The sequence below is a fragment of the Saezia sanguinis genome (genome assembly GCF_963921665.1).
GTDB classification, from domain to species: domain Bacteria; phylum Pseudomonadota; class Gammaproteobacteria; order Burkholderiales; family Burkholderiaceae_C; genus Saezia; species Saezia sanguinis.
Genome location: NZ_CAWUGC010000005.1, coordinates 1 through 57,671, shown reverse-complemented (window position 1 = coordinate 57,671; position 57,671 = coordinate 1). Strand labels below are relative to the sequence as shown.

The following is a 57,671-nucleotide window of genomic DNA, read 5'->3' as shown; positions in this document are numbered from 1 at the left end:
GTTTAACAGTGCGGAAACCGCTTGTAAAGCATGCAATTGCAGGTACTCATCCACAATCGGTCAGCGTCATCCTGGCATGCTTAAACAAAGAGTTACTCTTTCTTCACGACAGATGCATAAAGCGACAGCGGATCGTGCATCTGCCATCCGCACCGATACAGCTCAAAACTGATGCCTTGCATGTCGAGAGCATAGGTATTTTGAGACTGGGGCCATTGCATAAACAGTGCGGTATAAGCATCGGAAAGTTTATCCAGGCCAGGAATCTGGCCCCCGACATATAACCCGGCAGGAATACGCATGGTTTGCATGCCTGCAGGCAGATTATCTGCGGATTGGACTTCAATAGCGGCCCAGTAAATAAAACGTTGTTCGTCTAGCATGCGTGAGACACCGAACGCATCCGGATTTTGCGGCATGGCCGCAGCGGGAATCTTATTGATGACTTGTGCTTCAAATGACTCCCACAATGCCGAACAGGTCTGCGACGCGTTTTGCATATCTGTTTGTACAGTGATGCCTGCAATGAGTGTTTCAGGCAATTCGACAACTGAAAATTTGTAATCCATGGTTTCTCCCGAAATGATCAAGTGCATGCATCATAGCTGTATAAACATACAGTAGTCAAAAATAGAGCAAATGTTGACCAACGATGACAAGTTTTGGGCTTGATGCCGTTTTTATAAACGTTTTGCCGGCACAAAGAAAAAGCCATTCTGTTTCAAACAGAATGGCTTTATGTGTTGTTCCTGAAGAAATGTATCTGTATCAGGCCGCAGCAGCAACGGAACGGGGCTGCTTACCATGCGCAGCACGGCGGGCACGTACGGCTTCTGCCAGCGTTTCTAGTGCCTTGACGGAGTCTTCCCAGCCCAGGCAGGCATCGGTAATGCTTTGTCCATAGACCAGTTGTTTGGGATCATCTTTGCCTGGCGTGAATTTTTGAGCGCCTTCTTTCAGGTGCCCTTCAATCATCACGCCGAAAATATTGTTGGAGCCATTGGTGATTTGCTGCGCAATGTCTTGCGCAACGGTAACCTGTTCAGCGTGCTTCTTGTGGCTGTTGGCATGAGAGCAGTCCACCATGACAGAGGGGAACAGGCTTTCGGCAGCCAGGCTCTCGCAGGCCTGGGCCACGCTGGCCGCATCATAGTTGGTGGCACCGCTGCCGCCGCGCAGGATCAGATGGCAGTCGGGGTTTCCGTCGGTATCAACGATGGCAACCTGCCCGCTTTTGTGTACCGAAAGGAAGTGGTGCGGGTGGTTGGCGGCCTGAATGGCATCTGTTGCAATGCGCACATTGCCGTCGGTGCCGTTTTTGAAGCCCACCGGGGCCGAAAGGCCGGAGGCCAGCTCGCGGTGAATCTGGCTTTCTGTGGTACGGGCGCCAATGGCACCCCAGGAAATCAGGTCGCCAATGTATTGCGGGGAAATCACATCCAGCATTTCGCTGCCAGCCGGAATATTCATGCGATTGATGTCAATAAGGAGCTGGCGTGCAATACGCAGGCCCTCGTCAATGCGGTAGCTGCGATCCAGGTAGGGGTCGTTGATCAGCCCTTTCCAGCCGACCGTTGTACGCGGTTTTTCAAAGTAAACACGCATCACAATTTCCAGATCTTCGGAAAGATGGCGGCGCTGCTGTGCCAGCCGTTCTGCGTATTCCAGAGCTGCTTCGGGGTCGTGGATTGAGCAGGGGCCAATGATCACCAGCAGGCGATCATCCTGGCCGCGCATGACCTGGCGGATGCGCTCACGCGAAGTGGCTACGAGTTGTTCAACAGGGGTGTTGCGGATAGGAAAGAAACGAATCAGATGTTCTGGTGGCGGTAACACGGTAATCTCCCGAATGCGAGCATTGTCAGTCTGGCTGGTACGGTCTGTCGGTGCTCGCCAATAACTTTCTGCAAATTGTTGTTCGTTCTGACTCATTTTTTCCATTCCTCGTAGTAGGGTTTCGCTCAAAATATTTCAGGCCATAAAAAAACCGCCGGGCTTACAGTCCACCGGCGGTTTTGGGAGAGCTTTCTTGCGACTACACGCTTGCCTCTCGTCCACCGGGGACTGAGAACCAAAAGTAACCGTAAAAGAAAACTGCTGAATTCTTGTGCATAGGTTGCAAATATATCATAACTTTTGGAAGTATGCGGCCCTGATTGCAAAAGTGTCGCATAAATGTATAAGGTTAAGGGAATGCGATTCATTTCAGACACCTCTGAGAGTGGGCTGTCGCAGCGTTGGATCCGTGACGTATTTCATACCGCGAAGGATAAAAATCAGGCGCTGCGGCTGCCCAGTTCTTCCCAGCGGTTCAGGGCGGCCTCCAGCTCGGTTTCTATTTCGCTGTAGCGGGCCTGCAGCACAGCAACGCGCTGAGGCTCTTTCTGGTAGATGTCTGTGCCGGCCAATACCGAGCCAATTTCTGTCTGTTCTTTTTCCAGCGTGTCAATAAGGTCTGGCAGTGCATCAAGCTCCCGTTGCTCTTTGTTGCTGAGTTTGCGGCGTGCTGCGGTACTGCTGGCTGGCGTCGTGGCCGGTATCCCGGCAGCAGGCAGTTGAGATTGAGGCTTTTGCGGCGACATTTTTGCCTCGTTGGCGACGGCAATGGCGGCAGCACGTTCAGACTGGGTTTTCCAGTCTTCATAACCGCCCTCATATTCACGCCACCTGGCGTTGCCTTCGTAGGCAATGGTGCTGGTCACCACATTGTCCAGGAACTGGCGGTCGTGGCTGACCAGAAAGACGGTGCCCGGATAGTTTTGCAGCAACTCTTCCAGCAGTTCAATGGTGTCGATATCCAGATCATTGGTCGGTTCGTCCAGCACCAGCACATTGGCAGGACGCGCCAACAGGCGTGCCAGCAGCAAGCGGTTGCGTTCACCGCCAGAAAGAGAGCTGACTGGCGAGTTGGCGCGTTGCGGTGAAAACAGGAAGTCCGACAGATAACTCATCACGTGTTTACGCTCGGTGCCGATTTCCACCCACTCGCTGCCCGGGCTGATAAAGTCTGCCAGCGTCGCGTTCAGGTCAAGTTGTTCGCGCAACTGGTCAAAATAGGCGACCGCTATCTGCGTGCCCTGGCGAACCTGGCCGCTATCCGGCGGCAATTCGCCCAGAATGATTTTCAGCAGCGTGGTCTTTCCGGCGCCATTCGGGCCGATCAGTCCGACTTTATCGCCCCGCAGGATGGTGATGCTGAAGTCATCAATGATCTGGCGGCTGCCGAATGCTTTGCTGACGTTTTGCAACTCGGCAACGATTTTGCCGCTGGTGGCCCCTGTGTCCACGCCCAGCCGGACCTGCCCGAGCATTTCACGGCGCTGCTGGCGTTTTTCGCGTAGTTGCTCCAGCCGTGTAATGCGGCTGACGCTGCGGGTACGGCGGGCTTCCACACCCTTGCGTACCCAGACCTCTTCCTGCGCCAGCAGCTTATCCGCTTTGGCATTGATCACGGCTTCATAAGCCAGTTGTTCGGCTTTGGTGCGCTGGTAAGCGGCAAAGTTGCCCGGGTAGCTGGTGAGTTTGCCTCGATCCAGCTCAATGATCCGCGTTGCCACATTGTCCAGAAACACGCGGTCATGGGTAATGAGCACAATGGCCCCGGCAAATGTTTTCAGCAGTTCTTCCAGCCAGGTGATCGAGTCCATATCCAGATGGTTGGTCGGCTCGTCCAGCAACAGGACTTCTGGCCTGGAAACCAGCGCACGAGCCAGTGCCACGCGTTTTTTCATGCCGCCCGATAGGCTGTCGACCATGGTTTGTGCAGGCAAGTGCAGGCGCTGCAGTGTTTCATCCACACGTTGTTCCCAGGTCCAGCCGTCAAGCGCTTCAATCTGTGTTTGCAGCACATCAAGCCGGTGCGGGTCTGTTTGCGAATTGGTGGCAAGGGTTTCGTAATCTGCGCGCAGTTGCTTGGCTTCGGCAACTCCTTCGCTGACGGCGTCGAAAACACAGATGCCTGACGCAAATACCGGCTCCTGGGGCACATAAATCATCCTGAGCGTGCGTTCATTGCCACTGCCGCCCAGCCACTGGATGGTGCCGTCATCTGGTTTTTCCAGCCCGGCCAGGATTTTCAGCAAAGACGACTTCCCTGCCCCGTTGCGCCCGATCAACCCGACGCGCTCACCTGTTTCCAGTGAAAAGTCAGCATGGTCCAATAAAGCGACATGACCGTAAGCCAGTTGCGCATTTTGCAGTGTGATGAGTGCCATAGGATGTGGTTAATGTGAAAGCTAAAAATAGGAATGGGGCATGGCAGACCACTTTCATTGCGATGATGGCCATTGAAAATTTTTCTGCCGTAGCATACAACAGCCATACGGTACTGTCATGTATGGCGGGAAAACGGTATGGATAAACTTATCCCAGCTTCTGTTTCAGCAACGCATTGACCTGTGCAGGGTTGGCCCGGCCTTTAGAGGCTTTCATGATCTGCCCCACAAGGGCATTAAACGCTTTGTCCTTACCGGCGCGGTATTCCTCAACCGATTTGGTATTGTTGGCAAGCACTTCATCAATCATCTGTTCCAGTGCGCCGCTGTCGTTCATTTGTTTCAGGCCTTTGGCTTCAATGATCTGATCAACATTGTCGCCCTCATTCGTCCACAATGCTTCAAATACCTGTTTGGCGGCATTGTTAGAGATGGTGCCATCAGCAATGCGGGCAATCAGCGCGGCCAGAGTTGCCGCGTTGACGGGTGCTTCATCGATGGTTTTTTCTTCCGAGTTCAGCCGGCGCGAAACCTCGCCCATCAGCCAGTTGGCGACGAGTTTTGGCTGTTTGCAGGCGTTGGCGGCGCTTTCAAAGTAATCGGCAAACGCCTTGCTTTGGGTGATGATGGCGGCATCGTATTTGGGCAGGCTATAGTCTGCGATGAAGCGCTCCGCCATGGCGCCGGGAAGCTCTGGCATGCTCTGGCGCACCCGTTCAACCCATTCCGGCGCAATGACCAGCGGAGGCAGGTCGGGGTCCGGAAAATAGCGGTAGTCCGCAGAGTCTTCCTTGGAGCGCATGGCACGCGTTTCACCTGTGCCCGGATCAAACAACACGGTGCTTTGTTTGATTGCGCCGCCCTCTTCTAAAATATCAATTTGCGCATGGATTTCGTATTCGATGGCCTGTTGCAGGTAGCGAAAGCTGTTGAGATTTTTGATCTCGCGCCGGGTTCCCAGCGGCTCACCTGGACGGCGCACTGAGACATTGGCATCACAGCGGAATGAGCCTTCCTGCATATTGCCATCGCATACACCCAGCCAGGTGACCAGGCCATGAAGTGTGCGGGCATACTCGACGGCTTCAACCACACAGCGCATGTCAGGCTCGGTCACGATTTCCAGCAAAGGTGTTCCGGCCCGGTTCAGGTCGATGGCGGTCATGCCGGGAATGGCATCGTGAACGGATTTGCCTGCATCTTCTTCCAGATGGGCGCGTACCAGGCGTACGGTTTTTTCCTGTCCATCCACCATGAAATGGACTTCTCCGCCCTGCACGACCGGGATTTCAAACTGGCTGATCTGATAGCCTTTGGGCAGATCGGGGTAAAAATAGTTTTTGCGCGCAAAAATGGATAATGGCGCAACCGTGGCATTGACCGCCAAGCCGAAAATGATGGCATATTCAACAGCCTGCCGGTTGGCAACCGGCAGTACGCCGGGCAGTGCCATATCGACCACACAGGCATGGGTGTTCGGTTCTGCGCCGAAAGCAGTGGAGGCGCCGGAAAACATTTTGGAGTTTGTCGCCAGTTGTGCATGGGTTTCCAGGCCGATGACGACTTCCCAACCGCGGACCAGTAAATTCTGCTGTGTCATGGATCACATATCCTTATTCGTATCGTTCGGTTTTCTTTGTGTCGGATGGATTAAAAACCTTCCGGGTGGCGGGAGTGCCAGTCGGTTGTCTGTTGAAATGCATGTGCGGCATGCAGCAACTGCCCTTCCTGCCAGTAGTTTCCGATCAGTTGCAGGCCCACCGGCATGTTGTTTTCGCCAAAGCCGGCAGGCACGCTCATGCCCGGTAACCCGGCCAGGCTGGCAGGCAGTGTGAAAATATCGGTCAGGTAATTGGCGACCGGATCGTCGATGATTTCCCCGCGTTTCCAGGCAATGGTTGGGGCGATGGGGCCGGCGATGATGTCGCACTGAGTAAATGCATTCTGAAAATCCTGCGCAATCAGGCGACGCAGTTTCTGTGCCTTCAGATAGTAAGCATCATAGTAGCCGTGGGAAAGCACATACGTGCCGATCATGATGCGGCGTTTGACTTCCGGGCCGAAACCTTCGCTGCGGCTGCGCTCATACATTTGTTCCAGATTCAAGTTACCCGGTGCCCGGTGCCCATAACGCACACCGTCAAAGCGGCTCAGGTTTGAGCTGGCTTCTGCCGGGGCAATGATGTAATACACAGGGATGGTCAGCTTGGTCAGTGGTAGCGAAATGTCAACGAGCTGGGCCCCCAGCTTTTCATATTCGGCCAAGGCAGCGCGAATGGTTTGTACAACACCCGGAGCAACCCCTTCGCCAAAAAACTCTTTGGGCAGACCGATGCGCAAGCCTTTGAGTGGTTGTGCTGCCGTGGCGCCTTCGCGTTGCGAATGGATGGCTTTGCTGTAGTCGTCCACAGGGCGGTTGATCGAGGTGGCGTCGTGTTCGTCAAATCCGGCCATGGCCTGCAGCAGCATGGCACAGTCTTCGGCGGAATGTGCCATGGGGCCTGCCTGGTCCAAACTGGAGGCAAATGCGATCATGCCATAACGTGAACAGCGGCCATAAGTGGGTTTGATACCGGTAATGCCGGTGAATGCAGAGGGCTGGCGGATAGAGCCGCCGGTATCGGTGCCTGTGGCTACCGGGGTAAGCCCGGCGGCAACGGCTGCCGCAGAACCGCCGGAAGAGCCTCCGGGGATACGGGCGGTATCCCATGGGTTGGCCACGGGCATATAGGCCGAGTTTTCATTGCTGCCGCCCATGGCAAACTCGTCACAGTTGACTTTGCCTAAGGTGACCATACCGGCCTGGGCGATTTTGGCAACCACGGTGGAATCAAAAGGACTCATATAGCCTTGCAGCATTTTGGAGCCGGCCGTGCTGGGAAAGTCGCGTGTGACAAAAATATCCTTATGCGCAATCGGGATGCCGGTCAGCGGCGTGAAATGCCCCTGGGCACGTTGCGCGTCAGCGTGCTTGGCCTGCTGCATGGAAACCTCTTCATTAACGCAGAGAAATGCACCCAGACTCTCATACGCCTTGATACGCCCAAGCAGTGTTTGAACCAGTTCAACGCTGGAAATCTCGTTTTGGGCCAGCATCTGGCTTAAACGGGATACGCTTTGAAAATGCAATGGAGCAGATGAGCTCATGCGGTCTTCCTTCAATCGGTCTGTATATTCTTTAAAAAGGGAAAAGTCTGGCAGGCGGCCTATTCGATGACTTTGGGCACCAGAAAGAAGCCGTTTTCAGCCGCCGGGGCGTTGCGTTGGGCCAGGTCACGTGTGGCCTCATTGGTGGTTTCGGTGACTTTATCTTCCCGCAGGCGCAGATGGACATCTTGAGCAATGGACAAGGGCGTGTACAATGGCTCAATATCGTTGGTATGCACGGTCTGCATTTGTTCTACCAACTCAAAAAAACCGTTGAGCTGGGCTAAAAGTTGTTCCTGATTTGCCTGGTCCGGTTCGAGCCGAGCCAGGTGGGCGATCCGCTGGAGATCTTCAATAGTTAAAGCAGCCATGGTTATCAGTAGATTTTTTCTCTAAATAAGACACAATCTATGCAGATTGTGGAAAAATCGGGGAACTTGCCTTAAAAAGCAAGATCACGAATTTGCTACAGCCGTATTATCCCGTTTTTATGGTAAATGAGGCGTTTTGCAGGCCTTTTCAGTATAGGGCAGTGTAAGTTTTTATTGATTGGGGCCGTTGAGTAGGTCAACAGTCCACTAAAGGAATAAACATGTTCGGGTTTCTTCGCAAGTATTTTTCAACCGATATCGCCATCGATTTGGGCACCGCCAATACGCTGATTTATGTGCGTAATAAGGGCATTGTGCTCAATGAGCCGTCTGTTGTGGCGATTCGCCATGATGGCGCTAATGGCAAAAAAACGATCCAGGCAGTAGGGACACAGGCCAAAGCCATGCTTGGGAAGGTACCCGGAAATATTGAAGCCATCCGTCCGATGAAGGATGGCGTGATTGCCGATTTTTACGTGACCAAGGAAATGATCAACCGGTTTATCCGGATGGTGCACTCCAGCTCTTTGTTCAAACCCAGCCCGCGCATTGTGGTGTGTGTGCCCTGTGGTGCGACCGAAGTGGAGCGCCGCGCGATTGAAGATGCTGCCGAAGCTGCCGGTGCCGGGGAGGTGCGGGTGTTGCCCGAACCGATGGCCGCTGCCGTGGGCGCAGGCTTGCCGGTGTCTGAAGCATCAGGCTCCATGGTGGTTGATATTGGTGGTGGCACGACCGAAGTCGGCGTGATCAGTCTGGGTGGCATGGTTTACAGCGGCAGCGTGCGTGTCGGTGGAGACAAGTTTGACGAATCCATTATCAATTACATCCGCCGTAATTACGGTATGCTGATTGGTGAGCAGACCGCGGAAGCCATTAAAAAGGAAATCGGCTCGGCGTTTCCGGGCGCAGAGGTGCGGGAAATGGAAGTGAAAGGGCGTAACCTGTCAGAAGGTGTTCCGCGTAGCTTTACCATTTCCAGCAATGAGGTGCTGGAAGCACTCACGGATCCGATCAACCAGATTGTCAGTGCCGTGAAAACAGCTCTGGAGCAAACCCCGCCTGAAATTGGTGCTGATATTGCCGAGCGCGGCATGATGCTGACTGGCGGTGGCGCTTTGTTGCGGGATCTGGATCGCCTGCTTTCAGAAGAAACAGGGTTGCCGGTGCTGGTGGCAGAGGATCCGCTGACATGTGTTGTTCGTGGCTGTGGCATTGCGCTTGAACAGCAGATGGATTCAATTTTTTCGAATCAGTAACCTGGAGGCGCTGGCATGCTGTAACAGGCATCAGCGCACAACAGGATGAGAAGCCTGTCAGAGATAAGCGCCGTTGATATGATGTATTGTTTTTAACGGATACATAAGGCGCTTAATCAGCAGCATATAGACCCCCCGTTATTGCGGACCGACCGGATTTGACATGCCGCCACGAAGTTCACTGGATCGCACAACAGCGTTATCGTTGTTTAAAGAGGAGCCATCCATTCTCTTGCGTACGGTGGTTTTTTGCCTTTTGGCCGTATGCCTGATGGTGGCGGATACGCGGTTCCAGTTGATGCCGGTGATTCGGCAAGGGGTTTCGGTTGTAATCGGCCCACTGGAGTGGGCGGCTAGGCAGCCTGTGAACTGGTGGTCTGCCGCACACGGTTATTTCAGCGGGCTGGAGCAGGCCCGTACAGAGGAAGAGGCGGCGCGCGTTAGACTGCAACTGCAATCGTTGCGTGCGGCCCAAGTGGAGAATCTGACGTTGGAAAACGAACGTTTGCGTGCTTTGCTCGAGCTGCGTGAACAAGCGGAGATTACGGGCCGTGCCGCAGAAGTGCTGTATGAAGCACCGGATCCATATGCACAGAAACTGATTGTAGACCGCGGACTGGTGCAGGGAATCAAAGTGGGCTCTCCGGTACTGGATGATCAGGGAGTGATTGGTCAGGTAACACGGGTGTTGCCGCTGACGTCAGAAGTTACACTGCTGACAAACGAAGGCTTTACCATTGCGGTGACCAATGCGCGTACCGGGGTTTTTGGACTGGCCTACGGTGATCCGTCGATGATCACCAATGCGGGAACCGGCTCATTGGAGTTGCGGTTTATGCCGCTGAATGCCGATGTCCAGCCCGGCGATCTGCTGATCACCAGCGGGATTGATGGTATTTATCCTGTCGGTTTACCGGTAGCGCGGGTAACGCAAGTGGAGCACAATCCAGGGAATTCATTTGCACAGGTCTGGTGCGAACCACAGGCGCGCATTCACAACACGCGGTATGTCATGATTGTTCTGCCTGCAAGCCAGTTGATTGAAGAGTCAGAGCAGTTAGGCAGTACAGAGTCGGCTGCGCAAAATACAGCGGTGCAAGGCCGTACGACAGTAGGAGAAAACCATGACCGATAATCCTACACGTCAACAGCTTTTGCTGCCGGTAAAGCCCTGGTTCATTATTTTCAGCATTGTGGTTGCATTGGCCATCAATTTTATACCGCTTGGGCGATTGGCCTGGCGTCCGGATATTTTGGCCGTTGTGCTGGTATTCTGGTGTGTACACCAGCCCAGAAAACTGCGCTTCAGTATTGCGTTCATGCTGGGGCTTTGCATGGACGTGCATCAGGGTGTATTGCTGGGCCAGCATGCCATGGCGTATGTGCTGATCTGTCTGCTTGCGGCAGCTGGCGCGCGCCGGGTATTGTGGTTTGATCTGAAAGGACAAATGCTGCATATGATGCCGTTGTTCTTTTTATTGCACGCCATCGAAATCATGCTGCACTGGATCAAGGGAGACCCTCTCATCGGCTGGACTGTGATCGGCGCACCTTTGATTGAAACGCTGCTGTGGCCGCTTGCCGACTGGATATTGCTTGCGCCGCAACGCCGTGTTCCAAGCAAGGATAGTTTGTAAATGAAGAACAGCAGCAGTCAATATAGCTGTATGGCAATACTGAGAACATCGCCATGATCGAGAGTGTACGCAACAAATACCAGGAGGAGCGCCATTTCCAGCAGCGTTTGGTGTTTGCTGCGCTGTTCGTGTTTGTGTGCTTTGGCCTGTTGTTTGCGCGTTTTATCTGGTTGCAGGTTGTTCATTATGACCAGTTTTCTGCGCGGGCCGATACCAACCGCATCAAGGTGGTGCCGCTGGTGCCTTCGCGCGGTGCCATCATTGATCGCAATGGTGTGGTGCTGGCGTATAACGCGCCTGTTTACACGGTTGAAATTACGCCATCGAAGGTGTCTGATCTATCGGCAACGATTGAGGAGATCCGCACCATCGTGCCGGTTTCTGCACGGGATATCCGGCGTTTCCGGCAAATGCTGGATAACAATAAACGGTTGCGATTTGTCAGCGTGCCGCTGACGTCACATCTGACGCAAGAACAAGTGGCCAATCTGAGTGCGCAGCTTTACCGCCTGCCAGGTGTGGAGGTCAATGCCCGCTTTATCCGAGAATACCCTCTCAAGGAAACAGCCAGTCATGTACTGGGGTATATCCACAGTATCAATCAAAGAGATATTGACCTGCTTACAGAGCGCGATGAATTTGAAAACTACCGTGGAACCCAGGATATCGGGCGGGAAGGCATCGAAGCGCGTTATGAGTCTATCTTGCATGGGACCACCGGGGTGGAAGAGGTTGAAACGACAGCACGTGGGCGACCAGTCAGAAGGTTGCGTGAGGTTTCTGCGCAGCCTGGCCAGACACTCCGGTTATCGCTGGATATCCGCCTGCAGCGTTTGGTGGAGGAGTTATATGGTGAACGCCGCGGTGCATTTGTTGCCATTGACCCGCGCAATGGAGAGGTACTGGCACTGGTCAGCAAACCGACTTACGATCCCAATCAGTTTATTGAAGGGTTTGATCAGCAGGGCTGGGATGCTTTGCAAAATGCACTCAGCCGGCCGTTGGTGAATCGGGCCATTGGAGAGATTTATCCGATTGGTTCCACCTATAAACCGTTTATGGCGCTTGCCGGTTTGCAGACAGGGGCACGCAAACCAGACGACATCACCATGGACCGTGGTATTTTTGAATTGGGTGGTCGGGTCTGGCGCAGCCCGGCAGGAGAAATCGGCGGGCCGACCAATGTGACACGAGCCATTATCACATCCAGTAATGTGTATTTTTATACGCTGGCCTATGACATGGGGGTGAATACCATTCACAACTTCATGAAACCATGGGGGTTTGGGCAACTGACAGATATTGATCTTAGAGGAGAGGCTCGCGGGATTCTGCCTTCCACAGAGTGGAAGCAGCAGGCGTTTCGAACAGCAGAAGACCGCCGTTGGTACGATGGGGAAACGGTTAATCTGGGCATCGGTCAGGGGCATAACCGGTTTACCATGATTCAGTTGGCGACAGCAGTGGCTGCGCTGGCGAATAATGGCGCAAAACATCGCCCGCATTTATTCCTTGATGCCAAAGATGTGGCAACCGGCAGAGTCTATGCTTACGCCGATGATCAAGTGGTCCAGATGGACGTCCAACCGGAATATCTGGATATTGTGCAAAACGCCATGATCGAAGTGCCTCGCAGAGGAACAGCGCGTACGGCATTTACCGGCGCTGCATATGATTCGGGAGGGAAAACCGGGACGGCACAGGCATCTTCTGTGGCGCAGGGCGCCCGGTACAATGCCAGCGAGCTGGCTGAATATAAACGTGACCATGCCCTTTACATTGCATTTGCACCTGCAGAAAACCCAACCATTGCCGTGGCAATTATCGTTGAGAATGCAGGTTTTGGTGCCCGCTCTGCCGTGCCGATTGTCAGACGCGCATTAGATTACTATTTGCTGGGCATTTATCCCAGTGCTGAGGATATCAAGGCTGTGCAGCAAGGCTATGCCGGCCCTCCCAGAGGGCAAGGCAGAGCCAGAGCCGATTATGATATTATCCCTGCCGAGCAGCTGATACCGTTGAGCGCCGTTGAAGTCAGTGTTCCAGAGGTGAATAACTGGGCCCGACCATACAAATTTAGCGATGATGTGTCACGAAAGGCCATGCCAGCGGATGCTCCTGTGTCGGAAGAAAGGCCACAGCCATGAAAAGTCATCGCCTGGCACCGATACCGTTATGGCATTATTTGCGTGGTTGTTTATTAAACATCGACATTCCCCTGTTGCTGGTTATTTTGTTGTTGGGTTTTGCCGGGATGGTGACGTTGTATTCCGCCTCGGAGGCTTTTCCCGGGCGGTTTGATTCACAGGTGCGTAACTGGGCGCTGGCGCTGGCGCTGGCTTTTATTGCGGCACAGATAAAGCCGCAGTATTTACAGCATCTGGCTTTGCCGCTGTATGTCTTAGGGGTTATCTTATTGCTGGCCGTGGATTTGTTTGGCGAAACGCGCAAAGGCGCAACGCGCTGGTTGAATCTGGGCGTGACCACAATTCAGCCCAGTGAGTTGATGAAAATTGCCATGCCGATGATGCTGGCCTGGTGGTTTCATCAGCGCCAAAGTATTCCCCACTTCATGAATTTTATCGTGGCGTTGTGTTTTCTGGCTCTTCCGGTCGGCCTGATCATGCTGGAGCCGGACCTGGGAACCGCATTACTTGTGGTTGCCGCAGGTGTGGCGGTGATCTTTTTTGCCGGACTCAGTTGGCGGCTGATCATTCCGTGTATTTTGCTGGTGATTGCCGGGGTTGTTTTTCTTGCATTGTATGAAGAGCAAATCTGCCAGCCGGGCGTGGACTGGTTTGTTTTGCACGACTACCAGGTCAGGCGGGTTTGTACACTGCTTAACCCTTATGAAGACCCTCAGGGCGGCGGGTTTCACATTATCCAATCAACCATTGCCATTGGCTCGGGGGGCGTGATGGGAAAAGGCTTTTTGCAGGGGACCCAGACACACCTGTACTTTCTCCCTGAGGGAACGACCGATTTTATTTTTGCCGTGTATGCAGAAGAGTTCGGATTACTGGGCAATGGATTGCTGCTGTTGGGGTATTTGCTGCTGATCTGGCGCGGACTGGCAATTGCCGCGCAGGCGCCCACACATTTTTCCCGCCTGCTTGCCGGTGGCGTGACGCTGATTTTCTTTGCCTGCACATTTGTCAATGTCGGCATGGTCAGCGGCGTGTTACCTGTTGTGGGAGTGCCTTTGCCTTTTATGAGTTACGGTGGTACCGCACTGGTGACATTTGGTTTGGGAATCGGGGTTCTGATGTCAATTTCTGGCAGTACCAAACGTAAAAAAAGGCAATCGGCCTGAATCGCACAGGCATTACTGTATCAGGTTGATAAAACGATCCGTGGCTTCGACCAGTTCATGCGTGATGCCTGGTTCAAACGAGGCATGGCCAGCCATCTGTACAATCCGCAAGTCAGCCTGCGGCCAAGCGCGGTGCAGATCCCAGGCGCTGCGGATGGGGCAGACGATATCGTAGCGTCCCTGAACGATGGTGGCAGGAATATGCCGGATTCGATCCACACCGCGTAACAGTTGATCATCCTGTTCAAAGAAGCCACCGTGCGAAAAATAATGGCATTCGATACGGGCAAAAGCTTCTGCAAACGCATCTTCTGCGTGTGAGCTGATGCTGGACGGGTCTTGAAACAGGTAACTGGTCGATCCTTCCCATACCGACCAGGCACGGGCCGCTTGCAGCCGCACCTCTGCGTCCGTGCTGGTGAGCCGGCGGTAGTAGGCGGCAATCATGTCATGACGTTCCTCTGGTGGAATGGCGGCTTCATAAGCCTCCCATGCGTCGGGATAAATCATGTCGGCGCCGCTCTGATAAAACCACTGCAACTCTTTTTCCCTCAACATAAAGATGCCGCGCAAAATCAAACCTGCGACATGTGCCGGATGCGTTTGCGCATAAGCCAGTGACAGGGTAGAGCCCCAGGAGCCGCCAAAAACCAGCCAGGTATCCAATGCAAGGTGGGTGCGCAGTTTCTCAATGTCTGCCACCAGGTCCCAGGTGGTGTTTTCGCGTAATTCAGCAAATGGTGTCGAGCGCCCACAGCCGCGTTGATCAAACAGCACAATGCGGTAATGCTCCGGATTAAAAAAGCGCCGGCAATTCGGATTGATGCCACCACCAGGGCCGCCATGCACAAACAGGACGGGGTAGCCACGGGGGTTGCCGCATTGTTCGTAATACAAGGTGTGCAGCGGGCTGACTTTCAGCATGCCGCAGTCGTAAGGATCAATGGCAGGGTAAAGCGGACGTAAAGACATGTACAACTCTAAAATAAAAATCAGCAAGAAAATAAAGGGTAAGAGATAACTTTACCGTAAAATCAATGCATACACACGGTGTTTATATACCGCAACGTGTGTTGTCATGAAAACATACGGATATCGACATGAAATGAAAAGCACAGCATCTGTCGATGGAGAACCGCTTGAGAGGGCAATGAAACAGGCTTTATACATTCAATTGAAACGGTGGCTGCAAAAAAGCATTGTGCTTGCGTTGATGATTGCCTGTGTATGGCCTTTGGGAAAATCAGAAAACGCACAGGCCCAAAATGCATCCGGGTTGCGCATCAGTGCGGCTGATGAACAGGCGATATTGCGCGATGCCAGACTCCGGCGGGTTGGTAACCACTATCTGGCACCAGAATGCGATGACCCGCTCCAGGTCCGGCTGGATGCCGTGGACCTGAATCAGGATGGCAAACCTGAGGTGATTTTGACGGTCAGCGGATCGCCCTGTTTTTCCGGGCTAATGCAGTCGAATGTATCCGTGTATGTGCGCTCTGCTCAAGGACGGTGGCGTGAAGTACTGGGTTTTGTCCCTGCATTCGGTGTGCGGGTACAGCCAACGCGTACAAAAGGCTATGCGGACCTGGCGCTGACGGTGCTGGGAGGTTGTGATCCGGTGTATCGCTGGGCTGGCGCCAGTTATCTGTATGCTACCCAGACGCCTGGTTATGGACAAAATTGCACGCATGCACATTAAGCAAAGAAACATCTCATTACTGATGAATGGGCTGTATTTTTATTCAGCATAGAAAAGCCTTTGAAACCCAAGTCCCATCTTGGGGGAGGATAGCAGTCAAGCGAATATGCTGCTAAAGTGAGAAAAATTACCGTTTTTTGCAAATTTCATTAGCCATGTGGCGTTTGCGTATCCGCAGGAAAAGATATTAATGCAGAAATTTCGCATTGCACCCAGTCTGCTGTCGGCAGACTTTGCTATTCTGGGGCAGGAGGTCACCGACGTCATTCAGGCCGGAGCGGACTGGATTCATTTTGATGTCATGGACAACCACTATGTCCCCAATCTGACATTTGGCCCGATGGTCTGTGAGGCGTTGCGGCCTTATGCACAGACATCGCAAGGCGACCCCGTGCCCATCGATGTGCATTTAATGGTTTCACCCGTAGACAGTCTGATACAGGCTTTTGCGCGGGCTCAGGCCGACATCATCAGTTTTCACCCGGAAGCCAGTCTGCATGTGGACCGGTCATTGCAACTGATCCGGGAAAGCGGGTGCAAGGCCGGGCTAGTTTTTAACCCGGCGGTGCCTTTGGATGTACTGCAATGGGTCATGGATAAAGTGGATCTGGTGCTGATCATGAGCGTGAATCCCGGCTTTGGCGGGCAGGCTTTCATTGATGCCATGTTACGGAAAATCGAACAGGCCAGAAAGCTGATTGATCAATATGCACAAGCCAGTGGCCGCCATATTGACCTGGAGGTGGACGGCGGCATCAAAGTGGAGAATATTCGCCAGGTGGCAGATGCCGGGGCTGATGCGTTTGTGGCCGGAAGCGCAATTTTCGGCCAGCCTGATTATGCGCAGGTGATTGCAGCCATGCGTGCACAATTGATGATCTGAGTCATGGTTACTGCAAAATGGCGGACACAGCCGAACCTGTCTCCATTAAAATGGTTGGATAGGTCACAGAAAGCTTTTTGTCCTTTTGACCAGGCACAGCAAGTATAGAATTACAGAGTTATGACCCAAAATCAGACCTTATTGTTGTCTCGACCGCTGAAAATCCAGGCGATTGTCATTGATCTGGATGGCACCATGGTGGATACGCAGGGTGATTTTGTGGTGGCATTGAATGCGATGTTGGATGATTTGCAACTGCCGCATGTGGATGAAGGTTTTGTGTCTGTCACGGTCGGCAAAGGGACCACGAATCTGATTCGTAAAACACTGGAACAGGTCATTCGTGCGCCTGTCGATGATGAGTTACTCAGCCGGGCGACGCTGCGTTATGTGCAGCATTACCGCCATATCAGCGGACGGTTTTCAACGCTTTATCCAGGGGTGATCGAAGGGTTGAAAATACTGCATGAACAAGGATACGCTCTGGCCTGCCTGACCAATAAGCCCTCTGCGCTGGCAGGACCGCTGATGGTGGAAAAGGGGCTGGCAGATTTTTTTAACTGCGTATTCGGCGGAGATGCATTTATCCGCCAGAAACCGGATCCTTTGCCGCTACAGAGAACCTGTGAGGCATTGGGCAGCCTGCCTGCCCAGACCCTGATGGTTGGAGATTCCATCAATGATGCCAGTGCGGCACGCAGTGCAAAATGCCCTATTGCGCTGGTCCGTTATGGCTATAACCACGGGCACCCGGTTGAAGAAGTTGGTGCCGATCTCTACATTGACCGTCTTACTGATCTGCCAGAGCTGATTACCAAAGTATGAACCATGTTCTTTGCTAGGCAAGGAACACAGCACAATGGCAATATCCGATTTTGATATGTCAGATTGACAACTGATGGTCTTACCATTCCTTCAATGCCAGGCCGAAACCAATAGCGGTGCGGCGGAAGTTGTAGTCTGTGATGGTTTCACCATAGCCGTGGAAAACCTGAATGTATCCACGCAGGTTATCTCCCAACCCCCATAGGCTGGACAACGGGAAAAAGTAATCCAGTTGGATAGAGCCTTTGTTGTCATGGCGCAGGTTGCTCACCAAGGTGAAGCCTAACGTATGGTCATGAACCGGGCTCCACTCAAAACGGACATCTGCGCGCCCCATATAGTGGGTGATATCGGGGTTGTCGTCTTTGCTGCTGCTTTCTGGAACACGGGCCCAGAAGCGACTATAAACAGACATGGTTTCACTGTCGAGCCCGACTCCCAGATAAACGCGGTTCCAACTGCGTGAAAGCGGGTCACTCTGGCCATTGGATTCATGAATAAGGCCTAAGCCGGCCATGCGCAAGGACCAGGTTCCTGGCAGCTTGTACTGAATGGGAATGACGTACAAAACCTCCGGTTTGTAGCTGGTGGCCCGAAACGGGCGCGATATGCCCGGACTCCATATCTGCCATTGTGAAACCTGGGTGTAGCCAAACCACAAAGAATCATTTGCAGTAATCAGGTTGCGCCCGATTTTGCTGCGTACAGAGAGCTGGAATTTGGCTTCCAGGTGGCGGTAGTCCGTTGCTGTTGTGGACTGGTGCCCGGGTGACGGGCTGCTGGGCTGCCGGTTAACGCGGTCCCCATACTGCCCCAGCAGCATATAAGATGTGCCGTAGGGCTGTAGCGAAAACAGTGAGCGTTGCGTATCTTCACGCAGTTCCCATTTACGCTCCATTAAGGAGGGTTTGATCAAGGTCTCTTCTTCTGCACTTTTCTCTGGCGTATTTATCGCGACGGTTGTTTCAGCGGCAGGCTGTGCGGGTGCCGGAAGCGCAAGATCCCATTGATTGGTGCTTGGGTTCACAATCGCATCAGGTGCCGATGGTGCTTCTGTGGTGTCTGTGCCTGAAGATGTTGCCAGGTGATCATAGCAGGCCAGACGCTCATGATCGGGCAAGCTCGCACATTGCTGCAATTGCGAGCGAATATAGGTATCTGCTGTGGCGTTGTCGTTTGCTGTTGCAGCCCATGCCTGAACTGAAAAGAAAAATGTCGCTAAAAGTAAAAAAAAGCGTGTATTTTTATTGAAAGCCCATTGAAGTATAAAGTGGCGCGTTACCATGACACGTGACGGGTGAGTGTAAGAGTTTTTTGATTGCTGAATTGAGCATCTTGCCACATGCCCTGAAGTTGGGTGAAGCAGTGGTTCAAATCAGTTGCACGTGTAGGGAATTTCAGATCCCACAGGCCTGAAATATCGGTGCCGTTTGCTGACTCCTCTATTTCCAGTACCCCGCTGAAAGGTTCTCCAGCAATGCGTATAAGGTGTTCAGGCTGATCCAAATAGATGTAATGACCCTGGACGCGTTGCGCATCTTCTGCATGCTGTTCGATCTGCACCTGGATAAAAGCCTCCCCGATCCTGCCCTGCCAGGTGCCGATATAGGGGATGATGTTGTGCTCATCGAGCGCCGGACATGTGTCCTCTGCCTTTGCTGTTTGCACGACAATTTGTACGGCAATTCCTGTACACAGAGCCACCAGCAGGCTGCAAACCCGTCTGGACCAACCGGGTTGGGAGAAAAGGGGAGCAATGGAATACGGTTTCATGGCGCGGGATCAGTGTTGTTGGCCGCACGCGCAGCAAACTCTGCGCGCAAAGCACGGATTTTAGCAAGCGGATCTTCAAGCTCGGCATTGTCTTTCAATTGCATTTCTGCAATAAAGCGGCTGGGTTTGGTTGCCACCAGGCGTGAGGCTGAACCATGTCCTTGCCGTTTGCGGCGCACATGGCTGACGGTCAGCGTCTGCCGGGCGCGTGTAATGCCTACATACATCAGGCGGCGTTCTTCCTGCAGGCGGTCAGGCGTCATGGTATCCCCATCATCCGGGTTCAGCATGGGTAATGTACCTTCGTTGACACCGACTAAAAGCACATGCGGCCATTCCAGCCCTTTGGATGCGTGCAGCGTCGAAAGCGTGATCAGGTTTTCATCCCCCTGCCCTTCTTTCAGACTGATGATCAGTGAAATGGTTTGGGCAATTTCCATCAGTGACTGTGGTTCATGAGACGTATCATTTTCCGATGCTCCGCTGGAACGGGAGGCAAGCCAGTCGCAAAAATCCAGTACATTCTGCCAGCGGGCCTGCGCAACTTTTTCCTGCTCCTGCCCATGATAAAGATGCTGTTCATAATGGATATCCTGGAGCCACTCCTGCAAAAAAGTGCGGCAGTTGGCATACCCTGCAGTATGGCGTGCGCGGTACTCCAGTTGATTGATATAGCGGCCAAACTCATGCAAACCGGCAATGGCTTTTGCACTGAGCACCGATGGCAGCGACGGGGAAAACAACGCTTCAAACAAACTGATTTTATGTTTGCCGGCAAATGCACCCAGCGCACTCAGGGTCTGGTGGCCGATTCCCCGCTTGGGTGTTGTGACCGCTCGCAGAAATGCCGGGTCATCATGGTTGTTGACAATCAAACGCAACCAGGCACACAGATCGCGAATTTCAGCCCGGTCAAAAAAACTTTGACCCCCTGAAACCTTATACGGCATTTGGTGCCGGCGCAGTACCTGTTCAAATACGCGTGCCTGGTGGTTGGCGCGGTACAGAATGGCAAAGTCTTTCCATTGGCAGCCATACTGTGCCTGCAGGGCCTTGATGCGTGAGATAGTACGTTCGGCCTCATGCTCGTCATGATCGCACTCAACAACGCGGATGGCCTCGCCCTCCCCCAGTTCGCTCCAGAGCTGTTTTTCAAACAGCTTCGGGTTGGTTTGAATCACAGCATTGGCTGCGCGTAAAATGGCCGACGTCGAGCGGTAATTCTGCTCCAGCTTGATCACTTTCAAGCCTTCAAAATCCTGTGGCAGCTGTTTCAGGTTATCCAGGGTTGCGCCCCGCCAGCCATAAATGGACTGGTCATCATCGCCAACAGCTGTAAAGCGTGCACGTGTGCCCACCAGCAGTTTCAGCAGTGCATATTGTGTTGCATTGGTGTCCTGGTATTCGTCAACCAGAATGTGGCGTAAACGGCTTTGCCATTCTTCCCGGGCACTGGCATGCTCTTGCAGTAAACGCAGTGGCAGGCCTATCAGGTCATCAAAATCGACCGCCTGATAGGCTGAAAGGCGCTCCTGGTAACGCAGCATGATCAGTGCGGTATTGCGTTCATACTTACTTTCCGCCTGGGCTGCCGCATCTGCCGCGTTCAGGCCATTATTCTTCCACAGGCTGATCTGCCATTGCCAACTGCGGGCCTGTTTCACATCGGTTGTGCTGCCTACATCCCGCAGAATGCTTAAGACATCATCGGCATCCATGATGGAAAACTGCGGCTTCAGACCCAATAACGCACCGTCTTTGCGCAGCATGCGCACACCCAGGGCGTGAAAGGTGCAGATAACCAGCTCCCTGGCGGCAGATCCGACCAGTTGGCGTGCACGCTCCCGCATTTCGGCTGCGGCTTTATTGGTGAATGTGATTGCGGCAATCTGGGCCGGCTCCAGACCGGCACGGATCAGGCGGGCAATTTTGTAAGTGATGACTCGTGTTTTGCCGGAGCCTGCTCCTGCCAGAACCAGGCAGGGGCCACTCAGGTATTCAACAGCTTCAGACTGGGCCAGATTAAGCGTATTCGACATTTAAACTCAAAGGTATCGGCATGCACATGCAAAAAAACGCACTATCTTATCGAAGCTGGCATAAAAAGGCACGTACTCAATAAAAGGCATCATGCTTTGAGCACCATCTTATCCATGATCTGAGTAAATAAGGGGCTACGGTGCATGATGGCTTATATTATGCGGCAGAAACAAGGACGCAGACATGATCGATGGAATGATTCAGTTCATCCTATTAGAATGATGGCTGATCAAATCAAACGGATGCCGCACGAACATGACCGAGTTGGAATTCAAGAGTCTGGTTGCCCAGGGATATAACCGCATTGCCTTAGTTGAAGAGGCTTTTGCAGATCTGGATACCCCGCTATCTTTGTACCTGAAGCTTGCCGCTGTGGAAAATGGGGGCAAAAATTCATTTTTGCTGGAGTCGGTTGTTGGCGGCGAGCGTTTTGGCCGCTATTCATTCATTGGTTTGCCTGCGCATACGATGATCAAAGCCAGTGGGTTTGGCGACAAGGCGCAGGTAGAAGTCCTGGTGGATGGGAAGGTGAAGGAAACGCACCAGGGCAACCCGCTAGAGTTCATTGCTGCATATCAGCAGCGGTTTAAGGTGGCCATGGTTGCCGGCATGCCACGGTTTTGCGGAGGTTTGGCAGGCTATTTTGGCTACGATACGGTGCGCTATATCGAACCTAAGCTTGCAGATACCTGCCCGCCTGATACATTGGGCTGTCCGGATATCCTCCTTTTGCAATGTGAAGAACTGGCGGTTATTGATAACCTTTCCGGGAAGCTTTATTTCATCATTTTTGCCAATCCTGAACATCCGGATGCTTTGTCGCGCGCAAAAGACCGCATGAAAGAATTGCGCGAACGGTTGCGCCAGCCGGTACATATTCCCCAAACACCGGTCATTGCGTCAGCACCTGTTCAGCGGGAGTTTGCTAAAGCTGACTATCTTAGTGCCGTATTACAGGCCAAGGAGTTGATTGCCCAGGGCGATATGATGCAGGTTCAGATCGGTCAACGTTTGGCTAAACCGTATGACGCGTCTCCCTTGTCTTTATACCGTGCCTTAAGGTCGCTGAATCCGTCCCCTTATCTTTATTATTACCACTTTGACGACCATCATGTTGTCGGTTCCTCGCCTGAAATTCTGGTCAGACAGGAATGGACGCCTGACCACCATGAGCGCAAAGTCACCATTCGCCCATTGGCTGGGACCCGTCCCCGCGGGGCAACGCCGCAGCAGGATTTTCAGCTCGAGCAGGAACTGCTTGCAGACCCCAAAGAGCGGGCAGAGCATGTGATGCTGATTGATCTGGCCCGAAATGACATTGGCCGCATTGCAAAAACCGGATCTGTCAAAGTCACAGAGTCTTTCGTGGTGGAACGCTATTCCCATGTAATGCACCTGGTTAGTAATGTAGAGGGCATTTTGCTGGATGGCATGGACAATCTGGATGTGCTGAAAGCGACTTTCCCGGCTGGAACGCTCAGCGGTGCCCCGAAAGTTCATGCCATGGAACTGATTGACCGTTTTGAACCGACAAAACGGGGGCTGTATGGTGGTGCCTGCGGCTACCTGAGTTACACAGGAGATATGGATTTAGCGATTGCTATTCGTACAGGTATTATTAAAAATAATACCTTGTATGTGCAAGCCGCTGCGGGAATTGTTGCTGACTCGGTGCCGGAATCAGAGTGGCTGGAAACAGAAAATAAAGCAAAAGCTTTATTAAGAGCGGCTGAATTGGTTGAAAAAGGGTTGCAGTGAAATAGCAAGGATATCTTCGACGGGTTAAAATAGCAGAAATGTTTATAAAAAACTAAATTTCTGTTATACATATTGATAATTGTGCAGCCGTTGATGTTGCGAAGTTGCTTTTTCTGTGCGTAGAGATTTTTTGCACAAATTCCTTTTTACCGTGCGATATCATACGGCGTTATAATGAAAGTGGATTTTGTTTACTATTTTGCATTAATAAATCAAATAAGACCAATTAATAACATTAAGTTACTGTGAAGTAAAATTCATTTTGTGGGTAGTTGGTAGTGAAAGGCAAAGCGCCAACTGATAAAATAGAGAACACGAATAACATAAAGGTATTCAAGCTTTGCCGGATATCTAGACAAGGCTGTTCATTTTGAAATATCGGCTAACAATGTAAGAGTTGTAAATGTGTAAGATATGAGCAAAATGCATGTTTAAGATAAAGGGTGATGATGGTAAATAGCAGAAAAGATGTCATGAGCGGTTTTTTGCCAAAGACTCTTTTGCAGCGCATGATTGTTGCTGCTGTTTGTGTTTCCTGCATGGGCGTCGCCTGGGCGCAAACGGCAGAAGATGAGGTATGGACATATGTGGTTAAGCCTGGCGATACCCTGTACGATATCTCATTGCAATATATGGAAGATACAGCGGGCTGGATAGATCTGGCACGTGATGCGCAGATTACAGAGCCGCGGCATCTGCAGCCGGGCCAGGTTATTCGGGTGCCGATAGACCGACTGCGTCATGAAGGAAAAGAAATTCAGGTGGCGTACCACAGGGGGCAGGCTACTGTTTCACAAGGGAAGCTCGCCGCGCAGCCGCTGGTGCGCAACATGATGCTGTCAGAGGGACAGATCATTGAAACCGGGGCGGATGGCTTTGTCAGTATGGTATTGCCGGATGGCTCCCGCCTATTGCTGTCGGCAAACTCTCGCTTAAAAATCGGGCAGTTCCGGTATGTTCCGGATGTGGACAAGGTGCTGGTTGATTTTGTTTTGGAAAAGGGTTATGTCGAGTCTTCTGTCACGCCGCAGCCGGAAAATACACGTTTTCGCGTCAGCACGCCAGTTGCGGTAACAGGTGTGCGCGGTACCCGTTTCGGGGTTGCTGTGTCATCTGATGGAAAACATCAGGTGAACGATGTGATTGAAGGGAAAGTTGCTGTTTCTGCCTCAGATGGCAATGCTGGCAGCCGTACACCGTCATATGAAATCATGATTCAGGCCGGAGAAGGTGCCGTCGTCCGCTCTGGTGTTACGGCACCGGATGTCCGTGCGTTGATGCCTGCACCGGATTTAAGCACATGGCCCCGTTATGTGCATGAGGAATCCTGGCAACCGCCGGTGCTGGTCGCCAGTGCCGCTGATGCGGGCTACATTGTGCAGGTAACGCCTGAAAATGAACCAAACCATGTGGTATTTGAATCACGTGGCGAGCTTGTACCCATCGGACCGTTGACCGATGCACGTTATCGCGTCTATGTGCGCTCGCTGGACGCTGATGCTATTCCCGGTGCGGTTGCGCAGCATGATATCGAAATCAAACTGCATCCGGTTCCGCCGCTGGTGCAGTCGCCGGGTAACGATCAGGTTATCCGTTTATCCACTCAGGAACTGGTGTGTACCAATGTGCCGCAGGTGCATGGGTACTTTTTGCAGGTTGCGCGCGACAGGCAATTCACTCAGATTGTCGATGAGCAGATCAGCAGAGGAAATTGCCGGTTCAGCTTTACCCCGTCTGAAACAGGTGTTTACTATTGGCGTACCGCATCGCTTGACAATTCGTCCTCTGATGTAGAAGAGGCCCGTGGGCGTTTCAGCCTGGTCAGTATGTTTGAGGTATCCAAGGCGCTGGATGTGCCCCTGTCTGGAGAAGCGCGATCTGGTGATGGCAAGGGTATTGTGCTGTACTGGGACAATGTCGCACCAGACGCAACATATCGGGTACAGGTCTCGGACCAGATAGATTTTTCCAATCTGATTTTCTCTGAAGAAACGCAGGCTACGCAAATACCTTTGGGCATTACTTACAGTTGTAAGGCTTTGTATGTGCGTTTGCAAAGTATTGCGCCTAACGGTGTCGAGTCCGACTTTTCTCAACCCCGGGTTTTGCAGGCCGCACAGACCTGGTGTACCGGGGATGGTGTCATGATTGTTGACGGACAGGGTGAACCCATCGGAATCGGTGCAAATTAACGGCCTGGCAAACAAATCTTTTGAGTTGGCTAACGTGATGATACGGCAGTTTACTGCCGTATCGTTATTGGTAAAAGCGGCACTTCATTTTTCATGAATGCCATTGGCGATAGCGCCCTGCTTGTTCGGTGCAGGCGGGCTTGTCCAGGCTGAATCACATGCGTGTGAGTGGCGAGTGAGGCAGATTGCCGGCTACGCGCTGTGCTGAGCATTGTTGCCAGTGTGTTTGGCTTAGCATATACGCAGCGGTTACACATATTTAAAATCATTTACGGCGCTGTCTATTTGGCAAGGTGCACAGATGCCCTCAAATAACCAGGGGCTTTACATTGCATGCCAATTATGTGCATAATTGTGCCCATGCTACGTGTAAAACACTTGCCTTCTTTTGACCTTTTCTCTTCTTGGCGTTGGCGTTAAGCCTGCGTCATGTCTTCCTGTTGCCGTTTCCGGCACATCTTTTATCTTTCCGTTGTTTGAATTTGGGCTAAGCCTGTAATCTGCGTTTATGGCAGATATTGATCAGGTCCGTTGCGGTTAATCCGCTATGTGCCCCATACAAAAGAGGCATTCTATGTTGTTGATGATCGATAACTATGATTCGTTTACCTATAACCTGGTGCAGTATTTTGGCGAGCTGGGCCAGAATGTGGAAGTGTATCGTAACGATGAGGTGACACTGCAGGAGATTGCAGCCAGAAAGCCGGATTATCTGGTGGTGTCTCCAGGGCCCTGCTCCCCGGCAGAGGCGGGAATTTCTGTCGCTGCCATCCGGCATTTCATGGGGCAACTGCCTATTTTGGGTGTGTGCCTAGGGCATCAGAGCATTGGTGCTGCGTTGGGCGGCAATATCATCCAGGCCCAAAAGCAGATGCATGGCAAGACAGACGTGATTACAACGGATGAGCAAGGTGTGTTTGCCCGACTGCCCAAACAGTTCACTGTGACACGTTATCACTCGTTAGTGATTGAGCGTGCCACGCTGCCTGAAGAACTGGCGGTAACAGCTACATCAGAGGATGGTGAAATCATGGGCGTGCGACACCGGTCATTGCCGGCAGACGCGCCGCTGGAAGGGGTGCAATTTCATCCCGAATCTGTTTTGACAGAACATGGTCACGCCATGCTGAAAAATTTTCTGCAAATTCGCAATACATATTCAATTCAAGGAGCTTAAAAATGACGATTACAGCACAGGAAGCGCTGCAGCGAACCATTGAACATCGGGAAATATTTCATGATGAAATGCTGATACTGATGCGCCAGATCATGCAAGGAGAAATGTCTCCGGTCATGATGGCCGCGCTGATTACCGGGCTGCGGGTCAAAAAAGAATCTGTTGGCGAAATCACCGCAGCGGCCGAGGTCATGCGTGAATTTGCTTTGAAGGTTAAAGTCGAAAACCGTCAGCATCTGGTCGATATCGTGGGTACGGGCGGAGACGGTGCCCAGACTTTCAATATATCCACCTGCTCCATGTTCATTGCGGCGGCGGCAGGCGCCAGAATATGCAAACATGGCGGGCGTGGTGTTTCCAGCAAATCCGGCAGCGCGGATGTCATCGAAACACTGGGCGCGCGGCTCGACCTGAAGCCACAGGCCATTGCGCAGTGCATTGAGCAGGTGGGTATCGGCTTCATGTATGCCCCCAATCATCATCCGGCTATGAAAAATGTGGCGGCAGTGCGCAAGGAAATGGGCGTGCGTACCATGTTCAATATTTTGGGGCCACTGACCAATCCGGCCGATGCGCCCAATATTGTGCTGGGTGTGTTTCACCCGGATTTGGTGGGGATTCTGTCGCGGGTATTGCAGCGCCTGGGCTCTGAGCATGCCATGGTGGTGTACGGCATGGATGGCATGGATGAGGTCTCTTTGGGCGCTTCAACGATGGTGGGTGAGCTGAAAGATGGTGTGGTACGTGAGTACAACATTCACCCGGAGGATTTTGGTTTGCCGATGGCAAGCAACCGCTCATTGAAAGTGGCCACAGCACAGGAGTCACGCGAAATGCTCACGGCCATTTTGGCCAACGAGCGTGTGGAAGAACTGACGGTATCTCGCAATATCGTGATTTTTAATGCCGGTGTTGCTTTGTACACCGCCAATGTGGTCAGTGATATTGCACAGGGAATTGTGCTGGCGCGCCAGACGCTGGAGAGCGGTAAAGCGTATGAGCAAATGCAGCGGTTTGTTAAAACAACACAGGCTTTAGCGGCATAATGGTGTTTTCACAGGAGTGGTTGCATGGATGATATTTTGCGCAAAATCATGGCACACAAGCACGAAGAAGTTGCTTTGGCCAAAGCGGCTTGCTCATTGCAGCAGATGCGTGATACCGCGCAACAGGCCGGGAAACCGAGAGACTTTGTTGCCGCATTGCGTCAGCGCATTGAAAACAAACAACCGGCAGTGATTGCCGAAGTAAAAAAGGCAAGCCCCAGCAAAGGCGTGATCCGCCCTGATTTTGATCCGGCGGCCATTGCAGCCAGCTATGCACAACATGGCGCGGCGTGTCTGAGTGTGCTGACCGATCAGGAGTTTTTTCAGGGTTCACCGGAGTATTTGAAACAGGCCCGTGCAGCATGCGACTTGCCTGTGCTGCGCAAAGACTTTCTTTTTGATGTGTATCAGGTGTATCAGGCGCGCGCGATGCAAGCCGATGCGATTTTGCTGATTGTTGCCAGTTTGGATGATGAACAGCTCCAGGTTTTGGAGAACTGTGCCATGGAGCTGGGAATGGCTGTTTTGGTGGAGGTGCATGATGCACAGGAATTGCAGCGTGCATTGAAGCTTAAAACGCCGCTCATTGGCATCAATAACCGCGACTTGCGCAGCTTCAACGTTTCTCTTGAAACCACATTGAACCTGTTGCCTCAGGTTCCGGATAACCGCCTGGTGATTACCGAGTCTGGCATACTGAATGCTTCGGATATGTGCCGTATGATGGCTACTGGCGGGGTTTATGGCTTTTTGATTGGTGAAGCATTCATGCGTGAGCCTGATCCGGGGGTAGCGTTGGCAGCGTATCTGCGTGAATATCAAACCAACGTGTTGGACAGGAATGCATAAAGTGCAAACGGGCATATGGGCAGTTCTGTGCGCATATGGCGTCAATGAATAATCGTTTGAATGAAATGGGTAAACGCAGTGATGCTACCGAATAACACCTTGGGGCGACCTTTGCGCGATGTTTTTGACGAAGTTGTCGGAGACTGGCGGGAGGTGACGGAGAATTTTTTGCAGTCCTCTCAAGGGGGAAAACTGGTGCAGTTTGTGGATGCACACGTTGAAGCTGGAGAAATTGTCTACCCGTCAAATCCGCTGCGCGCTTTGGCCTTAACGCCACTGGAGCAGGTGCGGGTGGTGATTTTGGGGCAGGATCCGTATCATGGCCCTGGTCAGGCTGAAGGCCTGGCGTTCTCAGTGCCTGAGGGAGTTAAACTCCCGCCCTCTTTGCGCAATATTTTTAAAGAATTGCAGCGGGATCTGCATATTGCACCACCTCAAAGCGGATCGCTGGTACATTGGGCCAAGCAGGGTGTGCTGTTGCTGAACACCACGCTCACAGTGAAAAATGGCGAGGCCGCAAGCCATGCCAAAAAAGGCTGGGAGGTGTTAACCGATGCACTGATTGCAGCAGTGGCTAGGCAACAGCGGCCCGTGGCATTCATGTTGTGGGGCGCTCATGCACAGGCCAAACGGCCACTGATTGAAGAGGCGGCAAAAATACCAGGCACACAACACATTGTGTTGCAGGCCAACCACCCTTCTCCGCTGTCTGCAACCAAACCGCCAGTACCTTTTATCGGATGCGGCCATTTCAGTGCAGCCAATGCTTTTTTAGCGCAACACCAGTGCAGCGAAATTGCATGGTAATGGCGCTATAGGTATTTCAGGCAAATGCTGTCCCCTGGAGGTTGGAGTTCCAGGGGCCATGAAACAGTTTACAGACAAACCTGCGTTGTTTAGCGTGAGGATGTCTTGCGGATTTCCTGTTCGTCCATCCACTCAATGGTACCCAGTTCGGTATCAATGAGCTTGAGTGTGAATTTGTAATAAACATCTTCAATATCGCGTTCAAACCAGCCGCGCCCACGATCAACCTTGTTGATGCTCGTCAGCTCGCCTTCAAGCATATAGCGGGCTCCAATCATGCGGCCAATAGGAGCGCTTTTGTTCGGGTCGTAATAGCCGCTTTCATTCTGGCGGGTCAATTCGTCAACCGCTGCCTGCATCTCTTGGGTGGAGCGCACAAACCTGACCTGACCTGACTGAATCAGTTGCGCCTGAATGCTGTTCATGATGCTGCCCATGTCAATGTACTCGCTGGTTTTGTTGCGCAGCGTTGAAACCGTGATGGTGGGACGGTCATGCATGATGCCCGATGTCAGCAGACTGGAAACCATTTTTTCCGAAATCATCTGCAGATCGGTTGAACCAAAGTTGATGGTAACCACTTCAACCGCTTTGGGGTCGCCATAGCCCACATGGCCGCGCCCGACCACCGGTGAATTATTGCTGCCGCAGGCCGTGATCATGGTGGCCGTTGCAACGGCAAGCGCCAGAGTAAAAGAGGGTCTCAACATGAAGTTACTCCTTGAATTCAAATGATTATTCCACATTCAGTTCCAGCCGGTAATCCGATGCATTGGGTGATGGCGCCGAGTCTTTGACAAAGATGCTTTGGTTGCCATAGATCAGCACGGGTTTCCACAATGCATTGCTGCCAATCACGGTGCCTTCACCATCCAGCCAGCGGAAACGATAATATGCACGCGCATTGGCGCTGTTGGTATTTTTCAGTTCTGCCTGTACCGTAAGAATATCGCCCTGGCGTGAAGCCTGCAGGCTGACTACACGCACGCCTTTATCACCGTGTGTCTGGGGGTAGGCCAGCTTGGGTGTGATCTCATCTTTGGCGCAGCCAACGGCTGTCAATGCTGCAGCGGCAACACAGGCCAGAAGAATTAAGAACCGTTTCATTATCATCTCCTTAGGTTGAGTGTATGACTGTTTCATGATGGTCATGGCGTTGCATTAGAGGATGGCAGGAGTCCATATGTTGCAACCTTGCCAACCAGAACCTGCCGGCGGTTGATCCGAATGGGAACCACAGCATACCGTCCCTGAATATCAATTGTTTGCCCTGTGTGGGTTCCGTTAACAATCAGCGGATATTGTCCGGGGGCCAGATAACCGCGCCCGATAGCAACTGCCCCCGGCAATGTGCGCCAGATGCGGTCATCTGCTTTTTCTGTGGCCACAGAGAAAACGGCGCTGAACAGGCCAAGCAGTTCCCCCCCGTATTCATGCGCATAGTACTGTAATGCACCTTTTGATGCTGCTCGTGTCATGCCCCGGAAAAGAAGACCGGGCATTTCATCGTACAACGCGCGGCGGGCCATGGCGTTGAGGTCAACGACAGGTGAGGTCATGAACAGATGACGGCCCAGGCGCACCGTGCCTGCTTCAGGAACTGCGGCTGGGCGCACAGTTGGAAAGGCGATCGGTACCAAAATGGTGTGGATATAGCCGTCGCTGTCTTCTATCGGCACGGGAATCGTTACTTCAACAGGGACGCGCACCGGCGCATCGCCGGACTCAACGATAAACAGCACATCGGTTTCCTGTGCCTGAGTGCTGTGTGCCAGCTTCAGCCGTGCTTCCAGTCCGCGTAATCCTTCTTCCAGCACAGGGCTGTCTGGCCTGAGTTCTATGGCTTTGCGATACCCAGGGGCGGCAAGGCTGGGCTCATTCAAGGCTTCATAGACAAAGCCTGCCAGATAGTGGCTGAACGCGTTCTGGTAGCTGTTATGCAGCGCCAGCACTTCAGGGGCATGGACGTAATCAACCGGGTAGCCACCCAGCTCTTCATCGGTGAGATTCCAGCCGTTTTTTTGCGCTTCATGCCGTACAGCGGCCAGTTCGGCTGCGCGGAAATTGGCAATCACCTCTTCGCGCTCGTGCATGCGCTTAATGTCAACCCGCACAGACTCCCAGTCGTCCATAGCCAGATGGTTTAATGCAATGCGGGTAAGCAGCCAGGTTTTTTCATAGTCCTGCCCTTCATAAGGCTTAAAGCGTTCGCTGACGGTGGATGCACCTAGGTAGGCCCACAGCTTGCGTGGGCTCCACATCGCGGTTTGCTCCCATGCTCTGATCTGCTCGTCGGCCTCCATCCAGATCTGGGTGCTGGCTTCGTATTGCTGGCTTTCCCTGAGCAGCTCCCCTAATTCCAATTCATAAAGCAGCTCGTTCTGTTCTGCGCTGGAAAGGGCCGATTGCAAATATTTAAGGGCCGCATGTGTGTTGTAATTGTTTCGGGCTGAAATCACGGGAGACATCAACTCGTTGTGGCTGCGAAGTTGGGTGCAACCGCAAAGCAATGCCATTGCCAGCAGCAAAAACGCCAATTTACAAAAATATGACTGTTTGGCGGTAAGCGGTTTTACAAGAAAAGAGGTTCTTGTCAGTTGCTGCATGTAAACACAAATATAAGGTGATAACGCCGAGGAAGTATGAATTTGTTTCAACAGCAGTTTACAAAAGAAATGTAAACGAACAATGGTGCAATGTTAAGTTATGTAAATAAGATGCGGCAGTCATTGTGCCACGATGGGATGCATCGGAATGGGTTGGGATGCGTTTTTTACGCCGCTGTAAATCCTTTGCAGTGTCTGAAATGGACTGGTCTTTGTTGCTTTGACCAGTACATAAACGGGAGGGTGATGCTTTATAAAGGATGTATGCAGGCGTGCCCGAAATCATCCAGTGCATACGCACGCGCGATGGGGCAAATTTGTCTGGTCCAAAACATGACCCTTTAAGGCGGCATGCTACTCTACATTGATTTCCAGGCGGAAATCTGCCGCATTGGCTGAGGGCGCGGCTTCTCTAACGGTTTGGGACTGATTGCCCGTCAACAAAATGGGTTTCCATGAACTGCCTCCACCAAGCTGGGCGCCCTGGCTGTCCAGCCAGCGGAACCGGTAATATACATGGCGGTGGTTGCCGGTTGTATTGCTCAATTGCGCCTGGACATTCAATCTATTATTGGTAGAAACGCTTTGCAAACCTGAAACGGTTACCCCGTTGGAATTGTTATTCTGAAAACTGACTCTGGATGCCGTGTCATTTCCCGCCGTTGTTTGTGCCTGGATGGTCAATGTAGCCAGGCTGAGCGCCAAAACAGCAAGAATCCGGGTAAAAAGTCGGTTATTCATTGTGGGGCCTTCTTGAATATCAGTCGTTCATTATAGGTTGATCTTAACATTGTAGTTGTAGGCGCAGCGCCTGTGGCGCTAGGTAAAGGGGTACAGGTGAGACGCTGATAAGTGTGAAGCAGGCGTTTTGGGCTTTTTCTGGACGAAAAAGAGCTTCACTTGCGTTTTCAGAATGCTTATGATAAAGTTACGAGTTCTATTTTGGAGGGGTGGCCGAGTGGTTAATGGCAGCAGACTGTAAATCTGCCGGGAAACCTACGCTGGTTCGAATCCAGCCCCCTCCACCAGTATTTTGAGTTGAGTTTTGATGGTGTTAATGCCAGCTGGGCAAGTTCAGCCAGTGTAAAAGATGCAGGCGGGTGTAGCTCAATGGTAGAGCCGAAGCCTTCCAAGCTTAAGACGAGGGTTCGATTCCCTTCACCCGCTCCAGTATCTTTTGTACTGAGCAACGCTGATGTTCACTGAGCGTCAAAAATACGTTTAAAAACAAAGAGTTTTTTAAATTCTTTGTGTACTGGATAGTATAGCCATATACCGGCAGCCACCTCAAAGTGGTACATAAAAATGCTAAATTGGTACATTCGCATTTTTGACTGACAACTGCTTTTGCATTCCCATAATAGAAATCTCCTGACATTTTGTTAATCAAGGAGAAATGATTATGGCACTGACCGATACCGCTGTCAGAAACAGTAAACCCCAAAACAAGCCCTACACCCTCAAAGACATACAAGGACTCTCCTTGTATGTACCCCCTGCGGGAAACAAATCCTGGCATTTCCGCTATACAGCCCAAGGCAAGCGTCACCGTGTCTCACTGGGACAATATCCAAGTGTCTCTTTACGAGAAGCCAGAGAGCGCTGTGAAGATGCTCGTTTTCTGATCAAGAACGGTATGCCCTACCTTAAAAAGAAAGAGCAACAGCAAACTGCCAGTATTACAGAAGAGCCCTCTGGCACGCCAACGATCCAAAGTACATGCAATATACCACAGGTAGAAACCTTTGCCGAGTTCTGCGAACGCTGGAAAGCCTTCAAATTCAGAAAACTCGGACTCAACAAACAATACCGCAGGCAAAGCACCCACTCGCAAATTGAGCGTTATCTGCAAAAAGACATCCTGCCCATATTAGGTAAACTTCCGATGAATACCATCAGCAAGCGGGATGTATTAAAAGTCCAGCGCAACATAGAAATGCGTGGGTCACTATCCATTGCCCAGAAATGCCGTAACTGGCTCAATGAAATCTTCCGCCACGCCATGGCCGAGGATATCATCGAGAGCAACCCGGCGGCAGATATGGACATACTGGCACTGCCCCAAAAGCCCACGCTGCATAATCCTTACCTCTCCATGGATGAGTTACCCGAGTTTCTGGCAAGACTTCATCACTACCGGGGAGAAGAACAGACCAAACTGGGTATTTACCTGCTGCTGCTCACAGGGGTGAGAACCGGAGAATTGCGATACGCCAAACCAGAACAGTTTGATCTGGACAAACAACTCTGGAATATCCCCCCGGAAAACGTCAAGCAGCTTAAAAAGATGGTACGTTCGACTGCCAAAGAAATGCCGCCTTATATTGTTCCGCTGTCAACACAGGCGGTACAAATCATCAGGCAGCTTTTGGCGAACCGCCACCCCAGGCAGCCTTATTTACTGCGTCACGCCTACCGACCTGCAAAGGTCATCAGCGAAAACACCTTGAATTTTGCCATCCAGAAGCGACTGGGTTACACAGGCCGCTTGACCGGACACGGTATACGTGCAACGCTTTCAACAGCGTTAAACGAGCTGGATTACCCCAAACAGTGGATAGAGGCTCAACTGTCCCACTCAGATAAAGATCATATCAGCGCGACCTACAACCACGCACGGTATGTGGAGCAAAGAAGGCAGATGATGCAGGAGTGGGCTGACAGGCTGGATCAGTGGCGGGGTAATCCCTCTGCAAAAGCATAGAAGTCAGAAGTAGAATTTTCTCATAGAGGAGTTCTACAGTATGAATACCTCGATGATGGCCCAACGAGCTGTGCAAGGCCGAGGCGTATCGATTAGGCTGGCCTGCGCAGCCTTCAAGGCCAGCCGGAACTGTTACCACTATGTCGCTAAAATGAGGAGATTGCCAATTGGCTGCTGTGTTGACCGACAACCTCCGCACCTGGAGGTTCGGGTTGTGCTTCCTGTACTTGCGCAACGTCAGGGGCTACGGCTGGAATCACAAGCGTGTATATATCCAGCCGAGCAAGCGCAACAAAACGCCCATGTCCAACGGTTCAACAGGACGGTGCGCTATGAAATGGCTAGGGTTTAATGACAATATACTGAGACATATTGCAAATTTTGAAAATCAATTTAATTTATTTGATAAGTCAAACTATATATTATTGATCTGCAAAGCAGTTAAAAAACTCATACTTACTTGACATAAGACCCGATGGGAGAATTAATCGCCATTAATCACACTTCGATAATTTTTAGCCATTCTTTCCGCATAAAAGGCTCTTCTGTTCGCCAACGTAAATTTATTTGCAATAATCTGATGCCATAAATCCGTTTGATCTTCTAACTCTCTTGTATATTTTGGGTCTTTAAATTTTTTAAGTCCTTTTTTACTTGTTTCATGCATATTTTCTTTCTCTTGATCTTCAAGGACAGAAAGAAATATTGCCATCGGTTCAGCTTGGTTAAATCTTCGACTTACTAAAAAATCTGTTGTCTCGTGAACCAATGATCTGATAAAAAAGCCTTCTTCTATCGAGTTTTTTTGAATAAATTCAATAACAAATTTTTTAAGATTTTTTATTACACTTTCAACATCTTCATCAAATTTGTAACGATACCCTATGTTATAACCCACAATAAAGAGAACAGACTCAATTTCTGGATATTCAAAATTTTTTGTCTTTTCGCAAAGCTCAGAAAGAGATTCAAAATATAAATCAATCATTTTCTATTTATCCTTTTCAATTTTGTTAAAAATATCCATGCTAAATGGAAATAGCAACCAACGAAGCAAAACTATGCAACATGATAGATAAGACTATTCCGTTTTTCCATCGCCCCCAACAAAATACTAAGGAAACGAGAAAAAGGCTTACTAGTGTCATAAAATCATACTGTGTATGATGTATATAAGAAAAAAATAACGATACAAGCAAAGAACCAATAATCCAGCCCCACTTTTTACCCAAAGTCGATATGAAGGCTTCAAGCATAAAACCACGAAGTACCAATTCTTCTCCAATAGGAGCGAAAAATATTATGGTCAAAAGTCTCAACAAATTTGTCCACTTATCATATGCAAAAAATAACTGAGTATATGACTGTTTTGGCGTTACTAAACTGAAAAAAATGTAAATTGCAACAATTAACAAAAATAAAAGGATGCTATCTTTTTTAAAAGATTTTTTGATACTACCAATAGGTATAACACCCAAAAATTGGTTATAAATAAATAAAAATATCAATGCAGTAATTGCTGACACCGCATGAGTAACGACAATCAATAAACCTGCATTTACACCATTCCTTAAAAAAAATAGAGCTACGGTTAACGCTTGATCATATAGACAGAACCAAAAAACAAATACTACAACAAGGCAGAATATTATTTTCAGCCACTTTGCTAATAGAGCATTTTTTAATTTTCTCTCTAAAATCATTTGCTTATCTTTTTATAAAATCTTAAGCGTTACCGTTTTGTTGTAGTTAAAAATCAAACACTGCCTTTAAAAACAATCGAACTAAAACCATCTTTCACATTAATATTAAAGACAGAAGCATTTTCGATAAGAAAACCTTTGTTAAACTTAAAATACCGTAACATGCCTTCGCTATTATCGGTGCCCGGCATAAATCTAGCAACATCCAAGTAAATAGAGAGGACCACATCCCGTGCCCTACGTGTCAAATATTATGTAAAAGTATGCCAAGCCGTCAATAAAATCAGCATCCATCTGCCATTAACCTGTACATGAATATACACTCACGACAATCCTGAGTATTGGGCAGGAGCTGAAGCTAATCAAGAGACAATTGAAAAACCGTTGAATCATTACAACAAGCCATTCGGCAACGTGTAATTGAATGGGAAAAAATTTCTACTGAATAAGTTCCCGTACCCTCATAACAAACGCCGGCACATGCTGGCGTTTGTTCATGTCTGGCCTCAGCCTACTCCACCAACTCGATGACCTTCATCTCATCGGCGATGCGTTGCGCCATCGCTTGGTATCCCTGCGCTGTTAAATGCACATTATCGGCCCGCATATTCGGCTGCACCATCACATCAGCCAGTACGCCGCTGATCACATGTGCGCTATTACAGCTTAACGTATAGCAGGTTATCTGCGGTCTGGGTACCCCGAGCACAAACTACTGGAATTTAGTGCTGAAGATGTAAGATTGGTCCGAGACTTGGCCATTAGCTGTCTGGGTAAGGCTTGCAGACAAGCATTCTCTATTTTTGACAACTACTCAATCCAATTACATTATTCCGGGGTACAAAATAGGTATTTCCTAAAATCCCCTTCTGCGCATCTTGATTAAGTTGCACCTGATAAAACTCATCGGCAGGAAACATGATTCTCACTGGTTGACTTCTTGTACTATCCGTTCCTTTTAATGCTGCTATATTTGATACTACATCGGGATTCCAAAGAAGCTGGACACAGGCACGTCCTCCTGAAGCCATATTTTGAAACAAATGGGCCATAAAAAAATTGCTGGTTGAAGGGACATAATTAATGAGTACGACGAGAATGGTTGCGACAATGATTGATAGCTTTATGGGATTTTTTTTAGATGTAAAAATTTCTAAAAAGATAACAGAAACAGCACATTGGATAAGCCCTAAAACAGCAGCGCCCAAAGTTACTACGCCAATTGCCTTGACAATCTTCACTGCCTCGTTTCCCTCTTGAGAGGAAAAGTAAAAAAACACATATTGCACAATATACATAGTGATGAGCAACTGAATATAAATACAGGCAAGAAGCCACCACTTGAAGTCTATAGATGTGTCAAGTAACAGATTTTTGAATTTAAAATTCTTCTTCACTGGAACAATTGCCAGCTTGAAGAGAATGATGGGGGCTACGACAAAAGTCCCTGCAATAACAACCCATACCCCGATGTCGGATCCCACTTTATTAGCCGGAAAAAAAACAGCAGCGCCTAACGCAACAATAAATAAGAACTCTATAAAAAGCGTATTGCTAAACCATGCAATCATCAATTTTCTAACATTTTCCTTTTTAGCTTCCATCATCAAAGAAGGCTCTTCTTTTTTCAATGGCATAAATAAAAAGGTCACAGGCCCCATAATTAATATCGCAAAGATTATTTCAATCGCAACATTAAGTACAAAGATCATTGGCAATGAAGAAATGATGGACAAAAAGGAGAAGTTTAGAGAGAACTGAGATAGTGTGGCATACCAATATATTTGAATAAGAGACAGAACAATTCCAATGGCAAGAAAAATATGCTTGTTTTCTTTGACCCACAAAATTGCCTCTTGGCATTCTTTCAGCCAGTCTTTTGATGGCAAATCAAGGTTTTGAGGCCTTTCGGTTTGTTCATTGTTCATTGTTTCCCCTTTTTAAGTTAAATATTGTGCAAAAATAGGCCAGGCAAGCATGGGATTATCAAGGGCAGTAATGCTCAATAACGCAGTCCATACGTCGTTTCATTACTGCGATATTTTTGAAACAGGTAATGATTCCTATCGCTTTAAACACAGGTCTAAAAGTGGTGCACTTTTAGACAATAATCGTGGCGCACTATTCAACAATATTTAACACCAGATACAATACTATCATTCAATAAAAAGTAGTATTTGCACAATGTATTAACAAATTAATGGGAATGTAACCGTATCTGGTCATTTTATAGCGATTCTCACCTATATTTCTCTGGCTATAGATGATTCATTTAAGAAAGCCTATTGTCCAGTTACACGGGGTCACTTCTTCTTGAAGCATATGGGACAATAAATGAGCATAGCAGAAATGTTTTCGGAGTTCATTAACAATCTGGCGATAAGCAACACGGAGACTATCAGCACGCGCTATGGTGAGTTGACTGCTGCGCTCAACAAGCAATTCCGCGATACGGAATCAAAAACGGCCAATACGCTTCAGGTTGGCTCATTTGGTAGAAAAACAGGCATCAACGGCATCTCAGACTTGGACATGCTCTACATCATGCCCAAGACCAAATGGGATGATTATGACAAGGACGGTGGGCAGCTTAAAATCCTGCAAGACACAAAAGAGGCAATTCTCAACCGCTATCCATCGACCAAAGTTCGAGTTGATCGCCTTGTGGTAACGGTGACCTACACGAACTTTCATGTTGAAGTGCAGCCTGTTTTTGAGCAGGATGACAAGAGCTACAAGTATCCTGACACGAAAAATGGCGGAAGCTGGAAAGTTACTAAGCCAAGAGAAGAAATGGATGCGATTGCTAATCTGGATGCAGCCAAGAATTCAAATCTACGTCGCTTGTGCAAGATGGTGCGCGCCTGGAAGAACAAACATGGTATTAATATTGGTGGCTTGTTGATCGACACATTGGCTTATAATTTTCTTAACTCAACCTCGGATTATGATGAAAGGAGCTACCTTTACTATGATTGGCTAAGCCGTGATTTTTTCAAGTATCTCTCTGAGCTTCCAGAGCAAAGCGAGTATGCCGCACCGGGTAGTCGGCAGCGTGTAAAAGTCAAAAAGAAATTCCAACGACGGGCCAAGAAGGCTTACGAACTCTGTCTGAACGCCATAGAGGCTGAGGGGAAAGACAACGACAACGAGAAATGGAAGGCAGTATATGGCCGCCCATTTCCCGCTGTACAGGAAAAATTGGCCGAAGCCAGCGCTTCACAAACCTGGAGAAATACTGAGGAATATATTGAGGATAAATTTCAGGTCGATATCCGTTATCAGCTCAAGATTGATTGCGAAGTAATGCAGCGCGGATTTCGCAAATTCCTTCTCCGACATATGTTAGGACAAAAGATTCCGCTGAGATCGGATAAGAAGCTGAAATTTTGGGTTTCTGAATTGCCACAGATTAACGGCCCCTTTCAAATATACTGGAAAGTTCTAAATAGGGGCGAAGAAGCGCGCCGTCGTGATTGTATTCGTGGGCAAATTGCACTCGACGGCGGCTGGCGAACAAAAGAGGAAAGCAGCAACTTCCGAGGGGATCATATCGTTGAGTGTTATCTCGTCGAAAATGAGATCGTGGTTGCTAAAGACAGGATTCATGTTCCTATCATAGCGGATGGAAGTGACTATGACTGACAACGATAAGATTCTCGAAGGACAACTACGCGAATGCTTTGGTCGAGTCGTTTACTCTCATAAAACGCACGAAAAATGTGCGGACATACTGCTTAAGCATCACAAGTGTATAAAGTTCTGGCAGATCATTCTGTCTGCCCTATTAACCGGTGGGTTGGTGGCTACTTTTTTTGATTTTAGCTCTCTAGCGGAATACAAAAAATGTGGAACATTCGTTGCGGCCGTACTTTCCACTGTGCTGCTCGCTCTTAATTCCTATACAAAAGACTATGATCTTGGGGAAATTGCGCAGAAACATAGGCAAGCGGGGGCGGAGCTATGGATTATTCGCGAGAAGTATCTTTCTCTTTTGACAGATCTCCGTTTAAATGTGGAATCTCTCGATAAAATTCGCACACAAAGAAATCAACTCGCTGAAGACTTGTATGCTGTTTACACAGGAGCGCCTAGTACAAATTACAAGTCTTATGTCGAAGCTCAAAAGGCTCTTAAAGAGCTTGAGGATATGACTTTTTCTGATGATGAGATAGATGCTTTTCTTCCCAAAGAGCTGAAAAGAAAGTTAACCAATAATTGATATTGCTGAGTATCAAGCCGAGCAAACGGTTGATCAGGTAGGCACCCGAGCCACTGACGGTTCCTGCTGGCACCAATCAGGTGTGGTCAATGGACTTCATGAATGACCAACTCGCTGACAGACGAAGCATTCGTGTGCTGAACGTGATTGATGACTTCAACCGTGAAGCCCTGGGCATCGAGATCGACTTCTCGCTGCCATCTGTTCGCATAATTCGCGCTCCCGCTGTTGCTGGAGCAGGATTTCCTGTGCCAGGTTATTGGGACGCGGCATCGGCTACGCATGAGAAGGCGTCACTACGCCTGCACTGATCATCTGCCACTAATCTGCGCATTAATATACACAAAAAAGGCGCTCCAAGAAGAGCGCCAAAAAGTGTATAGAGGCCAGAGAGAAACTATCCCGGCAAGGGAATTTCAAGCCAGTCTTCCATCGCCTGCCAGATCATCGCCATGGGAAGTTTGTGTCTTTGGGCAAGTTTCATACAGGCTCTTGCCATATCCCTTGGATTACAGGTATCAAGCTGATCCTGTGCAATGAGCGCTTTCCACTCGCGCCACAGCACATGATTTTGCTCTTCACTGATCTCAGGCCAGCGCCCCTGCTTTTTCGGAACCAGCAGCAGACGCTTTCTGAATGCGATTTCCTGATTGTTTAGGCCAAAAACCTGCGCCATCATTTTACCGCTGGCACCCAGCGTCAGCATCTGGTCGATCTCCAGGTTCTCCTTTTCGATTTCATCTGCCCGCTTCAGCAGCCCATCGACCAAATCCGTATATACAATGACCTTGACCCAGCGTACAGGCGCATATCGTAATTTACGGACATTTTCGGGGTTTTTCAGCAGCCTCAGATGTTCTTCTGTAAATCCCATTTCAAACGCACGTTGCCACTTCCCGTTTTGCATATCATGAAGCACTATGCCAAGAACACACTCATTTATCAAATCAGGGATCATGGCTGCTCCTTTCCAAGAGGGGATTGCAGCCGCGCCTCAATCCACTGATCAATATCATGTGAACTCCAACCTACGGCTCTAATTCCAATACGTCCATTTTGGGGGAATTTGCCACCCTTCATTAGCCGGTAGATATAACTGCGTTTAAAACCGACTCTCTTCTCCACCTCCTCGATGCGAAGAATACAAACAGGAGAAGACATCTGCACACCATTTTCTGAACCAGCATCACTGGCATCAAACAGGCTGAACTGAATGGGTTCTTTTCTGAATTTATGCATATTCCCCTCCATTCCGGCAATACACCTGCTTTATATAATCACCCCGTCCATCCCCATGCCCCAGGCTCATAGACGTCAAGGCCAATGCCTCCTTCCTGCTGTGTCCCTGTTCCTGGAAGTACCGCAAGGCATCCTGTGCAAATGCATACCTCAAACTATGCGGAGATATTTCCCCTTTCAGTCCCAATGCGCTGCATTGTGTACGCCAATAGCTCATGGCCTCTTTCAGGTTGGGCTTATCAATCAGCTTGCCGTTCTGTCTTGAGGAAGTGATTAAGGCTGTTGTTACGGCACCAACTACCCGTTCCCTGTTAATGACCTGGGTATATCTGGGTCGACCTCCTTTCGTGCCATAGGTTACTTTAAGCTCAGTTGCCCCGGCATGAAGTGCCTTGTACCAAAGGGGTAAAGACTGGCAACTCTGTACCGCTTCTTCTCCCCTTAGTCCTAATACTCTGGCAAGTTCAAGCGCTGCGGCAAGCCCCGGATTCTTTTGCAGTGCCTTTTGGTGGATGGCCTGATACTGGGTATCAGAGATGGCCACCTTGGTTCCTGCACGGCTGGCTCCATTGAGTTTTAAAGCCTTGTTGCTGATTCGGGGTGAATCTGCCAGTTTATAGCGTCCTGAAGCTCGAAGCGTCTGCCGGATGGCAGAGGCTTCGTTTTGCAAAGAGCGCAGTTTCATCCCCTGAGCAACTCTTGTCTCGAAATAGCGAACGATATGCTTTTCTCGTATTTGCTCAATGCGGGCAATTTGAATATTGTTCTGTTTAAGGAACCGATCAAATTTCCCGATATGGTTTTGCCGCTGGGTTCGTGTCTTGCCACTGCCATGGGCAAGGTGAGCCGCATTTTTTAACTGCGCTCTGAGGGTTTTCTTAGACTTTTTGATATTCATGGAATATCCTCCAAAAATTAAATCATTTGCATTCGGTTTGTTCTTCAGAACAAGCCACTTCCTTTTCTGGCGCGCGCTTTTTTTTGCTGATCTCCTATCAGCCTTGTCGATACCTGTGCCCAGAATGCGAAATGTTTAGGTTTCGGAGGTTTATAAGATGTACGATCTTGTACACCCCCTGCCTGACAAGCTCAGACAGGAATATCCTCACTGGTCGGTGACCAGCCGTTGGTATCGGTCAAGTTTCTCCTTTACAAATGAATCAAACCAAGAGTGCATGGATTTGAATAGGTAAAAATAATGATGCGCCCATTTGTTTTGTGTTAAAAATGGATTCACAGTGGACAGAGTGCCTCTGAAATTGTCAAGCCAGTCTCGCAAAGCGTGATCAGGTCAAGGGTTCAGAGCATTTATGCCCCACGTCAATTTCAAGGTAAGCCTTTAAATTGACGTGGGTAGACGATTGAAGCATGTGGATGCTTTAGATAAATGGCACGCCAGAGCAGGCTTGCTGCTTCATTTCAAAAAGCAGCACGCATATGATTAAGCGCCCAATATGAATGGGTAGGAATGAGGCAGTAAAGACACTGCGGCAAATTTTATGATCTAAGAAATGAATCTGAAGGTCATAAAATCACAATGGCATTACTGAACCTGAAGCAGTTTTTGCCCGTTATGGTTTTTCTGCACCAGAAATATGAAGATTTCTCTTGCACCAAAGTGCAAAAGAATTTTTTATGAAAACAGCCACCAAAAGGATGATGCTGTGAGATGTATAAAACCCGATGAGTTTTATGTTGACGAACACGGCAAAGCCTTGTTCAGTGTTTTAATCACTGGGGCTTATCGCCTGAGAATAACCTGCCAATTTAACTCAAAGGCAAACTGACTGTTATTCTTAATTAAGAATACGACAAAAAGCGCATTCTTCCTAAAAAGCATGAAAGAATGTTTACATCTAACAATATGACAGCAATTCGAGATTGCTCGGTCTAAGTAAATAATCAATGCCCTCCTGTATGGGTAACAGGTGCCTTCAAGACGGACATTTCAGGGAAGGCATGGGTTTGGGTTCATCCAGATGACACTGAATGCAAGACTTCAAGAACCCCGTCTGCCTGTTCATTCAAGGCACTGAAAAGCCCTGAACGGAAGCTCCATGAACATGCTTCCCTGATGTTGCACTCTACGAGCGCCATACATGGTTTCATGATATAGCTCCTTTAAATAAAAAGCAACATGCCAAACCCCTGAAACCATGTAGGGTAGATGTTCTCAGGAGTTACCAGAAATGCTCAGGAGTTGTCAGGAGTACTCAAAAAATAGCTAAAAATATTTTTTGATCTGTGGCTTTTTGTTTACACACTTTTCGTGTGTTTCTTCATTTTTAATATCAATCTGAAATATTTCTGCCAGGCTTTATCGTACTTTATAAGATATGATGTTCTATAAAGTATGATCATCAAAGATGATGAACCTTATCCATTTTTATGCTGGATGGTTTTTGGTGCAGGTATTGACTGGTTCAGCCGTTTGGGATGATAAAAGTGCTGGTACAGAAAAATGTGATTGTGCTGCATTGTGTAAACGTATGATGAACTGTTGCAATCCTTAAGGGTTTATTTCCGGCTTTTCAAGTGCGTTTATATGAATACTGTTATCAGGCATGGCCCTTGATAAGTTCATCTATCGGTTAGAAATAGATAGATATAAAAGGGAAATAAGGGGAAGGGGCAAAAGGCCCCAGGCGCAGTGAAATTTCAGGTGCTTTTGTCGCTTTGAATAAAACTGCCAACTGCTTTCTTGTTCATTTCATAAAAACAATATGGATTAATAAGTGCAATTAAATTATTATTTATGTATAATCGCGTTAATGTTAGCGTGGTTTGATTTCTGCGATTCTGTAATGCTTATTGGATGGATAAGCATACAGAGCAGACATTGCCAAAAGGCAGACCCAAAGGCCAAAAAACACATGATCCTTTATTGTCAAAAGCCTTTGGCCAGACCATCAGAATAAACCGGATTGCGAAAGGAATATCACAGGAATCCTTGGCTCATTTGGCTTCGATTGAGCGAGCCTATATGGGGCGCATAGAACGGGGCGAACATACACCGCTGTTGCCGCAGATCATGAAGATCGCCAGAGCATTGAATATGCGTCCGGGTGAATTGCTGGATGAAACAGAAGATATCCTGAAAAAACAGCAAAACGACAACCGGGGCAGAAGTTAAAGTTGAATGACAGGTTCAGAAGATCGTAAAAACAGAACACTTTTTGAGCGAAGAGCAAGCCAGCGAGGGTTGGGACGCGGATGAAGTTGTACCGCTAAAACATCTTGACAAAGGAAAAAGGTACACCCCATGAAAACAACTATACAATCCGCAGAAATCCTGCTGCCCGTTTGGGAGCACACGCACAATATAACAGCACAGGGTGCATGATGTACGTGCACCTTCATTTTGGAATGATTGATATTGCCTGCTCACTTATATGAATAAGGTCATATAAAAACAACACAATCGTAGCCAATAAAAAGCTGCTCCTTTAAAATCGACCAGGATATTTTCCTATAGAGCAATAACAGCAAAGCCATGATTATATCTGTTAGCAGTTTGCCCTGTTACCCAATTCAATCATTATTCTTCTGGTCATATATTGCTGGCCGGGGAATCAGTCTACTCATATAAATAAAAAAGAAAGTGATTATGAGAATGCATTCGGGCAAACCAACCAACTATTCACAAAAACATGTCTTGCGCCAATTGGGCTGCCTGTTCTTGTCATTCTCTCTTGCCCTTACCCCGGTAAGCGGTGTCTTCGCCCAGGCCGTCCCTGGAGGAGCTCACCAGCCCGGCATGACCCAGGCAGGTAATGGCGTGCCGGTCGTCAACATCAACACCCCCAACGCTGCCGGGATGAGTCACAACACCTACAACCAGTTCAACGTTCAGCAGCAGGGGTTGATCCTCAACAACAGCACACGGAATGCCCAAACCCAACTTGGCGGCTGGATACAGGGCAATCCCAATCTACCTTACGGTGGTGCGCGTGTCATCCTCAATGAAGTCGTGGGCAACAACCCATCCATGTTGCGTGGTTACATTGAAGTCGGAGGAAACCGGGCCGATGTCATCATTGCCAACCCGGCGGGCATCAGTATAGATGGGGCGGGCTTCATCAACGCCAGCGGTGTGACGCTCACGACTGGCACACCCCAATTCAATACTTATGGCTCAATCGAATCCTACCGTGTAGGAGGAGGCAACATCCAGATCGCAGGACAAGGGTTTGATACCAGTGGGGCCGACTATACCCGCATCATTGCCAGAGCCGTTGAAGTGAATTCCGGTATCTGGGCCAACGACCTTACAGTGGCCGCAGGCACAGGCACCTTTGCAACAGATGGCAATCCCATGCAGCTCACTGTAGAAGATGCGGCAGGCCAGCCCCTGTTTGCCATTGATGTGGCGGCTTTGGGTGGGATGTACGCCGGAAAAATAAGGCTCATAGGCACTGAGCATGGTGTAGGTGTAAGAAACGCAGGCCACATAGGAGCCAGCGCAGGGCAGGTTCAGGTCACAGCCGATGGACGGCTTATCAACAGCGGAACCATCAACAGTTCGGGCAACAGTGCAGGCATACAGGTAGCCACCACAGGCGACATCAACAACCTGGGCAACATCTACACCACAGGCCAGGTGAACCTTCAAAGTCAGGGGCATATTACCAACAACAGCACCATCGCTGCACAGGGCAATACCGCGCTTCAGGCGCAAAGCATTACCAACCAGAATAATGCCCTGATTGCCGCGGGAGTCAATACGGATGGCAGCCTCAATAACACAGGCAGCCTTAACCTGGGTGCGGTACAGCTCACCAATGACGGGCAACTCCTTGCAGGCAACAACCTCCAGGCCAATGCTGCTCAAAACATCCACAATACCGGATCATTGCAGGCCCTTGGCGATCTTCAAATACACAGCCAGGGAAATGTAGCCAATACCGGCAGTGTCTATGCGGCAAACAACCTTGAAGTTAATGCCGTGAACCTCATCAACCGCAATCTCCTGGCAGCACAGGGCAACGCAACCATTACCAGCCAGACCTTTACCAATGAAGCCAATGCGCTTACTGCGGCAGGACTGAACGCGGACGGTACACTGAACAATACGGGTAACCTGAACCTGAGCGCGAGTGGACAGATCACCAATAACAGCGACCTTATTGCAGGACAACAACTCAACATCCAGACGCAGACCCTGGACAACCAAAAAGATGCTCAGATCGCAGCGGCAACAACCCAAATTGATGCAACCAACCTCACCAACCGTGGGCTGATTGACGGAGCACTCACCTATATCCAGGCGCAAAACCTCACCAACCTGGGCACCGGGCGCATCTATGGCGACCATTTGGCTATAGGAGCAGATACCGTCACCAACACCGCTGAAACAGTAAACAGCCAAACCCGCGCAGGCACCATTGCAGCCAGAGAGCGGCTGGACATGGGCGTGCAGGCCCTTTACAACAACCACAACGCCATCATCTACAGTGGCGGGGATATTGTTATCGGGGGCGAGCTTCAGAACAACGCTAATGGGACACCTTTGGCGCAGGGAAGCGCGACATTGGTGCAAAACGATGGTGCGACCATCGAAGCCACAAACAGCATCTCCATTACAGCCACAGACATCCACAACCTTAATAGCAGCTATCAGGCACATGACGTTTTACAGGACAGTGAACAAAAATTCGTGCACATCTTGCCCAATGGCACCATCGTTGATAATGAAGGCGTCTATTACTTTAAAGAGCGGGGTAGCCAAAGCTATACTGTAGAGCGGTATTTCCGGGTCAGCAGTATCAATGAGGCGCGCAGGGCGCTGGGTGAGAGTTCGCACTATTTCATGCTGCTGCCCTCCCAAAACTACACAGAAAGCCAGTGTCTGCAAATCTATGCTTTGGGCGGAATTCCTAAACCGGCCTTTAATGTATTTAGACAACCCGACACCGCGACCTATGCGCCGGATCACCGGGTCTGGCAGATACTGGGAGTGAATGCACCTGACCCTATCCCCACGGACAGCCAGGGCAATACCTGTGATGGCGTGAATTACTGTGGCTCATCAAGCCCTGAATATACCCAGTACACCACCTGGAGAACCAACAATCTGGCCAATTACCAGGCACTTAATACCGAGATTAGCCGCTTTAACCTTGACCTTGACAGCCGCAAAGTCAGCATGGAAACCCTGCGTGAATACACGCAGGACCATTACCGCACCGAAGTCATCGCATCCAACCCCGGGCAGATACTGGCGGGCGGCAATATTCTGCTCACAGGCAATACACTCAACGACAAAAGCCGCATCATTGCGGGCCAGACCCTGCAAACCCAGGGCAACCTCACCAACAATGCAGCCCAGGGACAGGACTATCTGGTGCGCAACGGCACAGAAATCAACACCATCCGTACCGCCAGCGGCAGGGACTGGTCTGCTGCACTGCCATTCAACCAGCGCGATGGAGCAACCCAGTTCAGCCTGGGTGTCAGTGCATTTGACCAAAACACCACCCCCACGGGTACAGGCACGCAGATCACTTCACGCCCCAGTGGCGGGGGTCACGCCATAGGCGCTATCCAGTTGCCTACCAGCAGCCTTTACCAGATCAACCCGAATGCGAATGGTAACTATCTCATAGAAACCGATCCCCGGTTTGCCAACTACGGCACCTGGCTCACTTCGGACTACATGCTTGAAGCACTTGGACTTGACCCTGCGCGTACCCAAAAACGACTGGGAGACGGTTTTTATGAGCAGCAACTGATCCGTGAACAAATCGGCCAGCTCACTGGATACCGTTATCTCGCAGGATACACCAGTGATGAAGAACAATACAAAGCCCTGATGAATGCAGGCGTAGAGTTTGCTCAAGAATACAACCTCTCGCCAGGCATCGCGCTCACCGCTGAACAAATGCAACAGCTCACCAGCGATATCGTGTGGATGGTAACGCAAGACGTCACCTTGCCCGATGGCAGCATTCAAAGTGTTCTGGTCCCACAAGTCTATACCCGTGCAGGCACCAGCCTCATCACCACGGACGGGGCGCTGCTGAGCGCCAATAATGTATACATCACAGGTCAGGAAGGCCAAGCTTCGAACCTGACCAACCGTGCAACAATATCTGCAAGACAAAACCTCATTGCAGACGTTGGTCATATCCAGAACATCACCACAGGACAAATGCACGCCAACGACCTCCTGCTGCAAAGTGCCACCGACATCGACAATGTGGGCGGCGTCATCTCGGCAGACAACAGCATCACCCTTGTGGCAGCCAGAGATATCAACATTTCCTCCACTGTCGCAGAAGGCTATGACAATTCAGGACAGCGCAACAACATCGGCAACACAGGCGTTGTTTACCTGAGTGGGCAGTCTCAAACCCAACAACCGGCCACAGACCCTGACCCACAAACACCCTATACCCGCCAAAGTGAAGGTACGGATAGTCACTCTGCTGATGGACAAATCCGCATGCAGGCAGGGCGCGACATCAATCTCCATGCGGCCAACATCATCAATAATGCGCAGATTGCAGCGCTACCTGAAAATAAAGGCGAAGGACAGCAAAACACAGATGGTGCGGGTAACACAAGCACGGCAGTGTCAAATACTGCTTCAACGAATTCCCAGTCTGGCAGCACCACACTGGTTGCAGGAGGTAACATCCATATCGGCACGGTTACCACCAGCCAAAGCCACCATGCCCAGTTTGATGCCAAAAACAGTGCAAGTCAAAGCGCCATAACGGAAACAGGCTCGCAGATCAGCAGCACAGGCGATATCAATCTGGTTGCTCAAAACGACCTCACCATTCGCGCCTCAGACCTGGAAAGCGCACAGGGGGCGATCAATGCCAATGCCAACACCATCAACATTGAAGCCGGAGACGCTTCTACCAGCAACTCCAGCAGCTTTTACGGCAGCTTCTCGGGCACTCTGGGCTCAAAAAGCTATGAGCGGCGTTATGCCAACAGCCAGGAAGGACTGCTAGGCTCGAATTTAAGTGCCGAGCAAATCAACCTGCACAGCAACGAGGACATGAACATCACCGCCAGCAATGTGGTGGCGACCAATGATGTGAACCTCGTCTCCACAGAAGGTAACGTCACTATCCAAAGCGGCACAGGCTCCACTCACAGTGAAAGCTATGAGCGTACACGCCGCTCTGGTCTGTTCTCAAGCGGGATGGCTGTGACCATCGGGAACCAGAAAACCACCACGACCGAAACGATGGATGCCACCTATGCGCAAGGGTCAAGCGTCGGTTCCCTTGAGGGCAATGTCAACATACTGGCTCAAAACGGCACCTATACCCAGACAGGCTCCGATGTACTGGCCTTACAGGGGGATATCAATGTGGTGGCGCAGGACATCACCATCCAGGAGGCCAGGGAAACCCAGCAGAATACCTCTACTTATGAATTCAAACAAAGCGGCCTGACCATAGGCGTGAGTTCGCCCCTGATTGGTGCCATACAGACTGCCCAGCAGATGCAAGACGCCTCGGACAGAACCAGTAATTCCAGAATGGACGCGCTGGCAGCAGGCGCGGCTGCATTGAACGTATACAACAACAAAGATGCAATCCTTGGTTCTGTTGACGCACTCGCGTCAGGACAATCCCCGGCAGACGCCGGATTCAGCCTGAGCGTGAGCATTGGAAGCTCCAAAGCCAGCAGCCGCAGTGAAGACGTCAGCGACAGTACCATGGGGTCAAGCCTCAGTGCGGGAGGAAATATCAACCTGGTGGCTACCGGCAGGCCCAATCCAACTGCTAACAATGAAGAAAAACCCACCTATACAGGTGGTAACATCACCATACAGGGCAGCAATGTCACGGCCCAAAACAATGTCACCCTGGTTGCCAATGATGCAGTCAATATCCTCGCAGCAAGCAATACCAGTTTCAGCACCAGCAGCGACAAAAGTTCATCAGGCTCATTGGGGGTGAGCATTGGTGCGGGGATAGGTATCAATGCCAGCGCAAGCAAATCGCGCGGCAGCAGCAATGGCCAAGACCGGACCTGGACAGGCAGCCATATCAATGCAGGCAATACCACAACCATCATCAGTGGCGGAGATACCAATATCATTGGCTCCCAGGTGGCAGGAAATACCGTCATTGCCAATATCGGGGGCGACCTCAACATCCAGAGTCTGCAAGACACCAGTATCGGCCACAGTGACAGCAAAAGCTCCAGCGGCAGCATTGGCATCACCATCGGAGGGCCAGTCACAGGCTCCTTCAATTCCAGCAAAGTCCATGCGAATGGCACATATGCGAGTGTGAACGACTATGCGGGTATCATGGCTGGAGACGGCGGCTTTGACATCACGGTTGCAGGCAACACAGATCTTAAGGGCGCCATCATCGCCTCTACGCAGGAAGCTGTAGACAACAACCGCAACCAGCTCACCACAGGCAGCCTGACAACAAGCGATATCCACAACCGCAGCGATTATGACGCCAAAGGTTCATCCATTGGGGCTGGCATCAGTATTGGTGGCGGCAGCATCACACCCTCAATGCCAACTGCCATGAACGGCAAAGAAAGCGGTTCAGACAGCAGTACAACGCTGGCAGGCATCAGTGGCGGTCAGATTATCATCACCAATGAAGCCGAACAGCAAAACAGGACAGGACAAACGGCTGAGGAAGCCATCCAAGGGATCAACAGGGATGTGCTCACCGGGCAGGACAGCAATGGCCTCGCACAGAACTGGGATACCCGGGAGCTGGTCGATGAGATGAAGGCCAATATGGAAATTGGCGAGGCCTTCAACCGGGAACTGGGCACATTTGCCGCAACCAAATCCACAGAACTGGATGCGGCAAGGGAAGCCCTCAAAACTGAAACTGATCCGCAAAAGCGCCAGGAGCTTCAAAACTTCCTGGACAGTAACCAAATGTGGGAAGTTGGTGGTATAGGGCGTCTGGGGCTCACTGCCATTAATGCCGCTCTTAGCGGAAACGTGAGCGGAAGCAGTGCAGACCTCTTAAGAGACTCGGCGATCAATGTGCTACAGGGGCTTGCTGCCAGTGAAATCAAAGACTTCATCAATGCCTACGCGCCGGGTAATGACGGGTTAAGGGCGGCTTTACATGCCATAACGGCATGTGCTGGAGCAGCAGCACAAAGTGCGGATTGCGGTTCCGGTGCGCTGGGGGCGGCGGGCAGTGTCGTCCTCAACAACCTGATTGACGGCTTGAATGATCCGAACCTGACTGAAAGCCAGAAGAACGAGCGCATCAACTTGATTAATACGATTATTGCGGGGGTGACAGAACTAGCAGGGGGCGACAGTGCTGTGGCGAGCGCGGCAGCTACCATTGAAACTGAGAATAACCAGTTTGGGGGAGGTAGCTTTATGGGCTATTCTCCCAGTGCCATGCAACCGATTATTTCTGCTGAAGTGGGTGTGGAACAACAGTGTTATGCCCAAGGTGGGTGTACAGCAGAAGAGAGGGAAACGCTTAGACGGCAGGCGGGGCTTGCACCGCATTATGATACGAGTCCAACGCTTGTTGGGGAGGTTATAGGGGGTGCGCGCGAAGTTATTTTACCTATAACAGCAGAAGATGTAACCACAGCGTTTGATCCGGAGGCTGGCTGGGGTGAGAGGTCGATTATCATTGTGGGCGCAGTTGCAGGGCCTTTGGGGGATCTGGTTTCCGGAATAAGGAAAGGAGCTGATATAGCTGATGCTGTAGGTGATGCGGCCAAAGGAATTAACCGTACCGAGGATTTGGCTTCCACTGGGAATAAAGTTGATGTGCCAAATAATACTACAGGGGGAGGGATTTCTGGAGGGCAAGGGATAAGTAATGTAGAAAGGTATTCTGGAGATTTAGTAAGAGTTAATGTAAATGATCCTGATGCAATTAAACTCGCAGAACGTATTGGAGGAGATCCAAGCGTAAGGTTTGCTAATGATACAAGAGAATTTGATGCAATAAGTAGTCAATATATCGGGCAAGCAAAGCCTGGAGGCATCCAGCTTGGAAGTAACCTTAGGAATCAAATGAGAGCGACTTTTGAAGCTGCAAAAGCCACTGATAGAAGTGTGTATTATCATTTTAATGGCCTTCCTGCTCAAGACGTTATTGATAAATTAAATGAATATAGTCAGAGGTATGGCGTTCGAGTCGTTATTGATACCAATCCTTTTTGAAGTTCAGTTGTGAGATTAAAGAAATGATTAAATATTTTGGTTGGATAGATATAAGAGAATATGCAGAGGACTGCGACCCAGTGAATGAGAAAAAATTACTTACAACTATTGAAAAGTATATATCGAAAAACAAACTAAATGAAATTTCGTATCTTGCTAGAATACATTCTGCAAATGGTGGTTGGCATCTCTTATTAAGCGGGGGAGCGAATCATTTCAATGATAGAATCAAAGCCTTATTTGGTTTGCTTGAAATGATAGCAAACCTTGCGAAAGGTTCTTATGGGCAAATGTATTTTTGGAATGATGAGAATGATGAGAATCCCAATGCATATAATGAATTTGATGTTTATGTCTTAATTAGAGGAAAGATAACAAAAAAGAAAGATACAATATTTTCTCCTCTTTCTCCAACAGTAGAAGATTGACTGTCGCCCTATATATTTATTGTTAAAGCAAAATATCATGACTTTAGCCATGGAAGTATTCTACTTTTGATGAAGGTTGATATTCGAGGTGGAACAATTAATGGTGTTCCTAATCAGAGAGGAGTTCGCTGATGAATGAGATACATAATAATTTTTCGTTAAATTTTGCTGATATACAAAATGAAGTTAATTTGACGTGGAAAGATATTCTGTGGGGATATGAAAAAAACTATTGAATGAAAAAGATATTATTAGTTATGCATGTAATCATATCCACGAAAAAGATGAGCACGGATTAATAACAAGCTTGGCAATAAAAGATGATGCAGAGCATCAATCGATATATGAGTTATTAAAAAAAGTTGCAGGCTCTTTAAGTGACTACAATACTGATAAATGGCTGTATATAATTTTATTGTATATATTTAATAATAGAGAAAAATATAAGGATCCATTCGAGGAAGTGGAAATGGTTTATGCAGATTTTGATTATCCTGAAGAAATTGAATCATTTGTCAGATATATGTCACCAAAAGATTATAATCCACGCCAATATAGCTTCGAAGAAAATATTCAAAGATTATATAGCTTTTAGAATGATTATCTAAGAAATAAGAAACAGGCTTTCAATAAATAGGGGTTACAAGAAGTGCCGCATTTTTTGATGATTTAGCTTGCAAGCAACTGGGAAAACTCTGACAAGATATGAACTAACTATCCTAGGCAGTGCGGTTTATTTAGGCAAAGAAAATGTGATTGTGTGTTTTCAGACAGATTTTGTCATTGAACCAAAAGATAAATAATAGTTAATAATCGTTATGAGGTTAAACAAATGTAACTTCGGGCATGATTTCAAGAGGGACAAAATAAATGGCAAATAAATTATTATTCCCAACGGGAGTGTTACCGACATTTGATGAGCTGCTAAGTATTATTACAGAAGGTCTTAATAATCTTGATGTAGAGCCTTACCGAGTTATTGTTGGTGTTCCTACTACCATGAGTACTGATTTAATAAAATCAATGGTTTATGTCCAGCAGCATGGTGCTAAGGAATTTTTTTGCTGGATTACTTTTAGTTATTTCGAATTAGACTTGAGAGAAGAAAGCGAGAAAGATTTGCCATATGTAGTAGGAACACAAACACGGGGTGAAGAAAATCAATATTTTGCTACCATAATCGCTTATATATTAGTTAAAAAATTGGGCCGAATAATTTATGATGATGCCCATTTGCTGGGAAATAAAGATAGTTATTCTGTAGATGAATTATTTTCTCTTGTAGAAATTGCAAAAGACAAAATTTATCCAAGAACTCAATGTTAAAGTATTCAGAAGTTAAAACGATTATTGATCCTAGAAAAATTATGAGTATACAAATACTTGAACCAATACAGATCCAGTTAACTGAAAACTTTATAGATGAAAACTATCCATCGATTAATTTTCAATTTGAAGCAACTGCAAAGCAGTTTTCGTCTATCATCGATTGCAAAGGAGAAATATATATTGAATACTCTATTTTTGATGAGTTTATATTCCAATTGAAAAAAAAAGAAAATAATGCAATACTTACAGATATGAATAAACAATTTAATCTTGAAATTATATTTTTACAAAATAGGTTTAAATTTTTATGGGAATTTTCTAAAAAAAGTATTGATGGCAGTAATATAAAAATCGAATTTTCAAATATTATTTCAGAAGAAGTATTTTTGATGATTAGAAATCAATTTATAGAATATCCAAAATGGTGGTAATAGAATTTTTGCATAATTATAAATATGAGAACAATAAAAAATCTTTTATTAATCATAGCCATAGCCCTCTATAGCTTCCAGAGCTACACCCAGCCCCTACCACTACCCAACAACCCAGCCCAGGAACTCATCCTGCAACAGCAGCGAGAGCGGGAACTGCGCGAGCAGATGGACAGTACATCCAATGTGCGAATTCCCGAACTCGAACAGGTGCAGCCAGCCCGGTTGGCCATACCAGAAGAAACGCCATGCTTTCCCATTGATAACATCGTTCTTGTTGGTGAACTGGCTGATAAATTCCAGTTTGCCCTATCTGCCACAGATGATGGCCCTGATGGGCAAGACTCCGCCACAGGCCGTTGCCTTGGTACTGCTGGCATCAGCATCGTGATGGGTCGAATACAGAACGCCATCATCACCAAAGGCTATGTCACCACCCGAATACTTGCCGCCGAACAGGATCTCACCACAGGCACTTTGGCACTGACTGTCATCCCTGGGCAAATACGCGCCATCCGCTGGGGTGAAGGCTCCCAAATCCGAACCAGTTGGCGTACAGCCCTTCCCATGCGCGAAGGCGACATCCTCAACCTGCGCGACATCGAGCAGGCACTCGAAGTCTTCAAGCGCGTACCCACGGCTGACGCCAACATCGAGATTGAACCAACAGAAACGCCGGGGCAAAGCGACCTTGTCCTTTACTGGCAGCAAAAATTCCCGTTTCGCCTCAACCTCTCCATTGATGATGGCGGCAGCCGCAGCACCGGACGCTACCAAGGAGCAGTGACCTTATCCTACGATAACTGGCTCACCTTAAACGACTTATTCTATGTCAGCCTTAACCACCATCTGGCGGACAGTATGGGTGGTAACTCCAGAGGTTACAGTCTGCATTACTCTGTCCCCATCTATAGCAACTGGCTCATCAGCCTTAACGGCAGCTATTACAAATACGAACAGCAAATTGCTGGCATCAACCAGAACTATGCCTATTCAGGCAGTTCCCAAAATGCCGACATCACACTCAGCCGCCTCATCTACCGCAACAGCAGCATCCGATTAAATGGATACACCAGAGGCTGGACAAGAAAATCCCACAACTACATTGATGATGTGCAAATCGAAGTCCAGCGCCGCCAGACGGCAGGATGGGAACTGGGAGCCGATTACCGACAGTTTATAGGTAATGCCATTCTTAACACCACCCTCTCCTATAAACGTGGAACAGGAGCCAACCGTTCATTACGTGCACCAGAAGAAAACTATGGCGAAGGTACTTCCCGCATGAAAATCGTCAACCTCAACGCCTCCCTGAGCATCCCCTGGAGAATCGGAAACCAGAACTTCAGATATTACGGTACTATTCGAGGACAATGGAATGATACCCCACTCATTCCACAGGATCAGTTCTCCATAGGAGGACGCTATACCGTCAGGGGATTTGATGGAAAAAACACCCTGATGGGAGACAGGGGACTCCTGTGGAGAAACGACATTGGCTGGGTTATACCCAACACCAGCCATGAACTCTATGCAGGCATCGATTTTGGCAGAGTATCAGGGCCAGCAACGAAATACCAGGTTGGACAAAACCTCACAGGAGCCGTGATTGGACTCAGAGGAGGTTTTAACATCAAAAACCAGGGTTATTTCAGTTATGATGCATTTGTGGGAACACCGCTGCATAAACCCGGAGGATTTGAAACATCCAAATTCACATCCGGCTTTAACCTTAACTTTTCCTTCTAGGCAGCACAGAAATAAACTGAGAAAAGAAGAAACCAACAAGGCAGGAAACCATGAGCAGGCCAATATCACCCATACCGCAACGGCAGACAAGAACACTTGCCACAATAGTCCTCACACTGTTGATGGCATTTACCCTGGCCTCATGTGCCACAGCGATGAGCTATGATGACTACCTGGGCCAGTATTGGGAGATGACTGAAAAGGAACTGCTACAGGCTTGGGGAACGCCTCAAAGCAGGCAAGAAGAAGATGGACAGGTACGCTTGGTATACACCAGCACTGGAATGCGTAACGTCATGGTGTCTCCAGCTATTTACGAGCCTTACTTTGATGGCAGGAATGTTCACCACCGGATTGTGCAGCCCGAGCGCTGGAGGCAGGAGCAAACCCATTGCAAGACCGTCTTTGTGTTTGAGCAAGGGCAGATGCTCTACACAAATTATGAGGGGAATGGGTGCATCGCCCCCAACTGAATGCATATACACCCCTAGGCCTTTTGAGGGCCTTTTAAAGATAAAGAACCATTCCGCAAGGAATGGTTCCTCTTAGCCCTTACAATTCCTTTCCCTTATTCCCTTTTTGTGCTTTTAGCTATCCTTTTATAGGATGGCATTTGACAAGCCAGCTTATTGTTGATAACATCTTCCCTCTTACGGGAATTGGTACACAAAAGGGTACATAGTAGCTTTTGTATACTAAAAATCCACGGGATTTCAATGGGATGCAGGTTGCATGCAATGAACTTCACCCGCTCCAGCTTTTCGCAAGGCATTTTTGGATTTTGGCTCTGCGGGGTGTGGGGACAAAGTCAAAGGTCAATACTGATTTGAGCGTTCTGGTTTCGATGTTCGAGCGTTCAAATCTGTGTTGATGCCCATGTGGCTCAGTGGTAGAGCACTCCCTTGGTAAGGGAGAGGTCGCGCGTTCGATCCGCGCCATGGGCACCATTTTAAACCGTTGTATCGTTAGCATCGATCAGTCGAATCAGGAGTTCTGACAAATGGCGAAAGGCAAGTTTGAGCGTACGAAGCCCCACGTGAACGTGGGCACGATTGGGCACGTAGACCACGGCAAGACCACGCTGACAGCAGCGATTGCCTCCGTGCTGTCGCAGAAATTTGGCGGCG

The 57,671-nt window shown here is 49.4% G+C and carries 47 protein-coding genes, 3 tRNA genes and 2 pseudogenes; 31 read left to right on the top strand and 21 right to left on the bottom strand.

From position 1 onward, the window contains the following. Positions 1–92 precede the first annotated feature (92 nt). The 6 genes from AACY98_RS04245 to gatC all read right to left on the bottom strand — a co-directional run bounded on the left by AACY98_RS04245 (position 93) and on the right by gatC (position 7,732). The gene (locus tag AACY98_RS04245; protein WP_339801990.1) at positions 93–569 is read right to left on the bottom strand and encodes a GyrI-like domain-containing protein; all 477 of its coding nucleotides are present in this window, start codon (positions 567–569) and stop codon (positions 93–95) included. A 199-nt stretch (positions 570–768) separates the two neighbouring features. Beyond that, entirely contained in the window at positions 769–1,932 is a 1,164-nt protein-coding gene (locus AACY98_RS04240) for a 3-deoxy-7-phosphoheptulonate synthase (protein WP_126980999.1), read from the bottom strand. Positions 1,933–2,276: 344 nt separating this feature from the next. Then, positions 2,277–4,214, bottom strand: a complete 1,938-nt coding sequence (locus AACY98_RS04235; protein ID WP_339801986.1) for an ATP-binding cassette domain-containing protein — start codon at positions 4,212–4,214, stop codon at positions 2,277–2,279. A 148-nt stretch (positions 4,215–4,362) separates the two neighbouring features. After that, positions 4,363–5,814 (bottom strand): Asp-tRNA(Asn)/Glu-tRNA(Gln) amidotransferase subunit GatB, encoded by a 1,452-nt coding sequence (gatB, locus tag AACY98_RS04230; RefSeq protein WP_339801983.1) that lies wholly within the window; start codon positions 5,812–5,814, stop codon positions 4,363–4,365. A gap of 50 nt (positions 5,815–5,864) precedes the next feature. Then, positions 5,865–7,361 carry an Asp-tRNA(Asn)/Glu-tRNA(Gln) amidotransferase subunit GatA gene (gatA, locus tag AACY98_RS04225; RefSeq protein ID WP_339801981.1) on the bottom strand — a complete coding sequence of 499 codons (1,497 nt, stop codon included), beginning with the start codon at positions 7,359–7,361 and terminating at the stop codon, positions 5,865–5,867. Positions 7,362–7,420: 59 nt separating this feature from the next. Further along, positions 7,421–7,732 (bottom strand): Asp-tRNA(Asn)/Glu-tRNA(Gln) amidotransferase subunit GatC, encoded by a 312-nt coding sequence (gene gatC, locus AACY98_RS04220; RefSeq protein ID WP_126980995.1) that lies wholly within the window; start codon positions 7,730–7,732, stop codon positions 7,421–7,423. A gap of 221 nt (positions 7,733–7,953) precedes the next feature. On the opposite strand from gatC, the gene AACY98_RS04215 reads away from it, so the two are divergent. The 5 genes from AACY98_RS04215 (at position 7,954) to rodA (ending at position 13,938) form a co-directional block, all read left to right on the top strand. Beyond that, the gene (locus AACY98_RS04215) at positions 7,954–8,988 is read left to right on the top strand and encodes a rod shape-determining protein (RefSeq protein ID WP_126980994.1); all 1,035 of its coding nucleotides are present in this window, start codon (positions 7,954–7,956) and stop codon (positions 8,986–8,988) included. 163 nt (positions 8,989–9,151) lie between these two features. Beyond that, positions 9,152–10,123 (top strand): rod shape-determining protein MreC, encoded by a 972-nt coding sequence (gene mreC / locus AACY98_RS04210; protein WP_339801978.1) that lies wholly within the window; start codon positions 9,152–9,154, stop codon positions 10,121–10,123. Next, the gene (gene mreD, locus AACY98_RS04205) at positions 10,113–10,625 is read left to right on the top strand and encodes a rod shape-determining protein MreD (RefSeq protein ID WP_339801977.1); all 513 of its coding nucleotides are present in this window, start codon (positions 10,113–10,115) and stop codon (positions 10,623–10,625) included. Before mreC ends, mreD begins: the two co-directional genes overlap by 11 nt. Positions 10,626–10,678: 53 nt before the next feature. Further along, on the top strand, positions 10,679–12,772 hold the full coding sequence (gene mrdA, locus AACY98_RS04200) for a penicillin-binding protein 2 (RefSeq protein WP_339801975.1): 2,094 nt from the start codon (positions 10,679–10,681) through the stop codon (positions 12,770–12,772). Beyond that, positions 12,769–13,938 (top strand): rod shape-determining protein RodA, encoded by a 1,170-nt coding sequence (rodA, locus tag AACY98_RS04195; RefSeq protein WP_339801973.1) that lies wholly within the window; start codon positions 12,769–12,771, stop codon positions 13,936–13,938. The genes mrdA and rodA overlap by 4 nt, the downstream gene beginning before the upstream one ends. Positions 13,939–13,950: 12 nt before the next feature. On the opposite strand, the gene pip is transcribed toward rodA, so the two are convergent. Further along, positions 13,951–14,910 carry a prolyl aminopeptidase gene (gene pip, locus AACY98_RS04190; RefSeq protein WP_339801970.1) on the bottom strand — a complete coding sequence of 320 codons (960 nt, stop codon included), beginning with the start codon at positions 14,908–14,910 and terminating at the stop codon, positions 13,951–13,953. Between the two features lie 178 nt (positions 14,911–15,088). Between pip and AACY98_RS04185 the strand changes: the two genes are divergently transcribed. The 3 genes from AACY98_RS04185 (at position 15,089) to gph (ending at position 17,345) form a co-directional block, all read left to right on the top strand. Further along, positions 15,089–15,637: a hypothetical protein gene (locus AACY98_RS04185; protein WP_339801968.1), complete on the top strand. Its 549-nt coding sequence runs from the start codon at positions 15,089–15,091 to the stop codon at positions 15,635–15,637. 190 nt (positions 15,638–15,827) lie between these two features. Continuing rightward, positions 15,828–16,520 carry a ribulose-phosphate 3-epimerase gene (gene rpe / locus AACY98_RS04180; RefSeq protein WP_339801964.1) on the top strand — a complete coding sequence of 231 codons (693 nt, stop codon included), beginning with the start codon at positions 15,828–15,830 and terminating at the stop codon, positions 16,518–16,520. A gap of 120 nt (positions 16,521–16,640) precedes the next feature. Beyond that, the gene (gph, locus tag AACY98_RS04175; protein ID WP_126980987.1) at positions 16,641–17,345 is read left to right on the top strand and encodes a phosphoglycolate phosphatase; all 705 of its coding nucleotides are present in this window, start codon (positions 16,641–16,643) and stop codon (positions 17,343–17,345) included. A gap of 79 nt (positions 17,346–17,424) precedes the next feature. On the opposite strand, the gene AACY98_RS04170 is transcribed toward gph, so the two are convergent. The 3 genes from AACY98_RS04170 to AACY98_RS04160 all read right to left on the bottom strand — a co-directional run bounded on the left by AACY98_RS04170 (position 17,425) and on the right by AACY98_RS04160 (position 21,157). Beyond that, positions 17,425–18,465 carry a phospholipase A gene (locus AACY98_RS04170; RefSeq protein ID WP_339801959.1) on the bottom strand — a complete coding sequence of 347 codons (1,041 nt, stop codon included), beginning with the start codon at positions 18,463–18,465 and terminating at the stop codon, positions 17,425–17,427. Between the two features lie 158 nt (positions 18,466–18,623). Then, the gene (locus tag AACY98_RS04165; RefSeq protein WP_339801957.1) at positions 18,624–19,118 is read right to left on the bottom strand and encodes a hypothetical protein; all 495 of its coding nucleotides are present in this window, start codon (positions 19,116–19,118) and stop codon (positions 18,624–18,626) included. Then, entirely contained in the window at positions 19,115–21,157 is a 2,043-nt protein-coding gene (locus AACY98_RS04160; protein ID WP_339801955.1) for an ATP-dependent helicase, read from the bottom strand. Before AACY98_RS04160 ends, AACY98_RS04165 begins: the two co-directional genes overlap by 4 nt. A gap of 256 nt (positions 21,158–21,413) precedes the next feature. On the opposite strand from AACY98_RS04160, the gene trpE reads away from it, so the two are divergent. The 6 genes from trpE (at position 21,414) to AACY98_RS04130 (ending at position 28,987) form a co-directional block, all read left to right on the top strand. After that, the gene (trpE, locus tag AACY98_RS04155) at positions 21,414–22,916 is read left to right on the top strand and encodes an anthranilate synthase component I (RefSeq protein WP_339801953.1); all 1,503 of its coding nucleotides are present in this window, start codon (positions 21,414–21,416) and stop codon (positions 22,914–22,916) included. Between the two features lie 485 nt (positions 22,917–23,401). Continuing rightward, positions 23,402–25,108: a FecR domain-containing protein gene (locus AACY98_RS04150; protein ID WP_339801951.1), complete on the top strand. Its 1,707-nt coding sequence runs from the start codon at positions 23,402–23,404 to the stop codon at positions 25,106–25,108. A 574-nt stretch (positions 25,109–25,682) separates the two neighbouring features. Beyond that, on the top strand, positions 25,683–26,285 hold the full coding sequence (locus AACY98_RS04145; RefSeq protein WP_339801949.1) for an anthranilate synthase component II: 603 nt from the start codon (positions 25,683–25,685) through the stop codon (positions 26,283–26,285). 2 nt (positions 26,286–26,287) lie between these two features. Beyond that, a complete protein-coding gene (gene trpD / locus AACY98_RS04140; RefSeq protein WP_339801947.1) occupies positions 26,288–27,331 on the top strand; it encodes an anthranilate phosphoribosyltransferase in 1,044 nt (347 codons plus the stop codon). Positions 27,332–27,355: 24 nt separating this feature from the next. Continuing rightward, the gene (gene trpC, locus AACY98_RS04135; protein ID WP_339801944.1) at positions 27,356–28,180 is read left to right on the top strand and encodes an indole-3-glycerol phosphate synthase TrpC; all 825 of its coding nucleotides are present in this window, start codon (positions 27,356–27,358) and stop codon (positions 28,178–28,180) included. Between the two features lie 81 nt (positions 28,181–28,261). Beyond that, positions 28,262–28,987: a uracil-DNA glycosylase gene (locus AACY98_RS04130; protein WP_423817517.1), complete on the top strand. Its 726-nt coding sequence runs from the start codon at positions 28,262–28,264 to the stop codon at positions 28,985–28,987. Between the two features lie 89 nt (positions 28,988–29,076). On the opposite strand, the gene lpoB is transcribed toward AACY98_RS04130, so the two are convergent. The 4 genes from lpoB to AACY98_RS04110 all read right to left on the bottom strand — a co-directional run bounded on the left by lpoB (position 29,077) and on the right by AACY98_RS04110 (position 32,334). Next, a complete protein-coding gene (lpoB, locus tag AACY98_RS04125) occupies positions 29,077–29,697 on the bottom strand; it encodes a penicillin-binding protein activator LpoB (RefSeq protein ID WP_126980978.1) in 621 nt (206 codons plus the stop codon). A 25-nt stretch (positions 29,698–29,722) separates the two neighbouring features. Continuing rightward, positions 29,723–30,094 (bottom strand): YcfL family protein, encoded by a 372-nt coding sequence (locus AACY98_RS04120; protein ID WP_162615363.1) that lies wholly within the window; start codon positions 30,092–30,094, stop codon positions 29,723–29,725. Between the two features lie 41 nt (positions 30,095–30,135). Further along, entirely contained in the window at positions 30,136–31,455 is a 1,320-nt protein-coding gene (locus AACY98_RS04115) for a COG3014 family protein (RefSeq protein WP_339801938.1), read from the bottom strand. Between the two features lie 492 nt (positions 31,456–31,947). Continuing rightward, the gene (locus AACY98_RS04110; RefSeq protein ID WP_339801936.1) at positions 31,948–32,334 is read right to left on the bottom strand and encodes a YcfL family protein; all 387 of its coding nucleotides are present in this window, start codon (positions 32,332–32,334) and stop codon (positions 31,948–31,950) included. Positions 32,335–32,537: 203 nt separating this feature from the next. Here AACY98_RS04110 and AACY98_RS04105 point away from each other — a divergent pair. From AACY98_RS04105 to AACY98_RS04090, 4 genes and pseudogenes are all read left to right on the top strand, one after another. Then, positions 32,538–32,621: transfer RNA gene (locus AACY98_RS04105), tRNA-Tyr, on the top strand. A 68-nt stretch (positions 32,622–32,689) separates the two neighbouring features. After that, a tRNA-Gly gene (locus AACY98_RS04100) sits at positions 32,690–32,763 on the top strand. A 232-nt stretch (positions 32,764–32,995) separates the two neighbouring features. Continuing rightward, a complete protein-coding gene (locus AACY98_RS04095; RefSeq protein WP_339801934.1) occupies positions 32,996–34,297 on the top strand; it encodes a tyrosine-type recombinase/integrase in 1,302 nt (433 codons plus the stop codon). A 55-nt stretch (positions 34,298–34,352) separates the two neighbouring features. Then, positions 34,353–34,569: pseudogene (locus tag AACY98_RS04090) on the top strand (IS3 family transposase); the annotation flags it as partial. A gap of 212 nt (positions 34,570–34,781) precedes the next feature. On the opposite strand, the gene AACY98_RS04085 reads toward AACY98_RS04090, so the two are convergent. The 4 genes from AACY98_RS04085 to AACY98_RS04070 form a co-directional block, all read right to left on the bottom strand. After that, a complete protein-coding gene (locus AACY98_RS04085; RefSeq protein ID WP_339801932.1) occupies positions 34,782–35,285 on the bottom strand; it encodes a hypothetical protein in 504 nt (167 codons plus the stop codon). 40 nt (positions 35,286–35,325) lie between these two features. Continuing rightward, the gene (locus tag AACY98_RS04080; protein ID WP_339801930.1) at positions 35,326–36,000 is read right to left on the bottom strand and encodes a CPBP family intramembrane glutamic endopeptidase; all 675 of its coding nucleotides are present in this window, start codon (positions 35,998–36,000) and stop codon (positions 35,326–35,328) included. A 511-nt stretch (positions 36,001–36,511) separates the two neighbouring features. Continuing rightward, entirely contained in the window at positions 36,512–36,649 is a 138-nt protein-coding gene (locus tag AACY98_RS04075) for a hypothetical protein (protein ID WP_339801928.1), read from the bottom strand. 148 nt (positions 36,650–36,797) lie between these two features. Beyond that, positions 36,798–37,928 carry a hypothetical protein gene (locus tag AACY98_RS04070; RefSeq protein WP_339801926.1) on the bottom strand — a complete coding sequence of 377 codons (1,131 nt, stop codon included), beginning with the start codon at positions 37,926–37,928 and terminating at the stop codon, positions 36,798–36,800. A 406-nt stretch (positions 37,929–38,334) separates the two neighbouring features. On the opposite strand from AACY98_RS04070, the gene AACY98_RS04065 reads away from it, so the two are divergent. From AACY98_RS04065 to AACY98_RS04055, 3 genes and pseudogenes are all read left to right on the top strand, one after another. Then, a complete protein-coding gene (locus tag AACY98_RS04065) occupies positions 38,335–39,645 on the top strand; it encodes a nucleotide-binding domain-containing protein (RefSeq protein WP_339801924.1) in 1,311 nt (436 codons plus the stop codon). Further along, complete coding sequence (locus tag AACY98_RS04060; RefSeq protein WP_339801921.1) at positions 39,638–40,222, top strand: SLATT domain-containing protein; 585 nt, start codon at positions 39,638–39,640, stop codon at positions 40,220–40,222. The genes AACY98_RS04065 and AACY98_RS04060 overlap by 8 nt, the downstream gene beginning before the upstream one ends. A gap of 5 nt (positions 40,223–40,227) precedes the next feature. Further along, positions 40,228–40,443: pseudogene (locus AACY98_RS04055) on the top strand (IS3 family transposase); the annotation flags it as partial. Between the two features lie 176 nt (positions 40,444–40,619). Here AACY98_RS04055 and AACY98_RS04050 read toward each other — a convergent pair. The 3 genes from AACY98_RS04050 to AACY98_RS04040 are packed head-to-tail and all read right to left on the bottom strand — an operon-like array spanning position 40,620 to position 42,359. Then, on the bottom strand, positions 40,620–41,180 hold the full coding sequence (locus AACY98_RS04050) for an STY4526/YPO1902 family pathogenicity island replication protein (protein WP_339801918.1): 561 nt from the start codon (positions 41,178–41,180) through the stop codon (positions 40,620–40,622). Beyond that, a complete protein-coding gene (locus AACY98_RS04045) occupies positions 41,177–41,461 on the bottom strand; it encodes a helix-turn-helix transcriptional regulator (protein WP_423817515.1) in 285 nt (94 codons plus the stop codon). Before AACY98_RS04045 ends, AACY98_RS04050 begins: the two co-directional genes overlap by 4 nt. Further along, the gene (locus tag AACY98_RS04040) at positions 41,454–42,359 is read right to left on the bottom strand and encodes an integrase domain-containing protein (protein ID WP_339801915.1); all 906 of its coding nucleotides are present in this window, start codon (positions 42,357–42,359) and stop codon (positions 41,454–41,456) included. The genes AACY98_RS04045 and AACY98_RS04040 overlap by 8 nt, the downstream gene beginning before the upstream one ends. 1,917 nt (positions 42,360–44,276) lie before the next feature. Here AACY98_RS04040 and AACY98_RS04035 point away from each other — a divergent pair. The 10 genes from AACY98_RS04035 to AACY98_RS03990 all read left to right on the top strand — a co-directional run. Further along, the gene (locus AACY98_RS04035) at positions 44,277–44,594 is read left to right on the top strand and encodes a helix-turn-helix domain-containing protein (protein ID WP_339801913.1); all 318 of its coding nucleotides are present in this window, start codon (positions 44,277–44,279) and stop codon (positions 44,592–44,594) included. A 474-nt stretch (positions 44,595–45,068) separates the two neighbouring features. Beyond that, positions 45,069–52,607 carry a hemagglutinin repeat-containing protein gene (locus AACY98_RS04030; RefSeq protein ID WP_339801911.1) on the top strand — a complete coding sequence of 2,513 codons (7,539 nt, stop codon included), beginning with the start codon at positions 45,069–45,071 and terminating at the stop codon, positions 52,605–52,607. Positions 52,608–52,630: 23 nt separating this feature from the next. Further along, on the top strand, positions 52,631–53,035 hold the full coding sequence (locus AACY98_RS04025; protein ID WP_339801908.1) for an Imm7 family immunity protein: 405 nt from the start codon (positions 52,631–52,633) through the stop codon (positions 53,033–53,035). Positions 53,036–53,267: 232 nt separating this feature from the next. After that, on the top strand, positions 53,268–53,630 hold the full coding sequence (locus AACY98_RS04020) for a DUF2247 family protein (RefSeq protein ID WP_339801906.1): 363 nt from the start codon (positions 53,268–53,270) through the stop codon (positions 53,628–53,630). A 275-nt stretch (positions 53,631–53,905) separates the two neighbouring features. Then, positions 53,906–54,361, top strand: coding sequence for a hypothetical protein (locus AACY98_RS04015; RefSeq protein ID WP_339801903.1), 456 nt, complete (start codon positions 53,906–53,908; stop codon positions 54,359–54,361). Then, positions 54,355–54,795, top strand: a complete 441-nt coding sequence (locus AACY98_RS04010; protein WP_339801900.1) for a hypothetical protein — start codon at positions 54,355–54,357, stop codon at positions 54,793–54,795. Before AACY98_RS04015 ends, AACY98_RS04010 begins: the two co-directional genes overlap by 7 nt. Before the next feature lie 24 nt (positions 54,796–54,819). Next, a complete protein-coding gene (locus AACY98_RS04005; protein ID WP_339801898.1) occupies positions 54,820–56,544 on the top strand; it encodes a ShlB/FhaC/HecB family hemolysin secretion/activation protein in 1,725 nt (574 codons plus the stop codon). 50 nt (positions 56,545–56,594) lie between these two features. Beyond that, entirely contained in the window at positions 56,595–57,017 is a 423-nt protein-coding gene (locus AACY98_RS04000) for a hypothetical protein (RefSeq protein ID WP_339801895.1), read from the top strand. Positions 57,018–57,416: 399 nt separating this feature from the next. Further along, a tRNA-Thr gene (locus AACY98_RS03995) sits at positions 57,417–57,491 on the top strand. Positions 57,492–57,544: 53 nt separating this feature from the next. Further along, positions 57,545–57,671: GTP-binding protein (locus AACY98_RS03990; protein ID WP_339802139.1), on the top strand; the 127-nt coding region annotated here is incomplete at its 3' end.

What these genes read in the sequence shown, in the direction of transcription:
- AACY98_RS04145 (WP_339801949.1), top strand. Translation starts at nt 25,683, where the DNA reads ATGTTGTTGATGATCGATAACTATGATTCGTTTACCTATAACCTGGTG.
- AACY98_RS04165 (WP_339801957.1), bottom strand. Translation starts at nt 19,118, where the DNA reads ATGAAACCGTATTCCATTGCTCCCCTTTTCTCCCAACCCGGTTGGTCC.
- AACY98_RS04015 (WP_339801903.1), top strand. Translation starts at nt 53,906, where the DNA reads ATGGCAAATAAATTATTATTCCCAACGGGAGTGTTACCGACATTTGAT.
- lpoB (WP_126980978.1), bottom strand. Translation starts at nt 29,697, where the DNA reads ATGTTGAGACCCTCTTTTACTCTGGCGCTTGCCGTTGCAACGGCCACC.
- AACY98_RS04130 (WP_423817517.1), top strand. Translation starts at nt 28,262, where the DNA reads ATGCTACCGAATAACACCTTGGGGCGACCTTTGCGCGATGTTTTTGAC.
- AACY98_RS04235 (WP_339801986.1), bottom strand. Translation starts at nt 4,214, where the DNA reads ATGGCACTCATCACACTGCAAAATGCGCAACTGGCTTACGGTCATGTC.
- trpC (WP_339801944.1), top strand. Translation starts at nt 27,356, where the DNA reads ATGGATGATATTTTGCGCAAAATCATGGCACACAAGCACGAAGAAGTT.
- AACY98_RS04120 (WP_162615363.1), bottom strand. Translation starts at nt 30,094, where the DNA reads ATGAAACGGTTCTTAATTCTTCTGGCCTGTGTTGCCGCTGCAGCATTG.
- AACY98_RS04065 (WP_339801924.1), top strand. Translation starts at nt 38,335, where the DNA reads ATGAGCATAGCAGAAATGTTTTCGGAGTTCATTAACAATCTGGCGATA.
- AACY98_RS04115 (WP_339801938.1), bottom strand. Translation starts at nt 31,455, where the DNA reads ATGTCTCCCGTGATTTCAGCCCGAAACAATTACAACACACATGCGGCC.
- rpe (WP_339801964.1), top strand. Translation starts at nt 15,828, where the DNA reads ATGCAGAAATTTCGCATTGCACCCAGTCTGCTGTCGGCAGACTTTGCT.
- gatC (WP_126980995.1), bottom strand. Translation starts at nt 7,732, where the DNA reads ATGGCTGCTTTAACTATTGAAGATCTCCAGCGGATCGCCCACCTGGCT.
- trpD (WP_339801947.1), top strand. Translation starts at nt 26,288, where the DNA reads ATGACGATTACAGCACAGGAAGCGCTGCAGCGAACCATTGAACATCGG.
- AACY98_RS04095 (WP_339801934.1), top strand. Translation starts at nt 32,996, where the DNA reads ATGGCACTGACCGATACCGCTGTCAGAAACAGTAAACCCCAAAACAAG.
- AACY98_RS04030 (WP_339801911.1), top strand. Translation starts at nt 45,069, where the DNA reads ATGAGAATGCATTCGGGCAAACCAACCAACTATTCACAAAAACATGTC.
- gatB (WP_339801983.1), bottom strand. Translation starts at nt 5,814, where the DNA reads ATGACACAGCAGAATTTACTGGTCCGCGGTTGGGAAGTCGTCATCGGC.
- AACY98_RS04070 (WP_339801926.1), bottom strand. Translation starts at nt 37,928, where the DNA reads ATGAACAATGAACAAACCGAAAGGCCTCAAAACCTTGATTTGCCATCA.
- AACY98_RS04160 (WP_339801955.1), bottom strand. Translation starts at nt 21,157, where the DNA reads ATGTCGAATACGCTTAATCTGGCCCAGTCTGAAGCTGTTGAATACCTG.
- AACY98_RS04045 (WP_423817515.1), bottom strand. Translation starts at nt 41,461, where the DNA reads ATGCATAAATTCAGAAAAGAACCCATTCAGTTCAGCCTGTTTGATGCC.
- mrdA (WP_339801975.1), top strand. Translation starts at nt 10,679, where the DNA reads ATGATCGAGAGTGTACGCAACAAATACCAGGAGGAGCGCCATTTCCAG.
- AACY98_RS04240 (WP_126980999.1), bottom strand. Translation starts at nt 1,932, where the DNA reads ATGAGTCAGAACGAACAACAATTTGCAGAAAGTTATTGGCGAGCACCG.
- gatA (WP_339801981.1), bottom strand. Translation starts at nt 7,361, where the DNA reads ATGAGCTCATCTGCTCCATTGCATTTTCAAAGCGTATCCCGTTTAAGC.
- pip (WP_339801970.1), bottom strand. Translation starts at nt 14,910, where the DNA reads ATGTCTTTACGTCCGCTTTACCCTGCCATTGATCCTTACGACTGCGGC.
- AACY98_RS04060 (WP_339801921.1), top strand. Translation starts at nt 39,638, where the DNA reads ATGACTGACAACGATAAGATTCTCGAAGGACAACTACGCGAATGCTTT.
- gph (WP_126980987.1), top strand. Translation starts at nt 16,641, where the DNA reads ATGACCCAAAATCAGACCTTATTGTTGTCTCGACCGCTGAAAATCCAG.
- trpE (WP_339801953.1), top strand. Translation starts at nt 21,414, where the DNA reads ATGACCGAGTTGGAATTCAAGAGTCTGGTTGCCCAGGGATATAACCGC.
- AACY98_RS04040 (WP_339801915.1), bottom strand. Translation starts at nt 42,359, where the DNA reads ATGAATATCAAAAAGTCTAAGAAAACCCTCAGAGCGCAGTTAAAAAAT.
- AACY98_RS04085 (WP_339801932.1), bottom strand. Translation starts at nt 35,285, where the DNA reads ATGATTGATTTATATTTTGAATCTCTTTCTGAGCTTTGCGAAAAGACA.
- AACY98_RS04010 (WP_339801900.1), top strand. Translation starts at nt 54,355, where the DNA reads ATGTTAAAGTATTCAGAAGTTAAAACGATTATTGATCCTAGAAAAATT.
- AACY98_RS04110 (WP_339801936.1), bottom strand. Translation starts at nt 32,334, where the DNA reads ATGAATAACCGACTTTTTACCCGGATTCTTGCTGTTTTGGCGCTCAGC.
- AACY98_RS04185 (WP_339801968.1), top strand. Translation starts at nt 15,089, where the DNA reads ATGAAACAGGCTTTATACATTCAATTGAAACGGTGGCTGCAAAAAAGC.
- AACY98_RS04050 (WP_339801918.1), bottom strand. Translation starts at nt 41,180, where the DNA reads ATGATCCCTGATTTGATAAATGAGTGTGTTCTTGGCATAGTGCTTCAT.
- AACY98_RS04005 (WP_339801898.1), top strand. Translation starts at nt 54,820, where the DNA reads ATGAGAACAATAAAAAATCTTTTATTAATCATAGCCATAGCCCTCTAT.
- rodA (WP_339801973.1), top strand. Translation starts at nt 12,769, where the DNA reads ATGAAAAGTCATCGCCTGGCACCGATACCGTTATGGCATTATTTGCGT.
- mreD (WP_339801977.1), top strand. Translation starts at nt 10,113, where the DNA reads ATGACCGATAATCCTACACGTCAACAGCTTTTGCTGCCGGTAAAGCCC.
- AACY98_RS04245 (WP_339801990.1), bottom strand. Translation starts at nt 569, where the DNA reads ATGGATTACAAATTTTCAGTTGTCGAATTGCCTGAAACACTCATTGCA.
- AACY98_RS04035 (WP_339801913.1), top strand. Translation starts at nt 44,277, where the DNA reads ATGGATAAGCATACAGAGCAGACATTGCCAAAAGGCAGACCCAAAGGC.
- AACY98_RS04025 (WP_339801908.1), top strand. Translation starts at nt 52,631, where the DNA reads ATGATTAAATATTTTGGTTGGATAGATATAAGAGAATATGCAGAGGAC.
- AACY98_RS04080 (WP_339801930.1), bottom strand. Translation starts at nt 36,000, where the DNA reads ATGATTTTAGAGAGAAAATTAAAAAATGCTCTATTAGCAAAGTGGCTG.
- AACY98_RS04215 (WP_126980994.1), top strand. Translation starts at nt 7,954, where the DNA reads ATGTTCGGGTTTCTTCGCAAGTATTTTTCAACCGATATCGCCATCGAT.
- AACY98_RS04000 (WP_339801895.1), top strand. Translation starts at nt 56,595, where the DNA reads ATGAGCAGGCCAATATCACCCATACCGCAACGGCAGACAAGAACACTT.
- mreC (WP_339801978.1), top strand. Translation starts at nt 9,152, where the DNA reads ATGCCGCCACGAAGTTCACTGGATCGCACAACAGCGTTATCGTTGTTT.